Annotated in this window: 43 protein-coding genes and 1 tRNA gene (1 of these 44 running past the window's edge); 29 read left to right on the forward strand and 15 right to left on the reverse strand. The window is 42.7% G+C overall.

Annotation, left to right across the window (positions count from 1 at the left end; genetic code table 11):
* The first annotated feature begins 222 nt into the window (after positions 1 to 222).
* From KP803_RS10370 to KP803_RS10380, 3 genes are all read left to right on the forward strand, one after another.
* Positions 223 to 876, forward strand: a complete 654-nt coding sequence (locus KP803_RS10370; protein ID WP_248008767.1) for an AHH domain-containing protein — start codon at positions 223 to 225, stop codon at positions 874 to 876.
* A 28-nt stretch (positions 877 to 904) separates the two neighbouring features.
* The gene (locus tag KP803_RS10375) at positions 905 to 1474 is read left to right on the forward strand and encodes an imm11 family protein (RefSeq protein ID WP_248008768.1); all 570 of its coding nucleotides are present in this window, start codon (positions 905 to 907) and stop codon (positions 1472 to 1474) included.
* A gap of 131 nt (positions 1475 to 1605) precedes the next feature.
* A complete protein-coding gene (locus tag KP803_RS10380; RefSeq protein ID WP_248008769.1) occupies positions 1606 to 2448 on the forward strand; it encodes a transposase in 843 nt (280 codons plus the stop codon).
* 351 nt (positions 2449 to 2799) lie between these two features.
* Here KP803_RS10380 and KP803_RS10385 read toward each other — a convergent pair whose 3' ends face one another.
* The 3 genes from KP803_RS10385 to KP803_RS10395 form a co-directional block, all read right to left on the reverse strand.
* Positions 2800 to 3135, reverse strand: a complete 336-nt coding sequence (locus KP803_RS10385; protein ID WP_248008770.1) for a hypothetical protein — start codon at positions 3133 to 3135, stop codon at positions 2800 to 2802.
* Entirely contained in the window at positions 3128 to 4357 is a 1230-nt protein-coding gene (locus KP803_RS10390; RefSeq protein WP_248008771.1) for a tyrosine-type recombinase/integrase, read from the reverse strand. The genes KP803_RS10385 and KP803_RS10390 overlap by 8 nt, the downstream gene beginning before the upstream one ends.
* Positions 4358 to 4446: 89 nt before the next feature.
* A tRNA-Ser gene (locus KP803_RS10395) sits at positions 4447 to 4537 on the reverse strand.
* A gap of 316 nt (positions 4538 to 4853) precedes the next feature.
* On the opposite strand from KP803_RS10395, the gene KP803_RS10400 reads away from it, so the two are divergent.
* The gene (locus tag KP803_RS10400) at positions 4854 to 5531 is read left to right on the forward strand and encodes a MaoC family dehydratase (RefSeq protein ID WP_248008772.1); all 678 of its coding nucleotides are present in this window, start codon (positions 4854 to 4856) and stop codon (positions 5529 to 5531) included.
* Positions 5532 to 5627: 96 nt separating this feature from the next.
* Here the strand turns inward: KP803_RS10400 and KP803_RS10405 are convergent, their stop codons facing one another.
* Complete coding sequence (locus KP803_RS10405) at positions 5628 to 6443, reverse strand: phosphate ABC transporter substrate-binding protein (protein WP_248008773.1); 816 nt, start codon at positions 6441 to 6443, stop codon at positions 5628 to 5630.
* Positions 6444 to 6586: 143 nt separating this feature from the next.
* On the opposite strand from KP803_RS10405, the gene KP803_RS10410 reads away from it, so the two are divergent.
* Positions 6587 to 6934 (forward strand): DUF3024 domain-containing protein, encoded by a 348-nt coding sequence (locus KP803_RS10410; RefSeq protein ID WP_248008774.1) that lies wholly within the window; start codon positions 6587 to 6589, stop codon positions 6932 to 6934.
* A 114-nt stretch (positions 6935 to 7048) separates the two neighbouring features.
* On the opposite strand, the gene rnb is transcribed toward KP803_RS10410, so the two are convergent.
* A complete protein-coding gene (rnb, locus tag KP803_RS10415) occupies positions 7049 to 9076 on the reverse strand; it encodes an exoribonuclease II (RefSeq protein WP_248008775.1) in 2028 nt (675 codons plus the stop codon).
* Between the two features lie 368 nt (positions 9077 to 9444).
* On the opposite strand from rnb, the gene KP803_RS10420 reads away from it, so the two are divergent.
* Positions 9445 to 11433: a DEAD/DEAH box helicase gene (locus KP803_RS10420; protein ID WP_248008776.1), complete on the forward strand. Its 1989-nt coding sequence runs from the start codon at positions 9445 to 9447 to the stop codon at positions 11431 to 11433.
* A 139-nt stretch (positions 11434 to 11572) separates the two neighbouring features.
* Here the strand turns inward: KP803_RS10420 and exaC are convergent, their stop codons facing one another.
* The gene (gene exaC / locus KP803_RS10425) at positions 11573 to 13093 is read right to left on the reverse strand and encodes an acetaldehyde dehydrogenase ExaC (protein WP_248008777.1); all 1521 of its coding nucleotides are present in this window, start codon (positions 13091 to 13093) and stop codon (positions 11573 to 11575) included.
* A gap of 312 nt (positions 13094 to 13405) precedes the next feature.
* Here exaC and KP803_RS10430 point away from each other — a divergent pair, with 312 nt between their 5' ends.
* The gene (locus KP803_RS10430) at positions 13406 to 15166 is read left to right on the forward strand and encodes a sigma-54-dependent Fis family transcriptional regulator (protein ID WP_248008778.1); all 1761 of its coding nucleotides are present in this window, start codon (positions 13406 to 13408) and stop codon (positions 15164 to 15166) included.
* 111 nt (positions 15167 to 15277) lie between these two features.
* On the opposite strand, the gene KP803_RS10435 is transcribed toward KP803_RS10430, so the two are convergent.
* Positions 15278 to 15415: a hypothetical protein gene (locus KP803_RS10435; protein ID WP_248008779.1), complete on the reverse strand. Its 138-nt coding sequence runs from the start codon at positions 15413 to 15415 to the stop codon at positions 15278 to 15280.
* A 120-nt stretch (positions 15416 to 15535) separates the two neighbouring features.
* Positions 15536 to 15931: a VOC family protein gene (locus KP803_RS10440; protein WP_248008780.1), complete on the reverse strand. Its 396-nt coding sequence runs from the start codon at positions 15929 to 15931 to the stop codon at positions 15536 to 15538.
* A 109-nt stretch (positions 15932 to 16040) separates the two neighbouring features.
* On the opposite strand from KP803_RS10440, the gene KP803_RS10445 reads away from it, so the two are divergent.
* The 3 genes from KP803_RS10445 (at position 16041) to KP803_RS10455 (ending at position 17670) form a co-directional block, all read left to right on the forward strand.
* Positions 16041 to 16343: a putative quinol monooxygenase gene (locus KP803_RS10445; RefSeq protein ID WP_248008781.1), complete on the forward strand. Its 303-nt coding sequence runs from the start codon at positions 16041 to 16043 to the stop codon at positions 16341 to 16343.
* 23 nt (positions 16344 to 16366) lie between these two features.
* A complete protein-coding gene (locus KP803_RS10450; protein WP_248008782.1) occupies positions 16367 to 16804 on the forward strand; it encodes a YtoQ family protein in 438 nt (145 codons plus the stop codon).
* A 182-nt stretch (positions 16805 to 16986) separates the two neighbouring features.
* Positions 16987 to 17670, forward strand: a complete 684-nt coding sequence (locus tag KP803_RS10455; RefSeq protein ID WP_248008783.1) for a hypothetical protein — start codon at positions 16987 to 16989, stop codon at positions 17668 to 17670.
* On the opposite strand, the gene KP803_RS10460 is transcribed toward KP803_RS10455, so the two are convergent.
* Positions 17667 to 20543 carry an HD domain-containing phosphohydrolase gene (locus tag KP803_RS10460; protein WP_248008784.1) on the reverse strand — a complete coding sequence of 959 codons (2877 nt, stop codon included), beginning with the start codon at positions 20541 to 20543 and terminating at the stop codon, positions 17667 to 17669. The two genes, KP803_RS10455 and KP803_RS10460, sit on opposite strands and share 4 nt — an antisense overlap.
* A 209-nt stretch (positions 20544 to 20752) precedes the next feature.
* On the opposite strand from KP803_RS10460, the gene KP803_RS10465 reads away from it, so the two are divergent.
* The 3 genes from KP803_RS10465 (at position 20753) to KP803_RS10475 (ending at position 22654) form a co-directional block, all read left to right on the forward strand.
* Positions 20753 to 21193 (forward strand): SRPBCC domain-containing protein, encoded by a 441-nt coding sequence (locus KP803_RS10465; RefSeq protein ID WP_248008785.1) that lies wholly within the window; start codon positions 20753 to 20755, stop codon positions 21191 to 21193.
* A gap of 171 nt (positions 21194 to 21364) precedes the next feature.
* Positions 21365 to 22108: a phosphatase gene (locus KP803_RS10470; protein ID WP_248008786.1), complete on the forward strand. Its 744-nt coding sequence runs from the start codon at positions 21365 to 21367 to the stop codon at positions 22106 to 22108.
* A gap of 144 nt (positions 22109 to 22252) precedes the next feature.
* Positions 22253 to 22654, forward strand: a complete 402-nt coding sequence (locus KP803_RS10475; RefSeq protein ID WP_248008787.1) for a cytochrome b562 — start codon at positions 22253 to 22255, stop codon at positions 22652 to 22654.
* Between the two features lie 129 nt (positions 22655 to 22783).
* On the opposite strand, the gene KP803_RS10480 is transcribed toward KP803_RS10475, so the two are convergent.
* Together KP803_RS10480 and KP803_RS10485 are read right to left on the reverse strand one after the other, a co-directional pair.
* On the reverse strand, positions 22784 to 23710 hold the full coding sequence (locus KP803_RS10480) for a LysR family transcriptional regulator (RefSeq protein WP_248008788.1): 927 nt from the start codon (positions 23708 to 23710) through the stop codon (positions 22784 to 22786).
* A 164-nt stretch (positions 23711 to 23874) separates the two neighbouring features.
* Positions 23875 to 25506 (reverse strand): methyl-accepting chemotaxis protein, encoded by a 1632-nt coding sequence (locus KP803_RS10485; RefSeq protein ID WP_248008789.1) that lies wholly within the window; start codon positions 25504 to 25506, stop codon positions 23875 to 23877.
* A 352-nt stretch (positions 25507 to 25858) separates the two neighbouring features.
* Between KP803_RS10485 and KP803_RS10490 the strand changes: the two genes are divergently transcribed.
* From KP803_RS10490 to KP803_RS10500, 3 genes are all read left to right on the forward strand, one after another.
* A complete protein-coding gene (locus KP803_RS10490) occupies positions 25859 to 27055 on the forward strand; it encodes a glycine C-acetyltransferase (protein ID WP_248008790.1) in 1197 nt (398 codons plus the stop codon).
* A gap of 19 nt (positions 27056 to 27074) precedes the next feature.
* Entirely contained in the window at positions 27075 to 28106 is a 1032-nt protein-coding gene (tdh, locus tag KP803_RS10495; RefSeq protein WP_248008791.1) for an L-threonine 3-dehydrogenase, read from the forward strand.
* Positions 28107 to 28328: 222 nt separating this feature from the next.
* Positions 28329 to 29180: an ion transporter gene (locus tag KP803_RS10500; protein ID WP_248008792.1), complete on the forward strand. Its 852-nt coding sequence runs from the start codon at positions 28329 to 28331 to the stop codon at positions 29178 to 29180.
* A 98-nt stretch (positions 29181 to 29278) separates the two neighbouring features.
* Here the strand turns inward: KP803_RS10500 and KP803_RS10505 are convergent, their stop codons facing one another.
* Positions 29279 to 30268 carry a hypothetical protein gene (locus tag KP803_RS10505; RefSeq protein WP_248008793.1) on the reverse strand — a complete coding sequence of 330 codons (990 nt, stop codon included), beginning with the start codon at positions 30266 to 30268 and terminating at the stop codon, positions 29279 to 29281.
* Between the two features lie 460 nt (positions 30269 to 30728).
* On the opposite strand from KP803_RS10505, the gene KP803_RS10510 reads away from it, so the two are divergent.
* From KP803_RS10510 to KP803_RS10530, 5 genes are all read left to right on the forward strand, one after another.
* The gene (locus KP803_RS10510) at positions 30729 to 41834 is read left to right on the forward strand and encodes a DUF11 domain-containing protein (RefSeq protein WP_248008794.1); all 11106 of its coding nucleotides are present in this window, start codon (positions 30729 to 30731) and stop codon (positions 41832 to 41834) included.
* Positions 41831 to 45385: a hypothetical protein gene (locus KP803_RS10515; RefSeq protein ID WP_248008795.1), complete on the forward strand. Its 3555-nt coding sequence runs from the start codon at positions 41831 to 41833 to the stop codon at positions 45383 to 45385. Before KP803_RS10510 ends, KP803_RS10515 begins: the two co-directional genes overlap by 4 nt.
* 9 nt (positions 45386 to 45394) lie before the next feature.
* The gene (locus tag KP803_RS10520; RefSeq protein WP_248008796.1) at positions 45395 to 46300 is read left to right on the forward strand and encodes an OmpA family protein; all 906 of its coding nucleotides are present in this window, start codon (positions 45395 to 45397) and stop codon (positions 46298 to 46300) included.
* Positions 46301 to 46361: 61 nt separating this feature from the next.
* The gene (locus KP803_RS10525; protein WP_248008797.1) at positions 46362 to 47210 is read left to right on the forward strand and encodes a mechanosensitive ion channel family protein; all 849 of its coding nucleotides are present in this window, start codon (positions 46362 to 46364) and stop codon (positions 47208 to 47210) included.
* A 664-nt stretch (positions 47211 to 47874) separates the two neighbouring features.
* Positions 47875 to 48147, forward strand: coding sequence for a hypothetical protein (locus KP803_RS10530; protein ID WP_248008798.1), 273 nt, complete (start codon positions 47875 to 47877; stop codon positions 48145 to 48147).
* Positions 48148 to 48223: 76 nt separating this feature from the next.
* Here KP803_RS10530 and KP803_RS10535 read toward each other — a convergent pair whose 3' ends face one another.
* The gene (locus tag KP803_RS10535) at positions 48224 to 48859 is read right to left on the reverse strand and encodes an esterase/lipase family protein (protein ID WP_248008799.1); all 636 of its coding nucleotides are present in this window, start codon (positions 48857 to 48859) and stop codon (positions 48224 to 48226) included.
* A 231-nt stretch (positions 48860 to 49090) separates the two neighbouring features.
* Complete coding sequence (locus tag KP803_RS10540) at positions 49091 to 49864, reverse strand: hypothetical protein (protein WP_248008800.1); 774 nt, start codon at positions 49862 to 49864, stop codon at positions 49091 to 49093.
* A 328-nt stretch (positions 49865 to 50192) separates the two neighbouring features.
* Between KP803_RS10540 and KP803_RS10545 the strand changes: the two genes are divergently transcribed.
* Positions 50193 to 50366 carry a hypothetical protein gene (locus KP803_RS10545; protein ID WP_248008801.1) on the forward strand — a complete coding sequence of 58 codons (174 nt, stop codon included), beginning with the start codon at positions 50193 to 50195 and terminating at the stop codon, positions 50364 to 50366.
* Between the two features lie 126 nt (positions 50367 to 50492).
* On the opposite strand, the gene KP803_RS10550 is transcribed toward KP803_RS10545, so the two are convergent.
* Complete coding sequence (locus KP803_RS10550; protein ID WP_248008802.1) at positions 50493 to 51467, reverse strand: sugar-binding transcriptional regulator; 975 nt, start codon at positions 51465 to 51467, stop codon at positions 50493 to 50495.
* A 610-nt stretch (positions 51468 to 52077) separates the two neighbouring features.
* Here KP803_RS10550 and rpiB point away from each other — a divergent pair.
* From rpiB to dhaL, 7 genes are all read left to right on the forward strand, one after another.
* Complete coding sequence (rpiB, locus tag KP803_RS10555; protein ID WP_248008803.1) at positions 52078 to 52524, forward strand: ribose 5-phosphate isomerase B; 447 nt, start codon at positions 52078 to 52080, stop codon at positions 52522 to 52524.
* A 55-nt stretch (positions 52525 to 52579) separates the two neighbouring features.
* Entirely contained in the window at positions 52580 to 53563 is a 984-nt protein-coding gene (locus KP803_RS10560; protein ID WP_248008804.1) for a TRAP transporter substrate-binding protein, read from the forward strand.
* Positions 53564 to 53631: 68 nt separating this feature from the next.
* A complete protein-coding gene (locus tag KP803_RS10565; RefSeq protein WP_248008805.1) occupies positions 53632 to 54204 on the forward strand; it encodes a TRAP transporter small permease in 573 nt (190 codons plus the stop codon).
* On the forward strand, positions 54201 to 55484 hold the full coding sequence (locus KP803_RS10570; protein WP_248008806.1) for a TRAP transporter large permease: 1284 nt from the start codon (positions 54201 to 54203) through the stop codon (positions 55482 to 55484). Before KP803_RS10565 ends, KP803_RS10570 begins: the two co-directional genes overlap by 4 nt.
* A gap of 18 nt (positions 55485 to 55502) precedes the next feature.
* Positions 55503 to 56510 carry a 4-hydroxythreonine-4-phosphate dehydrogenase PdxA gene (locus tag KP803_RS10575; RefSeq protein ID WP_248008807.1) on the forward strand — a complete coding sequence of 336 codons (1008 nt, stop codon included), beginning with the start codon at positions 55503 to 55505 and terminating at the stop codon, positions 56508 to 56510.
* Between the two features lie 36 nt (positions 56511 to 56546).
* Positions 56547 to 57548, forward strand: a complete 1002-nt coding sequence (locus KP803_RS10580; protein WP_248008808.1) for a dihydroxyacetone kinase subunit DhaK — start codon at positions 56547 to 56549, stop codon at positions 57546 to 57548.
* Positions 57549 to 57671, forward strand: the 5' end (the start) of a protein-coding gene (gene dhaL / locus KP803_RS10585; RefSeq protein ID WP_248008809.1) for a dihydroxyacetone kinase subunit DhaL. Its footprint extends 513 nt past the window's final position; only the first 123 of its 636 coding nucleotides appear in the window; its start codon is at positions 57549 to 57551; its stop codon lies off the right edge, out of view. It abuts the gene before it with no gap.

Genomic DNA, 57671 nt, shown 5'->3' on the forward strand with positions numbered 1-57671 from the left:
GGATGCTTATCTTTTGGAAGTAGGGCGCTACATCCTACTCAACCCTGTTCGAGCTCATATGGTTGATAACTAACGGGGTCAGGTCTTGCCTTTTGCCTTTTATAAGAGAGTGGCCTAGCTTTTTGGCTGGGCCACTTTTGTTTAGGGGCGAAGGAGGTTAGGTAACAGATCCAATTAATTGGGTAATAGCAAAAAGCAAGACCTGACCCCGAGTGTGTGTTGATGTCTAAGATCGGGGATGAAGTTGGCATAAGTGGCGGCAGTGAAGTGCTGGCTAAGGATGCTAATATTGCCGATAGATTAAACTCTAATGTTGGAGGAGAGGTTCCTCTTGGACTGCCTGCTCCTAATTATAATGTTCCGGAAGGATTCACTGTTAAAATAAACTCTAGCGGTCAGGCTACTGTAAGTGGACCAAGAGGAGGGGAATATCTATCGACAGGATATTATAGCTCTGATGGTAAACTAATTTATAAAGATAAGAGTGGTAGCTATCATACTCTTGACGGAGGTAGAAATTCAGTTAATGCTCCGCCAAACTATGATAGTGTACCAATTCACCATATTTGTACGAATAAATGTAACGTAGGTGCAAATGGTCAAACAGCATGGTCCAAAGAGTTTCAAAGGTTTTTCGATGGTTCAGATTTAAATATTAATAATGCAACTGAAAACTTAGTGGCTGTAGCTGGGCATCGAGGGCCGCATCCTCAAGCGTACCATCAGTATGTTTATGGCCGTTTGGATCAAGCAACAGAGGGGCTAGTGCCGAATACGGAAGCATATAAAGAGGCTGTAACACAGACTTTAAATATGATTAAAACAGAAGCGGCTATCCCCGGAAGCCCAGTGAATAAATGGTTAACGAAACGATAATATGAATTACTTTTTATTAAGAGCGGATGTGGAATTTCCAGAAAAATGGTTTCTTGGGGATATTAGATATGTTGATAATTGGCTATTCAGAGATCCTCCCGTTGAGTTCATGGAGCCTGGAAATTTTACTTTAGATTTGAAGTTTGATGGCAAAGAGGTTGATTATACTCTCGCTGGATATGCTAGCGTGCCAGTGGTTAGTTCAAGAATAAAAGAGGCTCTGAAAGGTATAGATGAAGTTGATGAACCTTATCAAAATATTGTGTTCGAATCAGTGAATATTGAAGGAAAGAACACAGAGCAGAAATACTTTGTGATGATTATAGAATCACAGATGGACTGTGTCGATGAAGAGAGGTCTAGCTTTGAAAAATATACGATAGATGACCCTGTTAGGCCAGACAAAGCAGGTCAATATAGTGGCTTTTATAACCTTGTCATAGATCCTACTCGAACGGGTGGTAAACATGTTTTTCGTATAGAAAAACACTTAGGTTCTATTATTGTTAGCGAAGAAGTTAAGAGAAGACTAGAGTCGGTTGGTATCACCGGGGCGACATTTGAAAGTGTTAATGGTGATGCTAAAACCGTTTGTTAACAAGAGGAAAGCATAGCGGTGAGGTGCCCCTTTGTTTGAAAACAGAACTAACAGGGTCAGGTCTTGCCTTTTGCTTTTTTGATGAGGGTGGTCTAGTTTTTTAGCTAGGCCATTTTTGTTTAGGGAAGACAATGAGTAGACCATTACGAGTAGAGTATGCAGGGGCGCTGTACCATGTGACTTCTAGGGGCAATGCGCGACAGCCGATTTATTTAGATGAAGCTGACTTTGATTTGTTCCTAGGCGTATTAGCTGAGACATGTCGACGATTCAATTGGGTAATACACAGTTATTGCTTAATGACCAATCACTATCATCTGTTAATAGAAACTCCTGATGGCAACCTCAGCAAAGGGATGCGCCAGCTAAACGGTGTGTATACACAAAAGTTCAACAGAAAGCACAATCGAGTCGGCCACCTGTACCAAGGCCGCTACAAAGCTATTTTGGTTGATAAAGAGGCTTATCTTTTAGAGGTAGGGCGCTACATACTACTTAACCCCGTTCGAGCAATTATGGTAGATACGCCGAACGAATATGAGTGGAGCAGTTGGCCTTTCATTACTGGTTTAAAAGAGGCACCTGACTGGCTAACTGTTGATCAAACCTTGCTTCAATTTGGGCGGCAGCGAAATAAAGCCGTTGAGAAATACAAGCAATTCGTTTACGAGGGGGTTGGTAAGCCACTATGGACAAGTTTAAAGCAGCAGATGTATTTAGGTAGCGAAGAATTTGTGAGCAGTCATCTTCCTAACTTGGATTTAGAAGAGGGAGACATCAAAGAGGTTCCAGCAAAACAGAGACGTGCTAAACCCCTTTCGCTAAAGGAATACCAAGACTCAGCACCAAGTAGAAATGATGCCATTATTGCGGCATTTAACAGTGGTGGCTATACGCAAAAACAAATAGGGAATCACTTCGATTTACATTACTCACGAGTCAGTCGTATCGTGGCACGAGGTTCGACTAGTTAGTCTTAGCATACTTGTGAAGCCACGAGTGCGCTCTATCTATTTTAAATACACTGTAAATTGTATATTCATTCAGATCTTATGACTGGTTAAGTCTAGCGTAGTTGAAGATAGAGTTAGATTACATAATGTGTGAGTTGCTAACTCTAGTTCCAACCTAGCTCATTATTGTCCAAAAATGTGTTACAAAGCTGATTTCTAGAGTGTGATCACCAAGCGATTCTGTCGTATCGTAATTACCAAGCGACTTTGTCATTACATTAACTACCGAGTGTGATTTCTAGAGTGTGTACTACAGTTAGATGTACCCATAGCCAGCAAAACGAGGGCCTTGAAGTCAAGGCCCTGTTCTTCCTAATCTTCTTTGGTGATGATCTCGAACGGAATTGTTGTAGGCGGTTTCATTGCTTTTTGAAAGCGCTCCGGTTTCATTGCTTTTTGAAAGCGCTCTAGTGAACCAAACCAAAGTTTCTGCTTCCAGGTAGGAAAACCAATATCATGAAGTAACTCTTGTGTTAGATACTCTCCATGATAAAGAGACTCCCAGATATTATACATATCTTGAATATCATTTAACGTTAGAGAGTTAATCTCAAATAGCTGCAACTCTGCAGCACCATATTGGTTGTGATAGACCTTTTTAAAGGTGTATACAAGACCACGAAGTTGGGTTTGATTTAGCTTAGGCATATACACCCCCAATTCCAGGGTTAAATTGACAAATCGTTTCGTACAACTTAGCAATGGGGGTTACCTTTCCATAGCGACCATATGTCAGGCTTTGCACTGCGTGGCCGACGATATCTACAACAACTTGCTCAGCGATATCCTTCTGCTTTAGTGTGTCAATAAATGTATGGCGGAGACCATAGGCTGTAGGACGCTCACCTGCTGCCCAGTTGAGAGCGTTAAGTAGCTTTGCAAAACGTAGAACATAGGCACGAGACCAATCCATATCTTTTTTTAGCGTATTATGGAAAATGTGGGGTTGATTGAGATTTAACATCCACTCAATAAAGCCTAAGCTCAGCAGGCAAGGGTGGATGGGAACATAACGAACTGCATGAGAGGACTTTACTCGCATATGCTCACCTTGGTCCGTAATAGCCACACACTGGTAGCCATCTAGCACTGAGATATCGCAGGGACGTAACTGACAAGCCTCTGCGGGCCTGAGGCCCATAAATAAGACTAAACGTGTCACCCATTGAAAGGCTTCACTTTCTTGTTGCCAAACTTTACTTTCAAACAGTTGGTTTGTTTGCTTAGTGCTCCAGCGAACCCGTTCTTGTCGCGCCAGCTTTTTCCGCTTGAACTGAGCTTTAACACCAATCGTTGGATTATTATTAAGCAATTCATGATCAACGCACCAACTTAGCCATTGCTTAACGGCAGCCAAATATTCTTTATTCGTCTTAGCACTGCGACCTTCAGCTTTGAGTTGATCGATGTAGCGATGTAGCAAACTACGATTAATATCCGTCAATGAGTAATTTTGATTTAAGTTTACAAAGTGACTGATTCGCTGTTGCAGTTGGGAGACGGTTAATGACCGTAATCCATCTTGGTGTTTGCTTTCGATAAAACGAATTAAACCCATCTGCAGTGATATTTTGGTAAACCTAACAGTAGGCTCTTTAGGCTTATTAAGTTGAGTTGCTACCTTGTTAAGGCAGAGCTGTTCAATCTTTGCATTTATCTCTTTTTTTAAGTGTTGATAGGGCACGATTTCTGCCTGACTCAACAGAGATTGAACCAGAGCAGCGATCACCAAATTTCGCTCGATGGCGATAGGGCGTGATTTAGTTTTTAGGCTGATTTTTATATGAGTGGGATAACCGAGCCCTATCAATGCTCTGGGTACGGCTTTACGGTAATAGTAAATACTAGATGGTGATTTATGAAGGTACATATGTCTTACCCCTATGGTTAGGAGCGACATTTGAGATCAGCAGATACAAAAAAAGCCTTTGAAATTCAAAGGCTTTTTTTGATTGAATGTGGCGGAGAGATAGGGATTTGAACCCTAGAAGGGCTACAAACCCTTGCCGGTTTTCAAGACCGGTGCTTTCGACCACTCAGCCATCTCTCCGTACGGCGATTATAATAGGTATTGGCACGAATGTTGTAAAGCACAAATTGTAGTGTAACGGTTTGTTTGCTCAACTATTCATCAGTGAGGATAGAGCCAATAGTGATGTGAACCGCATTTATAATTATCAATAAACGCATATGAAACTGATTTTAATTACGCTAATAAAATTATGTTTTATTTTTATCTTGTTGTTTAATATGAATATATTGCATGTGGGGATACAATTGTACGCCCAAAAGTGTTTGCACATAAGTGTGAAGTGCTTCAAAATATGCAGTGTTATTGAGTATCTTGATTAATCTTTGAGGTTTTTATGAAAGTCGCGAATCTTTTTAAGCATCGTGGTGAGTCTATGTCGAAGCACCATGCAGAATTTTTGCAGTGGATGTCTCCTACAGTACGTACGTACTGGGAAGACCTGTTAACGAAGACAAATAGCAGCCAACTTTTTGCTAAGTTCAAAGATTTTCATCAGCCTGCAGTGAATGAAGATTCACCAATTGCTGAACCGATTGTTCTAAAGCCCGAAGCTCAAGAAGTTTACGATGCATTGCAACAGAAAATTGGTGATGTCGTGCATACCGGTGACTGGATGCTTATCGATCAGCAACGAATCGATCAGTTTGGGCAAATTACGGAAGATATGCAGTGGATCCACACCGATCCAGAGCGTGCCAAAGAAGAGTCACCGTTTAAGACAACGATTGCTCATGGTTTCTTAACATTAGCGTTGCTACCAAGGTTAACGGACAGTGTTGATGAGACTAACTCATTGTTTCCTACTGCGAAGTTGGTGGTTAACCTAGGGCTAAATCAGGTTCGATTCCCGTATCCAGTTAAATCAGATAATAACGTTCGTGCCGTTAGCCGTTTATCTAAGGTTACCCCAATTAAGAAGGGGTTAGAGATAGAACGCGAAATTAGAGTTGAGATCGAAGGTATTCGTCGACCTGGCTGCGTTGTCACCTCGGTAATCCAGGTTCACTTCTAAATACACCATAATATCGAATAAAAAAAAGGAGAGCATTAGCTCTCCTTTTTGTTTAATTAATTTGGCTTAGTTATTCTTCAAATCAAAAACAGTCACCTATTTTGCAACGGTATAACCGTATTCTTGAATTAACATCTTTGCTTCTTTACTGTGGATGTAGTTTAAAAAGCTTTGAGCTTCTTTACTCAGCGTCTCTTTGTTGTAAGCAACTAAAAAAGGGCGATACAAAGCGTATTCTCCAGAAGCAATATTATCACTGGTTGCTTTTGTACCCTCTAGAGAGAGCGCTCGAATAGACTGATCAACTGAACCTTTAGAAATGAAACCTATCGCTTGTTTATTATGATTAACAATGGTTTTCACCATGCTATTACTGTTGACGACTAAGTTATCAGTACTGATATCTGAAACTAGGCGGTTGTTGATAACTTGGGTTAATCCCAATAAGCTTTCAAAGCTATATCGGCTACCGGAAGAAGCCTCTCGAGTGACAACGGCAATCTTTTGATCAGCGCCACCCACTTCTTTCCAGTTCGTTATTTTTCCCTTGTAGATATCATAGAGTTGCTCTCGGGTGATATTAACGACGCTGTTTGCGTTGTTGACGACAACCGCAAGTCCATCACGAGCAACAGTACTGACGGTTAGGTTTTCATTTTGTTCACCCTCTGTGAGGTATCGAGAGCTCATTCCGACTTCAATGACACCTTTTTCAAGCAGTGTCAGGCCAGCTGTCGAGCCTATACCTTGAACGGCGATGAAGCTCTCTGGGTGTTGTGCATTATACTTTTCTGCTAAGACATCCATGATACGCGCAACTGACGTAGAGCCAGAGATGTGGACTTCTTTTGCAACTGAGTAACTTGGTAAAAGGGCGATCGATAATAGAGCGGCTAGGGCAACTCGAAACATTGTAGACTCCAGATAAGTTCGAAATTTTAAGTATCTTATGTCGAATAGATGACAGTTTTGTGAAAGCCCGCCAAGATGCAAATTTAACTTATGACTATTATCTCTATGAGCTAAAATTATAAAAAAGAGGTTAGGGAGGTTGAATGAGCTTAATCAATCTATTGCAAAAACAAGTAGAAAGTCGCGCTCAAGCCGTATGCCAGAATCGCAATCGTAGTTTACCGGTCGAGTTGGGTAAGTCTGGTTTTGAACCGATGGGTAATGGGGTTCAATTTATAAAGCAGCACTACTTGTTAGATTCTAGCCATTGTGACTACTCTAGCAACGTGGCAAGAATTTTATGGAATAACCAAAACGAACTGTGGGAACTGACTATCCCAAGTGAGGAAGGGGAGTCATGGATGCCCTATCCATTTCTTTTTAAAAGCACGGACCTAACGGCGCTTACCCGAGAAGTTGAGAAAGACCCAAAGTCCTACATTTGGGAGTAGCGTGCTTGGGAGTGGCAACAAAGGCTTTAATCATCCATCAGGTATGAAAAAGGCGCTAAGATTAGCGCCTTTGATCTATCGAGTAATAATAAATGAAGCTAGTGAGCCTAAATGTTATTTCTCTTTAGTTGTTTCTTCTTCACCTGTCTTTTCTTCGTTGGCGGCTTCTACGACTTCAAGTGGGAATTCTTGAGTGGGTTTCGCAACAATATTGCGATTCTCAAGATTAACTTCTGCCAGTACCACTTCTAGTGTATCGCCTAATCGATAGACAAGGTTTTTATCTACCGACAGTGTGCCGTTTTCAGAATTACAGTCAATGCGCTCTTTGTTATTAACAACAAGAGAGCCAGGGATGAAAGCAGCAGCGCCATTCTCAAGCAATCGAATACGCATACCTGCACGATTAATGTCGAAGATTTCACCAATAAACTTAGTTTCTTTTGCTGGCTCATCAATCAAGGTTCTCGCGTAAAGCCAATCTCCGACATTTCGTTCTGCAATCTTATGGTGTTTACGATGCAGCGCCATCTCTTCACCAACGGTTTCGTCTGGGGTCTGGACTGGCTCTTTGCCGAGTACATGGGCTTTCAACATACGATGATTAATCATGTCGCCATATTTACGGATTGGAGATGTCCATGTCGCATAAATATCAAGTCCCATGGCGTAATGTGGAAGGGGCTGGTTACCCATTTCACTATAAGTTTGAGATTTACGAATACGATTATCTAAGTAGCTTGTGTCTTGTTCACCTAACCAGCGACGAAGTGCTGCAAAGCCTTCTAGTGTTTCAACGCTTTCTGCATTATAAGGTAGCTCGCCTTCCGGATTCACCAGTTTGATGACGTCGGCTATCTTTTCAGGTTTAAAACCAGAATGAGTGTTGAACACACCGGTATTAAAGTTGGCTTTCAGTGTTTTACCTGCACAGATGTTCGCGGTAATCATTGACTCTTCAACAAGGCGGTTTGCTGAGCGACGCATATCAGCGTGAATAGCGACAACATCGTTGTTTTCACTAAGCTCAAAACGGTAGTCTGGGCGATCAGGGAAAACAACAGCGTTCGTTTGACGCCAATTGGCTCGAGCTTGAGAAAACTCAAACAGGTCACGCACAATAGAAGCAATCTCTTCAGTGGGCTGCCATGAATCACTGCTACCATTTTCAAGCCAATCTGAAACGTGATCGTAAACTAAGCGAGCATGAGATTTGATATTGGCAGCGAAGAACTTAATGTCTTCTCCAATAACACCGTCTTTACTTACCGTGACGCTACAACACAGGGCAGGACGAACTTCGTTTTCAATCAGCGAACACAGTTCGTCAGCAAGATCTCGAGGCAACATAGGAATATTGCGACCCGGCATATAAATAGTAAAGCCACGCTCACGTGCGACTTTATCCATTTCATCATCAGGTGTGATGTAAGCGGTAGGATCAGCAATAGCGATGGTTAATTCGAAATCACCGTTGTCTTTCTTTTTCGCGTATAGTGCGTCGTCCATATCTTTGGTGGACTCACCATCGATAGTAACGAAAGGAATGTGGGTCATGTCGATGCGCTCTAAGTCAGCATCATCCTTTAATTCCCAATTTTCAATGCCTGCCGGCTCGCTGTTTGGTAAGTCGTTTTGAGCAAGTGTCACCCACCACGGTGCTATTTTGTCATCGGCGTCAGTAATCTTCTCTGAAATCTCAACAAAGAAACCGTTCTCACCGTTTAAAGGGTGACGGATAAGGTGAGCAACCACCCAGTCACCTTCAGCAAAGTGTTCAGGGTTAAGCCCTTTCTTCACTTTTGCCTTAAATGACTGCTTTTTAAGTTGTGGGTGATCTGGTGTAACGTTTAACTTTCCTTTAAAAAGCTTCACTCGACCAATAAATCGAGTTAACCCTTGTTCAACTAGCTCTTGAGGCTCGGCAACCTCTTTCTCTTTTTCAGTACGAATGATCGCCACGACTTTATCACCGTGTAAGCATTTCTTCATATACGGTGGTGGGATAAAGAAACTGGTCTTATTATCGACCTCTAAAAAGCCGAAGCCTTTATCAGTTGCTTTGATTGTGCCTTCCTTTTTTGGAAGGTTCTCTTGAATCTGTTGCTTGAGCTGAGCTAATAGTGGGTTATCTTGGAGCATTTTTTCACTTCTTAGGAGTTTGATTGCGCCCACTATAATCATTGAGTGGGAATATGGCTATAAGAAAGAGTCCCTTTCATGATGCTTGCAGGCTGTTCAATTGGTTAATTAAAAGACGCTAACGTAAAAAAGTGACGCTTATGTGACCGCGAAAGCCTATAACGGGACAAAATTGTGATGTATTTCAATTTTTTCTGGATTTTTTTGTGAGTTTAGGGAATAATCCGCGTCCCTTAAGTTGTTGTCCCTAGCGGCTTGATGCATTTTGAAACTTATCTGCATCTGAATGGAATCAGCTCAAAACTGGATTGGATTTGGAATTGGTAGAGCTCGTGGGACCTTTCGTTAATTAATATAGTGGGATCCACATGGCAGACCAAGAAGTACAAATTAAGTTCAGTGAACTAGACCTGAGCGCAGACATCCTTTCAGCTTTAGACGCAATGGGTTTTGTTTCACCAACACCTATTCAAGCGGCAGCAATTCCTCACCTTATCGAAGGTAAAGACCTGCTTGGTAAAGCTCAAACAGGTACGGGTAAAACAGCAGCATTCTCTCTTCCTCTGCTTAGCAAGTTAAACCTTGACCAACGTAAGCCACAAGCTATCGTTCTAGCACCAACACGTGAGCTAGCAATTCAAGTAGCAGCAGAAGTGAAGAACCTTGGTAAAAATATCAAGGGCTTAAAAGTTTTAGAAATCTACGGTGGTGCATCTATCGTTGATCAAATGCGTGCCCTAAAATCTGGCGCACACATTGTTGTAGGTACTCCAGGCCGTGTACAAGACCTTATCAACCGCGACCGTCTACACCTAGATGAAGTAGCGACATTCGTTCTTGATGAAGCAGATGAAATGCTGAACATGGGTTTTGTTGATGACGTAACTTGGATCATGGAACAAGCTCCAGAGACTGCGCAACGCGTACTATTCTCTGCAACTATGCCTCCAATGCTTAAAAACATTGTACAGCGTTTCCTACGTAACCCAGAGCACGTTGATGTAGCGGGTAAAAACCATACGGTTGATAAAGTAGAACAGCAGTACTGGGTTGTTAAAGGTATCGAGAAAGATGAAGCAATGTCTCGTCTACTTGAAACTGAAGAGACTGACGCATCAATCGTATTCGTACGTACTCGTCAAGACACTGAGCGCTTAGCTGATTGGTTGTTGGCTCGCGGCTTTAAAGCAGCGGCACTTCACGGAGACATTCCACAATCTCAACGCGAGCGTACTGTAGACAACATCAAGCAAGGTGTTATCGATATCCTAGTAGCAACTGACGTTGTTGCTCGTGGTCTTGATGTTCCACGTATCACACACGTATTTAACTACGACATCCCATTCGATGTTGAATCTTACATTCACCGTATTGGTCGTACTGGCCGTGCAGGACGTAAAGGTAAAGCGATTCTATTAGTTCGCCCTAACCAAATCCGCATGCTACGTACTATCGAACGTGTAACTAAGTCATCTATGGAAGAAATCCAACTTCCACTACGTGACAAAGTAGCAGAAGCTCGCCTAGTTAAACTTGGTGCAGAGCTAGAAGCTGAAAAAGAACATAAAGCAGTAGAGAAGTTCGCCGAGCTTGTAGAGAAACTACAAGAGTCGCTAGAAATTGATGCAGCAACGCTAGCCGCTATTTTACTTAAGCGTCAACAAGGTAAGCGTCCACTGTTCTACGTTGGTGCTGACCCAATGGTTGCCGCTATCGAACGTGATAAGCAACGTCGTAAAGAGCGTCGTGATAACCCTCGTGAGGGTGGTCGTGAAGGCGGTCGTAGCTTCAATAACCAAGATTGGGATACTTACGAGCTTCAAGTAGGTCGCGATCAAGGTGTTCAAGTTAAAGACATCGTTGGCGCACTAGCAAACGAACTAGGCCTAGTTAAAGGTTCTATCGGTGCTATCAAACTAGCTCAAGGTCAAACGTACGTTCAGCTTCCTAAAGCAATGAACTCTGAGACTGCAGGTAAGCTTGCTAAGCTTCGCATCCGTCAGAAAGAAGTTGGCGCTGTAGTAAGTGACTTTGATGACTTCCGTGAGTCTCGCGGTGGTCGCGGTGGCGAGCGTCGTGGCAATGGTGGTGGTTACCGTGGAAACCGTGAAGGCGGACGTGGTGGTGAAGGTCACCGTGGTCGTCGTGAAGGCGGACATCGTGGTAGCCGTGACGGCGGTAATGGTGGCAATGGCGGTGGTTACCGTGGCAACCGTGAAGGCGGACGCGATGGAAACCGTGAAGGTGGAAACCGCGATGGCGAACGTCGTTTTGACCGCAACCGTGGTGGCGACAATCGTGGCAACTACCGTGGCGAACGTGGACATGGTCGTCGCACTAACAGCAGCGAATCATAATCACATTGCGTGACAAGATAATTTAAAAAATCCCCACTAGAAATAGTGGGGATTTTTGTTTCTGGCCTATTTAGTTACCGCTCAGTTCGTTATTGCTCTGTTAGTTACCGTTCAATTCGACTCATAAATGTAATCCCGATTAGAAGAAACCTAATGGATTGGTGTCGTAACTGATCAATAAGTTTTTCGTGTTCTGGTAGTGATCAAGCATCATTTTATGCGTTTCACGGCCAATGCCCGATTTTTTATAGCCACCAAATGCCGCATGAGCAGGGTAGGCGTGGTAACAGTTCACCCAGATTCGCCCAGCTTCGATGTTTCGGCCCATGCGATAAGCTAAATTGGCATCGCGAGTCCATACACCAGCCCCTAATCCATATTCGGTGTCATTGGCTATCTCTAACGCTTCTGCTTCATCTTTAAAGGTTGTGATGGCTATGACAGGGCCGAAGATCTCTTCTTGGAATACACGCATTTTGTTGTTGCCTTTGAGCATGGTCGGTTGAATATAGAAACCATTTCCAAGGTCTTCACTCTGTTGTGCTACTTCACCACCAACAAGAACCTGTGCCCCTTCCTGCTTCCCAATCTCTAAATAGCTAAGGATCTTATCAAACTGCTCTTTTGATGCTTGAGCGCCCACTTGAGTATCGGTATCCAGTGGGTTGCCTTGTTTGATGGTTTTAGCACGTTCAACGACTCTTTCTATAAATTTGTCATAAACGGATTCGTGGATTAGAACTCGAGACGGACACGTACACACCTCACCTTGGTTAAAGAAGGCTAACAAGATCCCCTCAACACACTTATCTAAATAACTGTCTTCATGATCGAAGATGTCAGAGAAATAGATATTCGGCGATTTACCACCAAGTTCTACCGTTGAAGGGATTAGGCTATCTGCGGCGCATTTTAAGATGTGGTTTCCTATTTGAGTTGAACCAGTGAACGCTAATTTGGCAATTCGTTTGCTTGTTGCTAACGCTTGGCCTGCCTCTGTACCAAAACCATTAACCACATTAATGACGCCTGCGGGGACTAAATCACCAATTTTTTCCATGAGCACTAAAATGGACACAGGAGTCTGTTCCGCGGGCTTTAGTACCACACAACAACCGGCGGCGAGTGCTGGCGCTAATTTCCAAGCCGCCATCAGCATTGGGAAGTTCCATGGGATAATCTGTCCGACAACACCAATTGGTTCAGGGAAGTGATAGCTCGCGGTGTTAACATCAAGTTCCGCTGCGCTGCCTTCTTGTGCTCGTATGCAGCCTGCGAAGTAACGAAAGTGATCAACGATGAGAGGTAGATCAGCAGCTAAGGTTTCTCTCACGGGCTTACCGTTTTCCCATGTTTCAGCAACGGCCAGCTCTTCTAAATGTTCTTCAATACGGTCTGCAATTTTTAGTAAAATATTAGAACGCTCGGTCACGCTTGTGGCAGCCCAGCTTGCACGTGCTGAATGAGCAGCATCTAAGGCAAGATTAATATCAGCTTCTCCGGAGCGCGCCACTTTACAAAAGTTTTCTCCGTTAATTGGCGAGCCGTTATCAAAGTATTTTCCTTCGACAGGAGCGACCCATTCCCCACCAATATAATTGTCGTAGTGAGAGTTAAAGCTGACGACTGAATCTTGGTGACCAGGCTGCGCATAAATCATAATTTGATCCTTCAATGTAAAGCGATGAAACGTTCATCGTTTGTGTTTAAAACAGGTAAGTAACGTGCTTTTTGTTCCAATAGCTAAACGCAAATCACACGCCAACAATGAAATGTTTGTTGTTAAATAAATGTAAAACTATGATTGCAAAAAAGTAATGGTTTGAATCAGCCTGTCAGAGCGATGAGTGGTTCAGAATTATTTATGTTCAGCTGTTTCATTTTGGAACACTTGAACTGTATCAATATGAAACACTGACTCTATATCAATAAACGCGTGAGCCAGTGAACCATTGAGTTAGGTATGTGAGCAATGCGACTACAAGTTAACGAAACACCGGAATGGCTAAGCTCCTCATGGAATCGAAGCAGTGATGCGGGTTTAAAACAACGTCGATTACCAGAGGACACGCGACTGTCTGCGATGTTATTAAGTGAGCGACGACGTGAAACACAATCGATGATTGATGTTGTGGAAAAGCATGCGTTGCCGTTGTTCAATCAGATGTTTGCTCGAACCGACAGTCGATTGATATTAACGGACCCTGATGGGGTCATAATCTCCAGTTGGGGCCAGCCACGATTCAAAGAAAAACTCACTGCTATTGCGCTTGGTAGTGGTGCTTGCTGGCAAGAGAAATTGAAAGGAACAAATGCCATTGGGACAGCGCTGATTGAAGCCAAGCCTATTTCCGTTATCGGTGACCAACATTTCATCAAGCAACATCAGTTCATCAGTTGTTCTGCGAGTCCTTTATTTGATCATGAAGGGAATATGATCGGAGTATTGGATATCACTAGCGAGCAGCAGGAGCACGATATATCGGTACAAGTGCTGGTTCAAAATATGGTTCAACTGGTGGAAAACTACTTGTTGAGTCATATTCCTCAAGGTTCTCTACGCATTGATTTAGCCTGCGAGAAATCACTCCTTTACAGTGGGTGGCAGGGTATTCTGATTGCTGATGAAAATGGTAAGATATTGGCCAATAACCGAGTAGCATTACAGCTATTATCACAACCTTCGGTTATCGGACATTCCATCGATAATCTGTTTGAATCGCAACGACCCATCCCCGGTTTGGTCTTTGAAAAGCAACAACTGAACGCGACAAAGCGTAAAGTGAGAACTGTATCGGTTTCGTGTGAATTACATCATGGCGATGATCGTATAGAACATGCTTGGCAGCAAGCGACAAAAGTGATCGATAAAGACATTAGCCTTCTGATATTGGGTGAAACGGGCGTCGGAAAAAGTGAGTTCGTAAAATCATTGCACAAATGCAGCTCTCGTAGACGTGGCCCACTTGTTACGGTTAACTGTGGAGCACTGCCAAAAGATCTGGTTGAGTCTGAATTGTTTGGTCATGTAGCAGGGGCATTTACCGGTGCAAACAATAAAGGGTTTGTCGGTAAGATAAGACAAGCAGACAAAGGTATTTTATTTCTTGATGAGATCGCCGATATGCCTTTGGAAGCACAGTGCCGTTTGTTGCATGTACTTCAAGAAAAAGTAGTGGTTCCCGTTGGCTCTGCTCAAAGTCACCCCGTTGATATACAAGTGATAGCCGCAACGCATAAAGATATTGAACAACTTATAGAGCAAGGCAAGTTTAGGCAAGACCTCTATTATCGTATCAATGGATTAACAGTCGAAGTCCCTCCGTTACGCGATAGGAAGGATAAACGAACGCTAATCAATACTTTGCATCAGAAATACGCACAAGCACCTCAAATCATATCTGAAGAGCTTATGGCACTCTTTATGAGCCACTGTTGGACTGGTAACATTCGCGAGCTAGATAACGTGTTAAAGGTAACGACGTTATTGGCAAGCCATGAAGAGTCTTTGCACATCGAACACCTACCTAGTCACATCTTCCGTCAAATGAAAGCAAAGCCTATAAAAAGTAACAATGAAATGGCTGAAAGTAAGGATTTAAAGTCGACCGTCGATCAAACTCTGATTGACGCTTATCAAGCTACACGAGGAAACATCAGCAAAACATCACGACTACTTGGTGTCAGCAGAAATACCATTTATCGAAAATTGAAAATGCTAGGGCTTATTTAGATGGCGCTTCGAATGCAGCGCAAAAAGCACGCTAACAATCTCTAGATGGTTAATAGAAGATGGAGAGCGTGCTTTTAAAATTAAGCCAATATTTTCAGTACTTGAAAGGGGTTATAGCCCCCCTTCTTTTTGCGCTGATTGAACCATTGCCTGACGTTGGGATTCTCTTTTCGATGAATTATTTTGTTCGTTGTGCGATTGATTTTCCACATCTCGAGGAACAAAAACAAAGTACTTATTAATCGTCATCTCAAAACCTCTCGTTAAAGCGAGTTCCCAATATAGAAGACTATGAACTAGGTCACATCATCCATGACAATTAAAGTGTAGGCGTAGAATTGGGTATGAGCTAGGTTGTGTATCCTCCTCCTATTGAAAAATAGCAGGGTGGTAGATAGGCTGAACAATATGTCCCTCTGGATCAACACAATGAAAGCTGCGTGCCCCATCACTATGGTCATGAGGCTGATCGAGTAATGTAACGCCTTCAACCTCCATAAATTCAAACCAATGTTGTAGCGCTTGCTTGCTTTCCACCATGAAGCCGAAGTGATCAACGCTCGTGTTAGAGGTGCTTCGTTCGCCCAGTGCTCGGCTAAGAGAAAGGTTATCTTGTCCTGTACTTAAGTACACTAGGTTATCGTTGGCACGTCTTAGAATGTTCATTCCCATTATATGTGTGTAGAACCGCTCGCATTCATCAAACTTCTCTACGACGAGTGCAATATGTCGCATTCCAAGAAAAGGGGAAGGTCTTGTCGTCATATTACTATCCTTGTATTTTAACTTGACAATAATTGTATACAATTTATCGTGTAATTTACAACAATGTAGATTCGTGGTTGGGAAAAAAGAATCTGAGGTGAATTAGAATATGTACTGCATAATTGTGAAAAATCGAGTGGAACCAGAGAATGAACAGCGCTACAAATCAATTATGACTGAGAATGCTCAGGCTTCTGTCCAAAATGAAGATGGGTGTTATCAGTTTGATATAATTCAAGATAAAGAGTCTGAAGGCACTTTCTACTTGTACGAAGTTTATCGTGATCAAGAAGCGTTAAAGCAGCATAAAGAAACATCACATTATTTAGACAGTCGTAAGCAACTTGGTGATATTGTGATTGAACAAACTGTAATTCGTGCGGATGTTATTGCGCGACCACAAGAAAATTAGAATACGAACAATAAGGAAGTAATATGAGTTGGAAAGTTTATTTAAGTGGTGAAATTCATACCGATTGGCGCGAGCAGATTATTAATGGTAGTAAAGAACTTGGTTTGGACGTTGAGTTTTTTTCGGCAAATACAGATCATGAATCCAGCGACGCAGCCGGCGATTTATTGAGAGAAAACACGCAACAGTTTTGGCGCGACCATCAGTCTTCAAAAGTGAATGCGATAAGAACAAAGACGCTAATTAAGCAGTGCGATATTGGCATTGTCCGCTTTGGTGATAAATACAGGCAGTGGAACGCAGCTTTTGATGCAGGTGTTTTAGCGGCCCTAGATAAACCTTTTATCACCCTGCATGATGAGTCACTTATTCATCCACTCAAAGAGGTAGATGCAGCAGCAATGGCTTGGGCGGAATGTCCTTCTCAGGTAGTGGAGTTACTGAGTTACATTACGAAGTAAGTCTGTGGATGGGAGGTGCGCTTGGCGTTTATGTGTCGATACGCTGCTCATGGGTTTAAAGCTAAGAATATACTGAACTGTTGCAGTCAATAGTGATAACTAAGCCCGATAAACGCGATTGAGAATCGATTGCTTCATCGGTTTGTTTCTATAATGACAATAAACTCAAAAAGTGATTATTGATGACCTTTGTAAAAGTGTGGGTGATAGTTGGCAGTTGGTTAATTCTAGGGGAGGCATCTGCGCAACTCAGCATTAACGTGCTAGCTGTCGAGTTTCCCCCTTATACGACCTCAAAGCTCAAAAGTGATGGTATTGCTTTTGAGAAGTTGCGCTCTCATCCAGCTATGTCTGATGTTGATGTCCATGCTTCATTTCTTCCTCCTACTCGTATTGGGAAGCAGCTCCTTGAGAGAGGTTGGTGCTTAAGTTTTTATCCACCGAGAGATAAAAGTGCCCCAGATTATTATAAGTGGATCTTATCTGAAGAAGTGATAAAGCTAGGCTTTTATCGCTTAACTCAGAAGGGTGACTTGGAATGGGATGATCTCTCTGAGTTGAAAGGCTACTCCGTGGCAATGCTTAGCTCCTACTCAAAATTAGGCCTAAGTGGATTAGTTTATAGTCATGGGCTCGATGTACATGAAATTAATACGTTGGATCAAGGTTTTGAGTTATTAACCAAAGAGAGAGTCGATTTACTGTTTGCCGATAAATACAGTGGAGAGTTTATCGCCATTGAATACAATTATGAACTTCAAGATATCGAGTTCTCAAACTCGTTCATCGCAACGGAACAGTTTCATGTATGGCTGAACCTTAGCTGTACGGATCTCGTTGAGAAAGTTAAACCTTATATGGATTAAAATAAGGTCTTTAAGTACTCTTTTACCTTCTGAATATGTAGCTCTTTTTCAATGCTATCCCGTTGTTTTTCTGGTAAAAACTTATCTGCATAGATCTCATGTAATTGGTTTTCTAAAAACAGTATATAGAGCTTCGGATCGATGTGTCCTGAGGTTGCCATATCCGTCATAATTGAAATAGATTCACTGAGTAACTTTCCTTTCTTATAAGGGCGGTCACTTGAAGTTAACGCTTCGAGTACATCTGCAATCGCCATGATACGTGCAGGGATAGAAAGCTGCTCTTCGTTGATACCACGAGGGTAACCTTTGCCATCCACTCTTTCATGGTGGCCGCCTGCGATTTCAGGGATATTTTTTAAATGTTCAGGGTAGGGAAGGCGCTTCAGCATAGAAATAGTCTGGATGATGTGATCGTTAATCATGAAGCGTTCTTCGTAATTGAGGGTTCCTTTCGTTATCGATAGGTTGTATAGCTCCCCACGATTATATTTGAGCTCTCCCGGTTCAAGAATAAAGGCTTCCTTCCAGAGATCTTGGGGCTTGCAGCCTTCTTTCCAGTGAATTTGATGGACGTTTTTGTCTGCCAGTAATGATTCCATTACCGGCAACTGGGGCTGGACTCCCGCTCTTTGTTGCTCAATCCAAGAAACGCCGAGTTGATCATCGAGTGTCCGTTTCCACTGTTTTTGACTGATGGTTTGTAACCGTTCAACATCGGCATCGCTCATTGACTCGCCACCAATATTAGCGGAGGCAACAAATTCAAATTCACTGTCTAAAGCACGCTGTTGTTGTGCTAGCTCTTCTTGTAATGACGCTTCGTCTCCCCCTTTCTGGAGAGCCTTCCAGTAATCGATCTCAGCTTGTGATTTAAGCAGTTCAAAGCGCATTCTTATCTCATGGATACGGTCATATATCGTTTCCAATTTGGTGGCTTTATCAACGACGTATTCAGGTGTCGTGACCTTACCGCAATCGTGAAGCCAGGCTGCCAGGTGAATCTCTTCTTCTTGCTTTGGTGTTACTGAGAAATTAGGGAAGTATTTATCATCCTTGACGGTTGCTTTGATGAGCATCTCCGTTAATTCAGGGACGCGCTGGCAATGGCTTCCTGTATAAGGGGATTTAGTATCAATCGCAGAAGCAATGAGCTCTATAAAGGCATTAAGCATCTGTTTCTGCTGTTCCATTTGATCAATGTTATCCTTAGCAATTTCGGCAAAGCTAAGTAATTCGCTAAGGAAAGCGTGCTTATCGCTTTGTTGCTTGGTGATTTCTCTTTCATACCCAAGCGTTAAAACACCAACGAGCTGTTTCTCTCGATTGAGTAGGGGAAAGAAGTAGATATCGGAGTTGTAGAGGTACTCTTTATGCTTGATTAACGCATTATCATCTTGATTTAGGTGAATAACCTCTCCTTTTTTAAGATCGGTTAACATCCAAGGTGTCTCTTTCAAAAAAGAGTTAATCTCGATTTTAAACGGAATGATGGCATGGTTAGCGGCGGTATTAAATTTTTCTTCTTGCTCCGAGTAGACGAATAGAATAATCGTTTCGGCACGAGTGACGAGATAGCTTTGATGAGTGATGGTTTTTGCTAATACATTAAAGTCTTGATTAGACGCTGTTTCTCTTAGTAACCTCAATAGGTCGTGTAGCGTATGCTCCATTAATTCAATGGATTGGGTGAGATTTGTGACCTCTTTAATCATGCTTTTAGGGTAGCGTGTTTTTTTAAAATCAAAGCGGGCGATATTGTCAGTGAGGTCGACGAGGTTTTGAAGTGGATTTGCCAGTCTTCGTGCAATTATCCACACAATTAGAAAGCTCACCGCCAACATTAAAATCGCGACTGAGATTTGCTTATTTCGCATTGAGACCAGATTACTGATGAGATCGTCTTGAGGTGTTGCTTCTGCTAGTAACAATCTCGCGTGATTATTGAGCGTGACAGGGGTTAAAGTGATTGACCATAAAAGGTTGCTATAAGAGACCTGTTCGTAAAGGGTCTGAGTGCTTATTCGGTTTAAGATGGACTTGAATACACTGCTGTTTATCGATTCGTTCAGTTTATCCAGTGGCTGATTAAGATCCAGCCCCGACTGGTGATGTGCTAGGACATCGAAATTACTATCGAATAATAGAATCTTGGAATTGCTTGAAAAGCCAATCTCGCTGATCTGTTTCGACATTGAATCTAAGGTGAAATCAGCACCCAACACAGCCTTCCCGTTAATCGAACGACGAGAGAGGGTGACACCATTGGTTTTCAGGAAGTAAAACATATACGGGTCGGTTAATCGGATTTCACCGTCGATGTCTGCGTTGATAAACCAAGGTCTTACCCTAGGGTCAAACTCGTTATCTTTGCTATTTGTGTAACCGATTTTGTTATGGTTTCCGTCAAGAAAGTAGAACTCATTGGCTCCTGATAACTTGGTGATGTTAATCATCAAACTCGCTTTGGCAGGCGCGTTATACCTGTCTCTTTCTAAATTGGTTCGTAACGGGCTCAACAGAGTGAAAGTGCCGTCTTCAAGTGCATAATAGAGAGCGACCAAACTCTTATTTCGTTCGAAGATGAGATCAATCGACGAGAGCCACTGCTTATGTTTTAGCGGATTACCACTCTGTTCGACCACTGGACTGTATGCAAGAAAATCTAAGGTGGTAAACACTGGGCCAGTGCTCTGTTTAAACGCCGTTTCCAATTTTCGTGAGTTTTCTCGACTCACTTCCTTTGCACTGGCCGTTAATAAGGCTTGAGAGTGGTTGTAACTAATACCAATGAGCACCGCCCCTACTAGGGTAGTTAGAACCAAAAATAGACTGGTGATGTGGATACTCAGGGAATAACGACGCTTTCTCATTGGCAGATCCATTGCGACTAGTTCTACTAAGTATTGTCGAAACACTCAATGATGCAAAAAATTCTATAAATTTAAAGGCTTGAAATTGTGTGAATTTGGTCATAAAACAGACGTTACGTGAGTTTTAAGTCGCAAAAAGGTGTTTTATTAATCTAAATGAAAGCAAATTCATCTATACCTGTAAGTAGGACATTTTATTAGGAAAACATATGCTAACGCTTAATTACGGTATAGAAATCAACGCAGATGCTAAGACCGTTTGGAAGATACTGACAGAGAGCGATAATTATCAACGTTGGGCAAAAGCCTTTTCACCTCAATCTCAATTTGAAGGAAATTGGAATGAAGGTGAAGATATGCTGTTTTTTGACCCGAGTTTGGGCGGAACGCGAGCTTGCATCGATAAGATCGTTAAGAATCAATCTATCGAGTACCACCACGTAGGCATCTTTTTCCCTGAACACCTACAAGATATTGATAGTGATGTTGCAGATAAGTGGATTGGTTCATCTGAAGAGTTTTACATCAGTGAACTAGAGAGTTCCGTTGTACTACAGGTGACGGTAAAGACACACCCGGATTTTGTCTCAATGTTTAATAATGGTTGGGAGAAGGCTCTGCCGATGTTTAAAGAATTGTGTGAAGAATAAGCGGTTCAGACAATTACGTTATAGACGCTATACCACTTGTCATATAACAAGGAAATACTAGTCACTCTTTATGAAATATCCGATGAGTTTTATCCCATTTGTTGCAAGACGACTTGTATCGATGTTGGTAAACTCATTGGCAGAGAATTTATCTACAATTGAGAGTGAACAATGAAACTGTGTGTCGATACTCATACTCATACCTATGCTAGCGGTCACGCTTATAGCACTTTGATCGAAAACGCTAAATCTGCCAAAGAGAATGGCCTAACACTCTTCTGTACTACTGATCATGCTGAGTCTATGCCTGGTGCGCCTCATTACTGGTTCTTCTCTAATCAACGTATTCTTCCACGATTTCTAGAAGGCGTAGGGGTATTGAGAGGATGCGAAGTTAACATCATGAATACGCAAGGTGACATTGATATCCCACCGACGGTTGATGGCAACTTAGATTGGGTCCTTGCTAGCTTCCATGAACCTGTCTTTAAGCCTGCAGACAAGGCCACTCATACTGAAGCATTAATCAATGTCATTAAGGGTGGGCGTGTCGATGCACTAGGGCATCTAGGCAATCCTAACTTTGACTTTGATTTTGACGCGGTGATTCAGTGCGCGGCTAAGCTTAACGTTGCCATCGAAATTAATAATACGTCACTGACAGGAACTAACCGAGTTGGAAGTGTTGATCGCTGTTACGAAATTGCTCGTTTAGCAAAGCAATATGGTGCTTTTATCACGACAGGGAGTGACGCCCATTTTTGCAGTTATATTGGTAAATTCGAGCTCGTCGACACTTTGCTAAACAGTATAGAGATTGATCCCGCTAAAGTGATCACTCATACCCCTCGTCAGTTTCTAGGTTTCTTGGAGTTACGTGGACGTGAACCGATTGAGGAGTTCAGCGACCTATAGTGTTCAGGTTATAGAATATCTAGGCTTAATGACGGTCGAATATTGAGCCTAGATAGATTGTGTAAATTGATACACTTTTCTATTCAAACCTTTAACTGTTTTCATTTACAATTACGCCAAATATTCTCCAATAATTTAAACATCATGAAAAAAACACTACCAATCCTATTAGGGCTTGCTTTGTCTTCGGTTACACTTTCTACCAACGTTATGGCTGAAGATTTCGATATGACTCAGACCATGAAGAAGATGGGCTTTGAATTTAGACAAGCCGCTAAGGCAGAAGACATCGAAACAATGCAAGAAGCGATGACAAACCTCTCGGCGTTAATTCAACGTTCGAAGCAAGCAGAACACCCAGAAGAGCGTGAAGAACTTTACATGGAAGGCTTTAAAAAGCTAACACTTGCGATTGATAATGTTGAAGAGCAGCTTGAAAACGGTGAGCTAGAATTAGCACAAGAAGCACTACGCGAAGTAGACGATCTTCGTATTGAGTTTCACGACCGTCGAAATCCAAGTATATGGAAGCGTCTCTTCGGTTAACCTTTTTGAAGACTTTCTTAAAGGCAGTAAACGCTGGTTGTACTCATTGAGTACAACCTTTTTTATGTTTGCCGTTTAAAATGAGAAGTGGCGTTTAATTCGCTGAAATCGGAGTTAAGTTAAGACTAGTTAAGTTAAAGCGAGTTTGTTGGTTAGGTTGTCCATGACGAAATCGATAAACACTCGTAGCCTCGCTGGCATGTATTTGGTTTGCGCGTATTGCATTGCTATCTCACCGTGATAGCTACTTTTGATGGTCCAATTGGGTAAAACGGCGACAACACGCTTTTCATCAACCGCATCTTTGACGACAAAGTCGTGGAAAATACCTATCCCTAAACCGCTTTTCACCCCATTTAAGCGCATTTGAGAGTGATTCACCGCGTATCGACCAGAGACAGTCACTGTATGAAATTCATCATCTTTCAAAAAGTCCCAAATATTATCTTGCTCGGTTTCTGCTAAGTATAAACAGTCGTGCTCAATAAGGTCGGTTGGGTGAGTAGGCATTCCACGAAGCTCAATATAGTCAGGGCTTGCACACAACACTAAGTTAGTTTGCCCAATTTCTTTGAGTACCAGTTTTTCATCCGGTGTGTCGGTCAGCTTAAACGCGACATCAATACCATGTTTGAATAGGTCAATTTCACCATCTACGGCTCTTAGCTTTAACTGAATTAATGGGTATTGTTTAAGAAAAGGAACAACGAAAGGTTGAAGCACGGAGTTTAAAAACGCCTCAGGGGCCGCGATGGTTAACACGCCCGATGGCTCGCTATGATCAGCGGTGGAGACTTCAACAGCTTGTTGGGCGGCGTTAATCATGAGCACGGCTTGATCGTAGATCTTTTCTCCTGCTTGGGTGATCACCAGTTTTCGCGTCGTTCGCTCAAACAGTTTCACATTCAGTGCGCTTTCTAAACGAGTGATGAGTTTACTCAAAGCTGAGGGTGTCACGTGCAGTGTTTTTGCTGCTGCAGTAAAGCTTCCTTCGTTTACAACCAAAATAAACGAAGCCAAGTCGGGCAATAGAGAAATGAGTTTCGGATTGAGCATAGTGATAACAAAGCCTTGAAAGTCATACGCAGAAAGTGGGAGTGATTATTACTTAAAATGCGCGTGTCGTCATTAAGTCCGATTCGATGGAATTAAAAAAGCTTCAACTTAACTGGGCGTTAGGTTGAAGCTTTATGGTTGAAGATTAACGGTATTACAGGGTATTAAACTTCAAATTCAGCAACCAAATCATCCAGTTTTTGGCACTGTTCCGATAAACTGATACAGGCATTATCGGCACTATTCACCATTTCTACCATTTGATAGCTGTTATCCGCTATGCGTTGGACGTTCTCGTTTACCTCATGGCTCACATTCGACTGTTGACTTGCGGCGGAAGCAATTTGGGTGTTCATATCGTTCATTTGAGCAATGGAGTTACGAATCTTATCGAGTGATTCAGAGGCTGAACCTGCAGTACCAATCGTCGCATTACTGCTGTTTTTACTGGCTTCCATAACACTAACGGCTTGTTTCGCACCTTCCTGCAGTTTTTCAATCATTGACTGAATTTCACCAGTGCTTTCTTGTGTTCTGCTTGCAAGCGAACGGACCTCGTCAGCAACCACTGCAAATCCGCGGCCTTGTTCGCCAGCACGAGCCGCTTCGATGGCCGCATTGAGCGCAAGTAGGTTAGTTTGGTCTGCAATACCTCGTATAACATCAAGGATAGAAACGATATCGCCAACATCATGATCCAGTGTATGAATAACTTGGCTAGCATTGTCTATTTCAGAAGAAAGATTCTGTATCGACGTGACCGTTTGGCCTAAAAGTGTGCTGGTTTGATCGGCTTCTTGGTTTGCACTGCTACTTGCTTGGGCCGCTTCATTAGCGTTATCACTCACGGTTGCGCTCGTGACTTGCATCTCGTGCACAGCAGTCGCAACAGCTTCACTCTCTTGCTGTTGATTCGAGCTAAATGATGCGATGCTCTGTGTTAAAGATTTAATGTTCTCCATATCCGCTCGGACCGCATTGGAAGAGATAATGACTTCTTCAACGGTAATGTGAATTTTGCCAACAAATTGATTGAAAGATTCAGCTACTCGACCAAGTTCATCTTGGCTAGTCACTTCCATACGTTTTGATAAATCACCATCACCTTGAGCAATATCGGCCATGGCTTTTTCTATATTGGTGATAGGTTTAAGAACGAACTGCTTGATCATCCAAAAGGCGATAGCACCCGCGATAAGCGCGATAACCAGGCCAATTTCTACGGTCAGTTTTGCAGACATGATCGAGCTTTTCACATCGTCGCGAAGTATGTTCTGTTTTTCTTCTATTTGATTACTGATCGTCTTAAGGCTACTTCGCATCGCTTTAAATTCTGCGTTAATCTTGTCTTCATTGATAGACAGGTAATCAGAAGCGTTATCTGGCTGATTGATCATTGGTTCGTATAACTTTATCCAACGCTCCGTTGCAGTAATTAATTCCTTAAGGTCGGATTCCCCCCCTTTTGGTAAAAAGCCAATATCAAAAAGGTTCTGTACCTTTCTCATCCTCGGCACTGCCTCATAGGCGTTATCTTTAAACTCCGCGACATGGTACTGAACTTCGCTACTCGATTGACTTCGCGCAACCCCTTGGGCCGCTACTGTTACCTGATACAAATCTCGATATGCATCTTCTAAACTGCCCATTGCAGGTTGAACGTTTTGGTTTAATAAGGTGTTGAGGTCTTCTTGCTTATTTGCCTGAATCACAGAGAGAAGCGTAGAAGCAATAAAAACAACCAATATAGTGAATAATGGAATGCTGATCTTTTGCGATATTGAGAGACGATTCATGAGCTTAGTCCGTTAATTGTACGTGTTGAAGAGGATAAGAATCTATTTGAGTTGATTATAGTTGCTAATGTAGATATACACCATCAAAGAGTGTTGATTTTCATAGGTATTTTTTATCGTCACCATAAATCGATCGTTATATAACGCTAGGTTAGAGAGGTTGTTATTTTGTTGTGCCTGTAATTCACTAATGTTTTTCCATGTAATGGGATAATGCGAATAGGAGACTTGGTTTACACTGGAGTGAGATCAAATTTGATATGGTCAAACCGTGTCGAAACCCTACATAAACAACTAAGCTTGTTTAACGATAATGCTTGTTAACGATAAAAACTAGTAAGGAACATTGCTGATGTCATTGTCATTTTATCAACAGATCCAAAACCAAATCGAAGAAGTAAAAGAAGAAGGCCTATACAAGTCTGAACGTGTCATTACTTCTGCTCAAAAAGCATCTGTCTCAATTTCAACAGGTGAAGAGGTTTTGAACTTCTGTGCAAACAACTATTTAGGTCTTGCAAATCACCCTGCACTTATCGACGCTGCAAAGTCAGGTATGGATGAGCACGGTTTCGGCATGGCATCAGTGCGCTTTATTTGTGGTACTCAAGATTCACATAAAGAGCTTGAGCAAAAGCTATCGACTTTCCTAGGTAAAGAAGACACGATTCTGTACACATCATGTTTTGATGCGAACACGGGCTTGTTTGAAACGATTCTAAGCAAAGAAGACGCGATCATTTCTGACGCACTAAACCATGCTTCTATCATTGACGGTGTGCGTTTATGTAAAGCGATGCGTTTCCGTTATGCTAATAATGATATGGAACAGCTTGAGCAGCGTCTAATTGAAGCAAAAGAAGCAGGCGCTCGTCATACTCTTATCGTTACTGACGGTGTGTTCTCTATGGACGGCGTTGTTGCTAACCTTCCTGCTATCTGTGATTTGGCTGACAAATACGACGCACTTGTGATGGTTGACGATTCTCACGCTGTTGGCTTCATGGGTCCAAATGGCGCGGGTACACACGAACACCACGATGTTATTGACCGTATCGACTTTATTACTGGTACGCTTGGTAAGGCTATGGGTGGCGCTTCAGGCGGTTACACTTCTGGAAAAAAAGAAGTGATTGACTGGTTACGTCAGCGCTCTCGCCCGTATCTATTCTCAAACTCGGTTGCTCCTGCGATCGTTTCAGCTTCAATCCGCGTTATCGACCTTCTTAAAGAGTCTGGTGATCTACGTAATAACCTTTGGGAAAACTCGGCACATTTCCGTACACGTATGGAAGCCGCTGGTTTCACTATGGGTGGTGCAGATCACGCAATTATCCCAATCATGGTTGGCGATGCGAAAGTGGCTGCTGAGTTTGCTGAGCGTGCGCTAGAGAAAGGTATCTATGTTGTTGCTTTCTCATTCCCTGTTGTGCCAAAAGGCCAAGCACGTATTCGTACTCAAATGTCAGCTGCGCATAGCCGTGAACAGCTAGATCGTGCAATCGATGCGTTTATCGAAGTAGGCAAAGACATGGGGATCATCGCTTAATCAGGCGAGAGGAATCATTATGAAAATTAAAGCACTATCAAAACTTAAGCCTGAAGAAGGCATCTGGATGACCGAGGTTGAAAAACCGGAAATGGGTCATAACGATCTTCTGATCAAGATTAAGAAAACTGCTATTTGTGGTACTGACGTTCATATCTACAACTGGGATGAATGGTCACAAAACACGATTCCAGTACCAATGGTTGTTGGTCACGAATACGTAGGCGAAGTCGTTGGTATTGGCCAGGAAGTACGTGGCTTTACCATTGGTGATCGTGTCTCTGGCGAAGGTCATATTACCTGTGGTCACTGTCGTAACTGTCGTGGCGGCCGTACTCACCTTTGTCGTAACACTACAGGTGTTGGTGTTAACCGCACTGGTGCGTTCTCTGAATACTTGGTTATTCCTGCATTTAACGCATTTAAGATCCCAGCTGAAATCTCTGATGACCTAGCGTCAATCTTTGACCCGTTCGGCAACGCAGTACACACAGCGCTTTCGTTCGACCTAGTAGGCGAAGACGTACTAATCACTGGTGCTGGCCCAATCGGTATCATGGCTGCTGCGGTTGCAAAACACGTTGGTGCTCGTCACGTTGTGATCACTGACGTAAACGAATACCGTCTAGATCTTGCTAAAAAGATGGGTGTAACACGCGCTGTAAACGTGATGGAAGAGAAGCTTGAAGATGTTATGGCTGATCTTGGTATGACTGAAGGTTTTGACGTTGGTTTAGAGATGTCTGGTGTGCCTTCAGCATTCAACAGCATGCTAACAAACATGAACCACGGCGGTAAGATCTCTCTACTAGGTATTCCACCATCAGACATGGCGGTAGATTGGAACCAAGTGATCTTTAAAGGGTTGGTGATCAAAGGTATTTACGGCCGCGAGATGTTCGAAACTTGGTACAAGATGGCAAGCTTGATTCAATCTGGCCTAGATCTTACACCGATCATTACTCATTCCTATAAAGTGGATGACTTCCAGAAAGGCTTCGACATGATGCGTTCTGGCATGTCTGGTAAGGTAATTCTTGACTGGGAATAAGCCCTAACCGACTAAGAATAAGTTAATAAACGCCGAGCTACCCAATAGCTCGGCGTTTTTATTTATAATGAACATGAATATTTAAATATTTTTACATTATTCTCGCACCGACGTACATCACATTTTGTGATAGTCTCTCGAAATCATGTAGCACATAGATGCTACCAAGTAACATCTAAAACTAGTAAGCTCAGTAAACCTTAATAGGAAACACTTCTACCCATGACAGATATGGAAAAATCCGTTGATAGGCAGCTTATGACTCAAGGTCATAGAAGCCTTCAAGAACGATTCTATCGCTTAAGAAATAATAAAATATTTGAATGGTTCGTTATCTCAATCATCGTTTTCTCTGCATTGATGATTGGGGCCAATACCTACGATATGCCATCAAGCCTTGTCAGCTTACTTAAAATTCTAGACTGGGGGATCACGCTGATCTTCTTGGTCGAAATCTCTATTCGCTTTATTGGCGAGCCTAACAAAAAGCGTTTCTTCAATAATTTCTGGAACTTATTTGATACGTTGATTGTTGTGGTCAGCTTGATTCCAATTCAAGACAGTGAAATGGCGGTACTAGGGCGCCTCGTTCGTATCTTCCGTGTGTTGAGAATGGTTTCCATCATCCCTGAATTGCGCTTGTTGATTAACTCGTTAGTGAAAGCATTACCGCAACTTAGCTATGTCATGTTACTGATGTTCATCATCTTTTATATCTATGCGGCTGTAGGCTCAACGTTCTTTGCGTCTATTAACCCAATTCTTTGGGGCGATATTTCCATCAGCATGTTAACCCTGTTTAGGGTCATGACATTTGAGAGCTGGACGAGTGTTATGTACGAAACGATGGAAGAGTATCCGTTGTCATGGGTCTACTTCCTTTCGTTTATCTTCTTTACCGCTTTTGCATTCCTTAACATGGTCATCGGCATTGTTGTGAATGTGCTAGAACAAGAGAGGCAGAACATCGCAAGAGAAGAGGGTGAAGAACTTAACGAACCAACCATGGCTGAGCTAAAACAAGAGCTGGATGAAATCAAAAAGTTACTGAAACAGCAAGCGAAACAAGGTTAGTTTATCGGCTAACCTGCCTAACCATTTTTTGTTGATAGAAATGAAGCCTACCTATGCGATGTGAATTCATTAAGTAGGCTTTTTGCATTTAGATAAGGTTAAATGTTCTGAAATAGCACTTCGAGTCGAAGCGTAAACTTGGCTTCTTGGTAACGTTCAATATGTTCTTCTTTGAACCAGTTGTACTCAGGTTTTAGTTCGTAGAATAACCACGACCGTAAAAAATTTTGGCGATATGTGACGGAAAAATGCGTATTACTGATGTAATGGTATGGGCGGTTGGTTCCTGTCGTACTGGCTTGGTAGCTGAGAGCTTGATCATCTGAAATGAATTGGTAGAGCGTCATGCCAGAGCCGAACTCCCAGCCCTTTATATCATCTTCATAAGTGGCGAAATTAGACCAACGAAATAGAAAGGCTTTATTGATCGAGTGGTCGATGTCTATCTCCGTCTTTTCACCGGTTACACGTTTTTTTTGATAAATTCGCTGAGTCAAAGTCGCTGTCGTATCAATAGTAAATGGGTAGGTGTAACGAAAACGTCCTTCAATACCAGGCTTGGCGGTCAATTTGATGTTAAAGCTTTGTCTTGTTCGTTGAATCCAGTCATAACGCAACCCTAAGGTGCTTTCTGCATCTTCAGCAGTATTGGGGAATAGCTCGAATACATCACCTTCTTCATCCGTTTCAAAAACAACTTTTAATCGCTTATTCACTTCTGGTAAATGGAAGCGGGCCTTAAACCGTGTCTTAAATTGATAGCCTTCGTTCTCCACCATAGAAAAATCGTTATACCAACGAATAATCGTTCCGGCTCTAGCATCGCCGTCGCTTCGCTCATCAACAAAGAAATTATCGAACCAAACCGCAGGCTGGCAGAGCTTGGTATTGAGGTAATCGAACGTTCTGTCCAGAATGAGTGAACTGTCTTGATTGTGATTACAGGTATCAACTGGAGGAGGGAGTTCTGAGGTCGAGTTTTCACTCTTACTTTTGGGAATAGGAGAATCTTCTCCAAACGAAAAACAAGAGTTCAAAATGAGAAACGAAGCTAAGAAAGTTATGGATAATCGGTGTGTGGACAGCAAGTAACATCCTTGTTTACAACCACTTATTTTAATAAGTGTAACAGTATTTAGTATATCTATGAATAATACTAACTGATATTGTCTGCTTTGGAGTCGTCAATCGAGTGATAAAAATTTGACTCGCTAGGTTTATGAAATGATGTTCAATTATAATGTTGTTATCTTTATTGCAAAACTTAGGTTTCGTAAGTGTTAAATGGTTGATTTTGCGTTACGATTTTTGATATCAAAGCTGGTTGTTTATTTGTTATTTCTATCTAAATAATCGTAGTAATCATTTGTTACATCCGGTCTTGTTTTGACACATCTGTGACATAGAGTTGACGGTGAGGAGGATAATACCGCGTTTCTTAGCCGTGACAGCATAAAGCCGATGAAGTTCCTTTTGGCTTTTAACTGAGCTTTTGCGTCGAAAATTGCTAGTTCTCGTTTAATTAATAGCTAAGGTTATACATTGTTAATGAACTTACTTAAAAATAAGCTTATCGCCATTGCCTTCGTTCTACTGAACCTCATCTCTTTCTCTGCTTTTGCTGCCAAGAGCATTGAGGTTTCTGTTTTTCCTACTGATGCGGTATACGAAAATGGCCAAACTATCGCTTACGACATACAGGTAAAGAACACCACAAAGAAGGTGATCAGTTCGATAGACGTTCAAGATTTGGTTTGGGATACCCTTAGTCCGAGTCAGACGGGTTCAAGCAAAGCGTTCATTAAGTTAAGTATCACTGATTCACACTCATGGGGCTCAAGTGCTGGAAGTTATAATTCACAAGACAGTAATTTAGTTGTCAGCGATGCAAAGTTATTCCCTTTAGGGCAAGTGACTTACCATATTGAAGCAACCGTCTCAGACGATATTGTTGGGGAGATAGTGCTTGGCGATAATACCGTCGTAAAGGCGGCTATTGACGGTGCAAATCAGACTTTCTCTCCTGCGAGCGTAGCGACCTTTTCCCCTGTTCCTTATGAGTACAGCATTGATCTTAGTGTTGATAAATCAGAATACCTAATAAATCAGAAACTAACCTATACGCTGAAGCTAATTAACACGGGCAGTTATAGAGTTCAGCATCTTAATATTGAGCAGCCATATGCGTCTTTGAAAGCGCTTAGTGCTTCAGGAAGTACAGTTAGTGCGTTTAACTCAGTTGTCATCAGCGGAGTGACTTTTGGAAATGGTAGTGATGCAGGAAGCTATGCCTCTTCTGGAGATCTAGTTGTTAAAGATGCGTCAATTGACGTTGGAGGCTCAATCACTTACACGATTTCAGCTGAAGTTGTAGATGGACTGGTTGGCGACATCGTAACCCAAGCTGTAAGCAGCTCTAAAGAAGGGGATCAATCGAGCGATGAATTAACTACGCCTGCTGCGAAGCCAAAAGTCGAGATCAGCCACACTATAAGTTCGGTGAACCCATACCTTGTTAATCAAGAGCGTGTGTTTACCGTTGTTGTTTATAACAATGGTAAAGGCATCGCGCACGATTATCATGTAAAACAAAACATTGCGCAGCTAATTACAAATAATGGTTTAGCGAATGATCTTGAAAGTCACTTTGATAATAGTGATGTTTCTGGTCAACCGTTTAGTTCATGGAAAGTCAAAGTGAGCGATATAGGAAGCCACTCACTGTCTGATTATAATGCAACGGGCGAACAAACTGATGTAGATGTGGAAGATACGGTATCTATATACCCCAACGAATCGATCTCCTACACAATTACAGCTAACCTAACGCCTGTCACTATTGGGGATATTGCTGGGTTTAATGCGTCAGTTGAAGATTCTAGTGGACGCGTGGTCGTTGACGCCCAAATCAATGAGCAATTGAGCGCCGAACAAGTGCTCTACTTCCCCGATCCAGATATCAAAGTAACCAAAACGACCCAAGCATCAGAGTATATTCCCGGTCAAAATGTTGAATATGACATCAAAGTTAGTAATAGCTCTTCAAAGTACTTCGCGAATAACCTGCTGATTGTCGATGATTTAACCTGTGTTCAAACAGAGCAAGCGGCAGGGGCAGGTGTTGGGCAGGCTTTCTCTCAATGGAAGTTAGAGGTAGTTAGCGGAGAAGATGATCAAGGGACTGATCCTGGCCTATTCAATTATAATCAGTGGATGACCTCTGAGGTGACGCTGTCACCTGATATTGCACCTGGCAAAGAGGTGCACTACAGATTAACTGCACAAGTGAACGATAGTAGTGTTGGACTCATTGTTGATAATCGCCCGTCTTGTCATGATGATATTAGCGAAGATGGCTCTGGTGTGCAGATGCCGGAAGACAATTTAAGAGCGAGTAAAGTGGTCGATTCGCGCTACTACTCATCAGGTCAAACGCTTACCTACACCATTCAGATTAACAATGATGGAGACGGATTTGCAGATCAGGTTTCTGTTTTTGATGATCTAGAAAATGTGATGACAACAGGCGTTAGCGGTAAAGATGTAAACGCTTATGCTAGTTGGGAAATTACGGCCGTTGCAAAACAGTCAGATGGAAGTATTTCAACGGCTTCGGATACAGGAATATCGAGCTCGATTAGCAATCCTGACATTCTAGATGTCAAAGCGACGATCGCCCCCCATTCTTATATAGAATACACCATTGTAGCGCAAACAAACCCACTTGCTAATGGGCACATTAAGAACAGTGTGACGGTTGATAATACGGTCTATGCCGATACCGGTTCCGATCCGTATGACTTTGATATTGAAATAGATAAAAGAGTAAAAGTGGGCTCTGAAGGCGGTTATCACGACGAAGGCAGCCGATACTCTAAGCTTGATGATACGGTAATGTATCAAATCAATGTGGTTAACCGAGCAGGAAATGGTTACGCGACGAATGTACAAATAAAAGATGAGATATCTAAAATAACCGCAGGCTTACTAGAGCCTAATAACGAAACTAAGCCCGTCTTTAGTTCTTGGACGATTAGTGCAGAGATAATTTCAGATAACCCTTTGCTTAATGGCAATGGATTATTCACTGATGTTGGTACATTTAGCGATAACAGTGATCTGAACACCACAGCGCAAATTCCACCGAATGTGACGGTGGTTTATACCATTGTTGGAAAAATCGACCGCTCGGTCAGTGAACAAATTGTTTACAGCAAATTTACCAATGTTGTTGAGGCAAAAACACCTGACTCGGACAGTCAAACGTCTGCAACGGACAGTGTTACGATTTGGCCGAAAGATCCTGATGTAGTCGTGGTAAAAACGTCCGAAGAGGAGAAGTTTGTACCGGGTCAGTGGGTCACCTTCGATATCATGGTTTACAACCGCGGCTCTGGCTATGCCAATGAAGTAAAAGTTGATGATGACATCATTGGCATGAACGTATTTGAACGTTGGGAGATCACTTCTAAAACCGACAGTAACAATACCACTTATAAAACGGGTAGTTATGCGGGTTCGAAATCAAACTACCCTGATAATGGCAACATCAATACCAAAATAGACATTGACCCTAAAACGAGCGATGGCTTGGGTTTTGTTGGTTATACCATCCGTGGCTTAGTGCGTAGTGACTACGAGAAGTTTGAGATCGCTAATACCGTTGAAATCCATGATCCTGTGAATAATTTAGATCAGTCCTCAACGGCTGAAATAGGGGATAGCGGTGATTCCAAGCTGAACGTGTCGATCTTAAAAACAGCGGATAGAACGCGCTTTACCCCTGGTGATGAAGTGACCTATTTCATCACTTTGCTAAATAATAGTTCTGTGAAAGCTGAGCACTTAAAAGTGTTTGATCCATTGAACGAAATTCGCATGACACTGGCAAATCAAAAAGATAACCATTTCGCAGATTTTCCAAATCAATCGCCTTTTGAATCGTGGCAGTTTGATTATGCAGACGGTAAAGGTTGGAGTGCGGTAACCAATGACGATTTCGTCTATCCACTTGGAGGGGATAATAAAACCTTTAGCCTTGAGGGAGGAGAAGAGCGCACATTCAAGATAAAAGCCAAAGTTAAGGATAATGTGGTATCCAACATTTTGGGCAATGATGCCTATGTCTATCGAGATAAAGGATTAGTCTCACAGGAAGACCACGTTTCTCACCATGAGATGGAGCGAGTTGGCTCTGGTGCTGATGTGGTAAGGAAGTTATACGTGAATGGCGTTGAGACCTCCAAATACGCCCCGGGCGATACACTCAAATATACGGTTAAAATCTCTTCACAGGTAGGCTATTTTAATAACCACCGTGTTTCAGAAAATATCAAAGACCTCAGTGTTCTTCTGATGGACGGGACGACTGCTAACCCATTTAACAGTGCTTTTACTGTGGGAGTAGAAAAAGAAGACGATAACGGCGCCGCGGGCACAACCGATGGCACACTTGATGGCGTCGTTAGCGACAATGAAAATATTGAAACCACCATTGATGTCGCGGGTGGTGACTATGTTCTCTATACCGTGGAAGGCGTAGTGAGAGACGATGCAGTTGGAGACATCACCATAGGTGGCATTACGGTTAGACCGTTTGATTATCACCTAACCTTTACGAAAACAGTCGACCAGAAAAACTATGAACCAGGTCAACCGCTTACTTATAAATTAACCATTAAGAATGATGCAAAAGGTAATGCCTATAACATTCCAATTGTTGATGAATTATCCCAAATTACCGTCGATCTTCTCGATGGTAATAAAGGTCCTGCGTTTGATACCGGTTGGACCATTTCAACCGAAGTGGTGGGTGGAAGTAGTGCAGCGATCGTAGACCTTGATAGTACGCTTGCAGATAACCAAGACATCAATACGCATTTTTCTATTCCAGGAAAAGAGACGATTATTTATACCGTGACGGGTAATGTAAATCCGCAGGCGGTTGGCAACATTACGAACTTGCTTCTGGTTGATGGAAACACGGTGAGTGCCGAGTCGAAACCTAATACAGAAAAATTCACCTTTGAAAAGCACGTAACTCGTTACTTTGACCAAGATGGCACAACTGAATTGACCGGCGGCTATACACCGGGCGGCTATATCGAGTATCAAATTGATCTGGTTAATAAGAATAATGTACACCTAAAAGATGTTCGAATTATTGATGCCATTGATGCCATCAAAACAGATTATTTTGATGGAACAAAAGGCGCGGCTTTTTCAGAATGGACGATAGAAACAGAGACAGACAGCAGTGGTTACAGTGACGCAGGAACAGTAAAACCAAACCAGAATATCAGTACGGAATTCGACCTCTCTGCACCATCATTCACTAGTGATGGCAACGCCTATGTTCGCTACATTATTAAAGCGAAAGTAGCTGAACAAGCTGTGGGGGAAATTAAGAATACGGCCTTAGTGGATGATCGCCATACACTGATTTCAGAACGTTCTCGAATGTTGCTTCCAGAGGTTAAATTTACCCATCACGCCTACACCAACGCTCTTAAAACTGAAGTGAAATCGAGCTATAACCATACCCCTAGCGAACAACCTGTCGTTTACCAAATACGCATTGACAACAAGGGGAAAGGGACAGAGTACGGTGCAACGTTAGTTGATGAACTCTCTAAATTAAAAGTGAAACTGGCTCAGCAATCAGCCGCGGACAGCGATGGTCGTAAAGAGTCGGTTTATGAGCCAAAAACGTGGAATGTGAGCGTTGGAAAATCGAATGAGTTAGTTACCCAGATTGGTAGTTTCTCTGGCGGTGTGAATACCGACATCAATATTCCAGAGTTATCTATTGCTGCGGGTGGCTGGGTCGATCTAACCGTGGAAACGGAAATACGAAACGATAGTCTTGAGAAGATCTATTCTAAAGCGAAATACGTTGGATCCATTACTCAAAATCGAGTGGCTAAGGTTGAAATTGAGCCGTCAAAACTGGATGTAACCAAAGAGATCATCTCTATTGGGGGGCGAGCTTACTCTTCTGGCGACACCTATAAACCAGGAGAAGAGGTCGTTTATCGTTTAACTGTCGATAATACTGAATCGGTTTGGTACGACAACGCGGCTATTGTTGATAAGCTTTCTGATATTAAGGTTGAGGTCTTGGGTGGTGGAACAGAACAAGCCTTTACCACGACTGAAATTACTCACACTCTCTCTGGTGGTTTAGGCGCTGACTTCGTTACTTACATTCCAGATTATTCACCTTCAGGTGACCTGAATATCAGTGTTGATGTCGCACCAAAAGCGAAAATTGTTTTTACCATTAAAGGACAAATCCGCCCAGATGCGTTAGGTAGCATTTCGGCAAACCGAGCGACAGGTGGGAATCATCACGTTGATACTGACGCGATACCGCCAGTGGCACCAAACCTGGTGTTTGAAAAATGGGTCACCAATACCACAGCTGACAGTAGCAAGTGTCGCTTCCCATCGACAAGTGGTGATGGTTGCCAATACAACCCTAATGGTGAAGTTACGTATACTATTTTGGTGAAAAATACCGGTGAAGGCATCGCTAACGATGCCACCATTGTCGATAAGCTCAACAGCATTAAGACTTCCAGTGGGGAAAGTGCTTTTACCTCAAGTAATACGTCGATTCTAAAACAGCCGCCGTCTGATCGTTTCTCTATATCGGGTAATTACCAAGGAGCGAAACCACTCGATGCAACCTTTGATCTGATGCCAAACGACGAAGTGGTGTTCCAACTTACGGGGGCGGTGAATGGTGATGCAACGGGCACCATAACCAATGTGGCTAAGATAAACGGGGAAAACTCGAATGAGGTTATTTTGGGTCAAGGCGATGCCAATATTTTAGCGGCGAAAATGACAGACACGCCAACCTATGTACCGGGTGGCGAGGTTCGTTATACGCTTTATATTGCCAATAAATCTGACTCCAATGCGGATGTATTGATTGAAGACGAAATTTCAAAATTCATGGTCGAAACGGCTGATGGCTCAATGAAACCGGCGTTAGAGAGTTGGACCGTGTCGGCTCAGTTCATTAGTAATGCCAGCGCGGATCACAACAATATCGCGACGGTTCAAACAACAGGCGATATCAATGCCACTGTGGGGTTAGGCGCCGCAGAGTCTCAGCCAACCGTGCTTGAGATTTCTATCGTTGGTAAAGTCCGAACGGATGCTGTTGGAAAGTTTGGCAACACCATGTATGTCGATAAGAAACAGTTCGATCTTAGAGAGCATTTCATTTACCCAGAACAGGGCGAACTTACGCTAACTAAGTCGGCGTCGTTATCACCTAATACCTATGCCCCAGGTGATGTCATTGGTTTCGATATCGAAGTAAAAAATGAAGGTTTTGGCTACGTTCAAGGGGTAACGATTTCTGATATTGCTAAAGAGATTGAAGCGGATGTCATCGGCGGTGGAACGGGTCAAGTATTTGAACATTGGGAAGCAGCGACGAGTAGTGTCTCTATAGTCGACTCAGGTAGCAGTAAGACCTATGTCATTAAAGAAACGGCACTTGATGCTGCCGATGGTTTTGTTGGCAACTACACCATAGCGCCAAACAGTTCGATCAAATTGCACCTAGAAGGGAAAGTGGATTCAAAGGTTATTGGTGTTATCGAAAATACGGCGAAAGTTGAAGCAACAAACAATAAAAAGCTCACAGCCAACGCAGAGTACGTGCCAATTGATGCTGATGTAACACTCTCTAAAGTGGTCGACATAGCGGAATACAATGCTGGTGACACGCTCACTTATACGTTGACGATGGCCAATACAACACGAGCTTGGGCATCTGATGTGCGTCTCCAAGATTTTGTATCGCAAATTGAAGCGGAATCAATTTCTGGATCAATGATCACGGTATTCGAATCAGGTTCTATTGATATCACAGCATTGTCTTCAACGGGGGAATCGATTCTTCCTTCTTCAGTTGGAGATAACATAGATGCGTTGATTCAAATTGCACCAGAAGATGTCATTACGGTGACCATTTCTGGCACGCTGAAAACAGCCATCATTGGTGATGTTGTTAACAAAGCCACATTAGAGTTTGATGGAAAAACCATCGAAGCTGAAGCGGTGAGTGTCGCAGCCATTCCCGAAATAGAGATCACTAAAAATACTATCGAGGAATTCTATAAACTGGGTAGACCCGCTGGTTATGCGGTCACGATTACAAACAAAAGTGGCGCCTTTGCTAATGATATTCAGCTAATCGATGAGATTTCGGCATTGATGGTTGAAACGACGGATGCTGCATCAGCGAAGGCTTTCGCAACGTGGTCTGTAGCTTACAAGGCAAGCGATAAGCTTACCGTGGTTGATGCTCCGAAGTTTACTCACAACAAAGACATCGATACGAATATTGACTTAGCGCCAGACAGTCAGGTGCTGTTTGTGGTGGAAGGACGCCTTAACCCACTTGCCATTGGTGAGATAGAAAACATCGCCACCGCAACCTTTAATAGGGCAGACAAAGAGAGTAGTGCAATGCTAAAACCTTTGCCTGCGAGCATTAGCGTGACCAAAATCGCCGATAGAGAGTTCTACCAAGCGGGGGATATAGCGAGCTTTACTGTTACTGTCACCAATGAAGGCGATGGATTTGCTAATGATGTATCGGTGAAAGATCTGCTCAATGATATGCAGGTAGAATTGGTCGACGGTTCAAGAACGACAGCGTTTGAACAGTGGAGAGTCACTACTTCGTGGTCGAATCCTTTAAGTTCAGTCGCGACACTGCCATCAGGTAAGAACCCAGATATTGATACGCTTGTGGATCTCGCGCCAAATAGCACGGTTGAATTCCTAATTGAGGGCAGGGTACAACCTTTAGCGAGTAGCGATATATATAACAAAGTGACGGTTGGCTATGGTACTCAACCAGAGTTAGTTGCCGAGGCGATCATTAAGAACAGGCCTGTTTCTTTAACTTTAGAGAAGTTTGTAGGCGAGCAAGGCGCAGAAACAGAAATGACATATGAGCCGGGCAAAGAAGCGACTTTCCGAGTGGTTCTAAAAAACCAAAATGAGTCATTTGTTGGTGGCATTGCATTAAAAGACATTATCTCTGGATTAAAAGTGGCCACGGTAAATGGGGCACAAGAAAAAGCGTTTTCAAGTTGGGCTATTAAGGTAAATAAAGGGAATAATTTAACCACTGTTTCTCCAGACCCAAGTGGTGCGAATAAAGATATCGACGCCACAGTGAGCCTAGCGCCTAATGACACGCTAGAGCTGGTCATCACGGGGACAATCAATGAATACGCGAACGGGCGTATTGATAATAAAGCGAGCATGACGGTGGACACTCGCTCTCAACGTTTCACCGCTACTGCAAGCTTAATCCCAGAGCCTGATAACGTCGTGATCACCAAAACAGCGGATAGTCCAATCTATGTCGCGGGTGAGGAAGCCACCTTTAGAATTAAGTTATTTAATGACAGCAAAGGGTTTGGCAACGATATTGTCGTTAAGGATGTCATGTCACAAATACGTGTGCCGACACGACCGGATGAAATTTCCGGCGATCGCGAGGTTATTCAAGCGTTCACAAAATGGACGGTAGAAGCTAAAAGTGGCGATCCAAGAACACAAATGAATGTCCATAGCTTTGGCGATAATCAGGATATCGAAGTCGGTGTCGATATTGCGCCAAATGATACGGCGGAGTTGATTATCACCGGCACAGTTGATCCAAGAGCGATGGGTGAGATCGTTAATACCGCTTATAAAATTGATGAAGTGTCACAAGACGATAATTCAAATGCCGCTGTAAGCCGTAAAGCCAAGACCAGTAGTAATAGTCCAAAAGCGGGTGGGGCATCGGTTGAAGTGGTCAGTGCGATGATTGTTCCAGAAGCGGTGATGTTCAATATAGATAAAACCACAACCAAAGGGGAAAACGCGCAATACACTAACGATGATGAAGATCTGACTTACGTTCTTAATGTCGGCAACGAGGGGTCAGCATTGATTTCGGGTGTCGAGATGTTGGATGAAATCACTAAGCTTACGGGTGGCAACGGCAACCTGTTATTCAGTGAGTGGAGTGTAGTGATTCGAGAGTTCCCTGGTAACACAGTACGCGCCGAATTTAGCAATAAAGATCTGCACCTACCGGATGCATCACTGTCTTTAGATTTGCTTCCTTATTTAGGTAATCGCTATGAAATCACCATTAGTGGTTTGCTTAATAAAGGGTTAGATGACGATATTACCAATACGTTTACCGTAACCGATCCCGCAACAGGTAAATCTGCATCAGACGATGTCACGATTCATGTGAAGAAATTCTCAGATAATGAAGGCGAGCTAATCGTGACTAAACAAGCGCTGAAAGAAGAAGCGCAAGTCGGGGATGTGATTGAGTACGAAGTGATTATTCAAAACAACAATGAGTCGGAGTTTAAGAACGTTAAGCTTGTTGACCGTTACCCTGCGGGCTTTGAGTACGTTCAAGGTTCAACAGAGTTAACCAATAGCGGCCCAGATGGAGAATTTGACACAGGCGATGATACTCTCTCAACCGCTGACCCTGCGGTGACCAATGATCTTGTGTTTAATGTGGGTGATATGCTCGCGTATGGTAGCGGTGAATCGAGTACTAAGGAACAAATACGTATTCGCTATCTATTGCGTGTGAGTGTTGGAGCCACCTTTGGCAACTATGTCAATACGGCGGTTGCTAAATCCCCACCACCAGGTGAGAGTACGGGCGCTCTAGTGGTACGTTCATCCGTAGCCAGTGCAACCGTAGAAATCACACCGGATAAAGTGTTCGATACCGCGTCCATCATCGGTAAAGTGTTTGAGGACCATAATCAAGATGGTTTCCAAGCCGATGCCACCGCCTTTGATATTATTGTCACGGCTCAAATTGATGATGATAACTATATTGCTGGTACAACAACGTTGACTCAAAACGATGAGAAACCAGTGGCTGATATTACTCATCATGTCGAAGTGGCTGTTTATGGGCAGTATGACCAAGACGAAGACAGTTATCAGTACATGCCAGGGATTGGTGATAAGAGTAAAGATTCCCGAATGGCGAAGACCACTAAAAAGCCAACAAATGTTAAAGCATCGAAATTAACCCAAGGTATTGAAGTGTCGAGATTGTTTGGCATTTCAAGGAATCGAACATTACCTGAGGGTAATACCGTTTCCATTCAGTTTAAGGCCAGAACCAAAGCGGGTATTCCATTCACGGTTGAAACCGATGAAGGGACTTTCATTGAGTTTGATGCCCAAGGAAATATTGTCACGCACAACACGTCAGACAAAGCAGATGGTCTGTCTGCTGAGAACCTAGATGTCACAAGAAACCTATACAAAGATGGCGAAGCGTATCTGTGGGAAATCTTGATTGAAAATAAAGGTCTTTATGAAGATGGCATTCCGGGGGTTCGTTTACTGACGGTTGAAGGGATCATCATTGAAACTGACCAGTATGGCCGTTATCACGTGCCAGATCAGTGGGTACTTAACAAGAAAGGCAAACAGTTCTTAATAAAAGTCGATACCGATTCACTACCAACAGGGATGAAAGTGCTCAGTGAAAACCCACTGGTTAAACGTGTTTCACCTAACGCGTTAACTAAGTTCAATTTCAGCGTTCATACAGAGCACAAGGATGAAGCGAAATGATTCTTCTAACCAACAAAACGGCGTTTAAAAAGAGTCAGCTAGCTGTCTGCATATTAAGTGCAATACCACTTCTGGTGGCAGCGAAAGACACCAGTAAGCTTGAAGTGATCGACTCAGATTCAATGGATGTGGAAGTTGTCGCTCATGAGCAAGAAGACAGCTCACGAATCTATCTTGAAGAGGGGGCTATTTGGGCGAGTCGAGATATCACACGATTTAACCCCGTTCTGGATGTCAGCATTGGCGATGAACTTGAAGTTGAAGATGGGAAGCTACTTGATGAAGTTAGCTTTACCGTGACGACGAACTACAGCTACTACATTACAAAGTATCAGATTGAAGTTTTCCGTGGGCAAGACCGTAGCCTATCCCAACCGCTCGCCATATTAGAGGGTGAAGCACTTGCCAATGATTTTGATGTGAGTTGGGATGGAGAAACAAGCGTCGATTACGAGTTTGCGACAGGTGAGCAACTGCAATTTCGCCTTAAAGTATGGGACAAAGATGGTAATCTAGATGTCACGACCGTAGGGGTGATGGACTTAGTTCGTCCAGACTCAGAAGTCAGTATTGATAAGAATGTAAATGATGAAGAGAAAGGACGCAAGCTTGGTCGTGCGCAGTTAATGCGTCATAACATTCCGACCGATGCTGGTCTCGCTAAATTTATGGGTACGGGCCTTAAAGGCGTTGATAAAGTCATTATTGGTGAAGATGAGTTTGATATAGAAGACGGTGAACTCTACGCCGAACAGTTCCTCCCAGCAGATGCCTACCTGTTTCCAACCAAAGTGATTTTTGATAATGGTGATGAGCGCCGCTATCAGCTTTACGTACGCATTCCTGATACCTACTACGCTCAAGCAGGTCTCGCTGATTTATATGTGGGGCAGAATAGAGTGACGGGTAATCCAGGGGCCTTAGGCGTTAATGAACAGTATCATGAAGATATTTATAACCAAGGGCGAATTGCTTATTTTGGACAAGGTAAGTTTGGCGATAAACTAAGAGTCACAACGCACTTTGATAGCAAAGAGAGCCAAATAAAAGATCTGTTTAAGCACCCGTTCGCTTCAGACAGCTCAACCGTGTTTGATATCGTCGAAGATGACGATGAGCTTTATTATGGCGATTACGGTGACGGTGCCAATATTCACAAAGAGGTCAACACCAAGGGTAAAGTTTACTTTGATCTGGAATACGATAAATCTCAAGTATTGTGGGGGAACTACAATACGGGCTTAACGGACACCGATAACAATGACTATAACCGAAGCTTATACGGTTTTAAGGCTGATTATCGAACCCGCGCGACCACCAAATACGGTGAAGATCGCTTAAACATCGTGGGCTTTACCTCAGAAGCGGACACCTTATATTCCCATGATGAGTTCTTGGGAACAGGAGGATCGCTCTATTTCTTACGTCATGGTGAAGTAGTGCCGGGCAGTGACAAGGTTTATATCAGCGTTCGAAATAAAAACAGCGGTATTGTTGAAAAGGAAGTCCCTCTACAATCAGGGCGTGACTATGAGATCAGCCCTTATCAAGGTCGAATTATCTTAACTAAACCGCTCAATAATATTATTTCGGATAATTTTGGTAGCGTCATCGACGACTCGCCAAGCGATGGTTATGACAACTACCTCTCTGTCGATTATGAATACGTACCACAAGGAAAAGATGCCCGAGAGGCGCTTACCTATGGCGGGCGAATCAAAGGTTGGGCGAATGATTACATCGGTATTGGCGCATCTTACACTACGGAAGAGAAAGACAACCAAGACTATGAAGCTTACGGCACCGATTTAACGCTTCGTGCTACAGAAGGTACTTATATCAAGGCGGAAATCGCCACCAGTAAAGGTCAGCAAACCGACTCCAATTTTGTGTCATTTGATGGTGGTTTAACCTTCACACCTATCGGCTCAGGTGCCACTGAAGAGCGGGAAGGCGATTCCGTTCAAGTGAAAGCGGTCGCGAACTTATACGATATTGCACCCAACGTCTTCTCTGTGGTGGGTAATGATGTCAAAGCTTGGTACAAATCGAAAGATGCAGGTTATAGCTATGCAAGTCAAAGCGATGACTTAGAGCAGGAGTCTTATGGTACAGAGCTTCGTTTTCAAGCCACCGATCGCATTAGCATCGCTACGCGTTATACGTCCATGCATGAAACCAATAGTGATGGACAGTTACAAACCGACAGTGAACAGGTTGAGCTAGAAGGGCAGTTTAAACTGACCGAAAATATCAAACTTTCTGCAGCAGGTAAGCAAGTTGATGAGCTCAATAATGTTGGCGAGAAAGGCAAAGGCTCACTGGCTGGTTTACGTGCTGATTATATTTGGGACAGCGATACCAATGTGTACATCAAAGGGCAAACCACGGTAGACCAAACTGAGGATTATGACGACAACGACAGCGTAAGTGTCGGTGGTGAAGTGCGTGTACTCGAAGATTTCAAACTCGGCGCGGAATACACCTCTGGTGATCGCGGAACCGCAGCAGAAGCAACGGCAACCTATGATGTAACCGATGATTATTCAACTTATGTAACTTATCTAGATGACAACTACGAAGGTAAAAACAACGTCATCGTAGGTCAGCGAGCGGACTTAACCTCCAGTGTCGATTTCTATCAAGAAAACCAATTTGTGGATGAGAACAACGGTAAAGGGCGCATTGACTCGTTTGGCTTTGGCTACGACATGACCGACGATATTGATTTTGGAATCGGTTATCAGCAAGGTGAGATTGAGCAGCCAAGTGAAGAGAATCCTGCGATCAAAGAAATCACCTATCGCCGAGCGGTCTCTTTTAACGCAGGTATCGATATTGACGATGTCAGCTTAAAACACAAAATCGAGTATCGCGTAGATAAAGGCAATGAAAATGTGGCTAGCGACAAGAAACGTATCGATCAATTCGTTACCACCAATCGTTATAACCAGCACCTGACGGAAGAGTACACCCTATTTGGTAAGTACAACTATTCCAAATCGTTAAACAAAGAGACCTCAGAAACCCTAGCGCGTTTCATTGAGGCGTCAGCGGGCATGGCGTATCGCCCTATCTATAATGACAGGCTTAATTTGCTCACTCGTTACACCTACATTGTAGATTTTGATCAGCTTGACCGTGATGTGGAATACAGCGACGAGCAGAGCCACATTATCGAAGCGGAGGGGATCTACTCAATCGATGCTCACTGGGATGTGGGGGCTAAATACGCGCACAAAGATAAAACTGAAGCGTTTGAGCGTGCGTCAGGGGCGTATGAACTCGTAGAGAGCAATATTAATCTCTATGGTGTTAACGCTTCATACCACATCATGAAAGAGTGGGATGTGACGGGCGAGTATCATTGGAAGACCGATACGCTCAATGATGAGATGGAGCACGGCGCATTAGTTTCATTTAATAAGCATTTAACCAATAACTTCAAAGTGGGTATTGGTTATAACTTCTCAGGTTTTGATGGCAATTTGGCGAATGATGATGACTATGATGCTAAAGGGTTTTTCCTAAACTTAGTGGGTAAGATATAAGGATTAAAAATGAAAAAAAACAAGACGCTTGCCTTCGTTTTAAGTGCAGTAACCTTTGCATCCCTTGTTGGTTGCTCAAGTGATACCTACGTCAGTAAAGAGAACATGGATAAATTTGGCGACCCACAAGTTGAGAAGTTTCTGATTCGTGAGTGCATCGTTCCTGAGCGAGATATTCGCATTGCTATCGCTGAACATTTTGATTTTGATAAAGCAGAACTGAAAGAACAAGATCACGCTTCCATTGACCAGTTAATTAGCAGTATTAAGCATCTGCATGGTCAAATCGCCATCGTGGCGCACACTGATTATCAAGGGAGTTCGGAATACAATGAGAAGCTGTCGATTCGACGTGCAGAATCAGTTAAGGCGTATATGGAAACACAACTTGATGGAACGCGTTACGATTGGGAGTTGAAACACTACGGTGAAAACAAACCGATAGCTGAAGGTAAGACGTTGGAGGCGAACGCACAAAACAGACGTGCTTACATTGTGTTTGAGCAGACGCAGACTCAAGCAGAAAATGCCTTTTGCGCACCACCAGAGCCAGAACGAAAAGTCTTTGTTGCGATGACATCCCATTTTGATTTTGACAAATACGAGCTGAAAGAGAGCGACAAAACCTCATTAGATGAGTTCGTTAGTAACTTAACAGGGCTCAATGGTCGAATTTTGGTTGCAGGTCACACTGATGCACAAGGATCGTTGAGTTATAACGAAAAATTAGCACAGCATAGGGCACAATCCGTATTAGAATACTTGCAGACTCAGTTAGACCCAAGCCAGTTTGTATGGGAAGTGAAAGCATTTGGTGAGCTTAACTTAGTCACTCAAGAACAAACATTAGAAGCGAACGCGTTAAATCGTCGAGCGCTAGTCGTATTTAAGCAAGGCGATCTGCCTGAACAATAGCATTGCTCTCGATAATAAAGAGTAACGCTCATCAGGTAGGTGGATAGCATAGGAGTAGAGGGTGGAAAAGGTTTACCTCGTTATCGATTTCTTAGCAGAGCACAAAGGACTAACCAGTGCGCTGATCTTTCTGACTATCATTATGATTCGCCGCCTTGTGTTGTCAGGCATTCGTGGCGAAGAGTTGTTCCTCACTGAAGACCAGCGTAAATGGATGTCGCGTACCAAAAATGGTGCTTTTGGTGTTCTTGTTATTTCGATTTTTATGCTGTGGCAATCTGAAATTGCCGAATTCGCACTCTCTGTTACGGCGATTGCGGTGGCGATTGTTGTTGCTTCCAAAGAGATCATCCTCTGTTTTACCGGTTCAATCCAACGGGCAAGTTCTCGTTCTTTTCGAATTGGAGACTGGATTGAAGTGGGGAAAATTAGTGGAGAGGTGATTGAACACAACCTCATGGCTACTGTGATTCAAGAGATTGACTTGTATCACGGGCAATATCACTACACCGGAAAAACGGCCACACTGCCCAACAGTATGTTCTTCACTTATCCAGTGAAAAACCTTAACTTTATGAAGCGCTACGTTTATCACAGCTTTGAAATCGTGGTGAAAGACTTTGTGAATCTTTACCCAATGCTCGATGGGTTAATTTTGAAAATTGATGAGCACTGCGAAGAATTTATTGAAGTCGCACGCCGTTACAATATAGTGATAGAAAAACATGCCGGTGTGGACTTACCAGGCTCTGAGCCGCACATTCATATTACCAGCCTTCCAACTGGTGAGCAGTCGGTTCACTACATGATTTTCTGCCCAACAGAGAAAGCGTCGCATCTAGAGCAGTTGATTCGTGAAGATTTTATGTTGGAATTTCATAAGAGATTTAGTTCACCAGAGAGCGATTAACCTCTTAAACCCCATTCAGATTTGATATGAAAGGCTGCCGAAAGGTAGCCTTTTCCGTATTTGAGCTTGTAAAAAAAACTTTTCACGCTATTATTTACAGTACACATGACGGTAAGGTGATGGTGATGGTGATGGTGATGGTACGTTATCAACAATTTTACCGATACTTAATATTACCTTTGATGTTTAAGAGGCGTTTCCATAAGTATTTTTTTACACTCAAAATACTTATGGAAAACCGGCTAATTCATGGAAGGGTTAGTAAGTTGGCGCTTAGGGTTTTACCGCCTTGTGTCCATGCAGGGCGGGTCTTCCCATTAAATTTATTTATATCGTGAGAAGCAGATGAATACCATTTCTATGTTACTGGTTACAACGCTGATTACATCAGTATTTGCTGCGTTTGTGCAATTCATTGTGGAACACCTTACTTGGATAAATCTGTAACGATGCCACGTTTTTTTTGCCACTTCAGCTTCCAAGGTTTCTTCCAAAGGCAGTGAATGACGAACTATCAATGTGCTCAGAATAAGATAACCGATATCAATCGCTTGTAATGGTATTGCATATATTTATAATACGACTCGCAAATATAGATGTATTATCAAAATACGTTACCTTACTGTTATCGTTGTTGCATGTTCATATGCAAGAAAAGGAAGAAATGAAAAAACTTATTATTGCTGCTTATTTATTGGTCTCTTTCTCTGCGATGGCTCAAACCACTCATGTGATTCAACAGGCATTTGGTGTCGCTCCTCCTAAAGTTGCGTATGGCTTTAAAGAGTGCTCAACAAATCAGTACGTGAATGGTGACTGTTACGTAGTCAGTAAAGGCGTGTTGTTTATATTTAACGATGAACTACCACCTTCTGCGATTAAGAAAGTGGATCTTGAAGATGGTTTTTATAGCGAAGACGAAATCAAGAATCTATAACCTAGTTCGATAAATCGCCCCTGTTACTTTCCTTGATTAGCTGAAGTAGCAGTGAGAGGCTTTGCTAAGTCAGCTTTTATCCAGCATCAACAAAATCAGACTGTTCAAAACAGTTGAACTGAATAAAGTGATCAATCTGGTTTGGTATGTAATTACTGTATAACAAACTGGTGTGGTTGCTGTTCATTGTTAGATGATCGGTCATACCATCTATTTTCGTCTCTTCTACCGTAACTGTTCCATCAGACATCATTTCTCCCCCAAGTAATATCGGCCTTAAACCAATGGAAAGAGTCCCTGCAATACAGCCAAGGCGTTGTGGAAAGTCCCATGTGTCATCATGTTTCTCCAAGCCATGATCGGTTGAATTCCCCAAAAATGCGCCAAACCCCAAATCCGTTAACTTTTCTACAATTGATGCACCGCGAATGGGGGAGCCAACCGCAATAACGTGGGAAATCTTCGCTCTTAATGGCTTTCTGCTAGCAAGATAATGCTTAATCATTAACCCACCCAAGCTATGTCCAACCAAAATATTGGTTTCAAATGGGTCTAGTAGCGTATCAAGTTTTTTAAACACATGTTCAGAGTTGATGTTAACGGTATTGTAGCTCAGAACATCTGTTCGATATCCGAGCTTTTCAAGTCGCTGGCTTAAAGGAAGTAGGGCTACACCATGCATGTAAAGACCATGCAGGAAAACTATCTTCATTACGTGCTCCTTTGGTAAATCAATGACCGTAAAGGACAATTTATCAAAGATAGCGAGAGGTTGGGAAATTTTTTATTGTGTAATGAGTAACAATCAGATTCGGTTCAAATTGATATGAATCTCGTTAGAAATTTAAGAAGAATTAGGATGGAATTCAAAGAAAAAAGCGGCACTGAAATTCCTTACTAGAGAATCAGTACCGCTTAATTGTAATTGAAGTACTTAAATCAATTAGTTTACTTTATTAAAACGGAAGGTTTGAACTTTCTTCTCGCTACCGTCGATGTAGGCGTAGGTATCAATCATCCAAACATTTGTGCCTGCAAAGCCAAGTTCGATACGAATGTCACCTGTATCAACACCTTCGTAAATCACATCGTTTACGTTCGTTGGGTAGAATTGGTAACGATTAGCTTGTGGTTGGAATTCACCAGCGAAGTTAACGGTTACATCTTTTACGTTATTGGTGAAGTCGAATTGGTAACCTTGCTCTTGAGAGTAAGAGAACTGCGCGATAAGGTTTATGCCTTCAGCATTTGTTAACGTTAGGTCTGCTTGCGTTGTTTTAACTAATTTACCAGCTGCCGTGATCGAATCGATAGGTTGAGTTTCGGCAACGTGATTGCGAATAGTTACGTTCCAATCACCAATGAAGTTATTAAGCTCATCCCAGTTTTGGTTTTTTGCTGCACCTTGGCCGTTGTTGTTACCCGCTGCAATGTTTGAAATCGCTTCATCGCGGCTGTCGTGACGGATATTTTCACGATTATTTTGCATATCAGCAGCAGCGCCACCAACGCCACCAGCAACACCACCAGCTATTGCGCCTTTAACGGCCAGTTCAGGTTCACCTGTTAATGCACCTAATGTCAGACCAAGTAATGCGCCACCAGCAGCGCCTTGTTTTGTGGCAGCGTTTGGATCATCTTCTCCAGGTGTTACACAGCCGGTTAATAGTGGTAAAGAAAGGGCAGCGATTAAAGAAGTTTTCATAACAGTTTTCATAACAGTTTTCATGGTCAGTCTCTAGTAAGGTTTTTAATAAAACAGTGTTTTTTAACTTGGTTTGGATTATACAGATCAAAGTTCTTTGATCTAGTTATTACGGTCATAAGCACAAGTTATCAGTTGGGTAATGTAAAGTGAGCTTTCTTGGTAATTTTATTACTTAAGAGTGGCGTTAAGTGTGATGTCTATAATTAATTTAGATCGATATCGTTCAATATAACAACGCTATTTGTAATTAAATTACAATGTGATGTAGATCTCATTTGTGATTGGGTGCATAATAGGCACATAAAATGAATTGAAGACAAAATAGAGAGAAGTAATTATGAACAATACATTAGTATTAGAAAACAACGTTTTAGAAAGTAACGTATTAAACACAAAAGAAGAAGTACGTAACGTAATGAGCCGTCGAGTAAAAGAGATTCTAGCGATTGCTGCTATGTACTCTGTCACCGCATTGATCGTGCTAGCAACAAGTCTTACTTGGGTTGCGTAAATGAAGACTCAAACGCAAACTATCGAGATAAAATAAAGGCGCTAATCATAGCGCCTTTTTAATGTCCGAAATTTTGCTTTTCTACTCACTTAACGAAAGGAAGCAATAAGACTCTTGTGATAGACGCTATTTCTGCGCTTCTAAGTTCAATATTGTAATGGCGTTAGCAACACTGGTGGCTAATACATCAATACCCCCGGTACGTAGTGCACCAAGAATTGCCAATGGCTTGCTGCTCTCTGAAGCGATCGCAATAACCTGAGGAATTTTTTGATAATCGCTAATGGTTAAGCCAACAACCCGATTACTCATCTTCGTATCTTGCACTTTTCCTTTAATATCGTAAAAGTCATACCCGCCAACTTCACCAACTACGCCTTGTTGAATTCGTGCTTCTACCATTTCTTGAACAGAGAACCAACCTAAGTTGACCATATAGGTACTCTCGTTAAGATCACCAATCCCCACTAATGCGACATCTGCCTTTCTCGCCATATCCATGGTTTGTTGAACGGTTTCATCTTCTAAGAGAGCGGCTCGCAGTTCAGGGTTACGAATATAAGCAGGGGCGTAGAGCGTTTCGCTGACTCCACCAAAGGTTTTCGCAAAGCGACGAGAAATATGATCGGCATTGAGCATGCCGCCACGAGGATGAATACCACCAATACTGGAAACAAAGGTACATTTCTTTGGGTTAACCACACCTATATGTTCAGAAACTGCAGACACGTTTCGGCCTTGCCCTACGGAAATAATCATCCCATCTTTCAACGTTGCTGATAAATAAGTAGAAACGACCCCCGCTAGTAATTCTCGCTGCTCGTCTTCTGTTGGTTGATCAAGGGCAATAAGCGCACGCTTAAGACCAAACTTCTCTTTTAGCTGCTCTTCTAACTTGGCCCCAAAAACAGGGTGGTATTTCACTTTAATTTCAACGATGCCTTTGTCTCGGGCTCGTTTTAATAAACGACCAATCTTTACGCGAGACAAGCCAAACCGTTTGGATATCTCCTCTTGCGTCGCACCATCTTGGTAGTACGCCACCGAGATCTCAGTCAATAGGTTAGTTTCTTCCGTTTGCTCTATGTTCGTTACTTCCATACATATCCTAAAGAGTCATTGGTCATTGTCATTGGTCTTGATTCTAAGTCTTTGAGTATCTTAAGCGATAAGAGAATTGATTTCATTCTCTCGTTTTACTACCACAGCTTTCTTTCCTCGTTACTTTAGATGTGAAGTATTAACTCTTCAGTTTTTTGTTCATCTCTGAACAGTAGAATACACGAATGTTCTTTTGTTCGCATAAGTAAACATTTGAACAGATATGTGTAATGTTAATAGTTACCCAAATTGTGACAAGTTAAATTGATTACAGGTTATTCATCTTAATGCTTTATCTCGTCAATGCATTTCCAGTTAAAGATAACTAAATTACGTGCAAATGATCTGAGGGCTCATTTTTAATGTCATTAACCTATTGTTTTTTAGTGTAATTATCGTGTCATTGATAAGATTTTCATTTTGAATATTAGCAAAGTCACGCTTTTTGATAAGTCTATTTATAACGCAGTTTCGATCACGTAAATGTTAATGTATTGCTAAATTCAAGTGATCGAAATCTCATTTGTGTGATGAACGCATGTTAACTTCTGGAGAATAAGTGCAATATCATTTGTAACTTGTGGTGCTCAAATGAACGTTGGTGATTTAGATGATAGCAATTGGATGTGACGACGCAGCAATCGAACTAAAAGAGTGCTTAATAGCACATATGTCTGCAAAAGGAATTGAGTGCATTGATTATGGCGTGAACCCAGGAAAGGCGGAGCTTTACCCTGACATCGCGAAAGCAGTCAGTGTAGCGGTCGCGGAGGGAAAACACGCGAGAGGCATTATTTTATGTGGTACCGGAATTGGCGTTTCAATTGTTGCTAATAAAGTTCCTGGTATTCGGGCGGCACTGTGTCATGACACCTTTTCCGCAGAACGAGCAAGAAAAAGTAATGATGCACAAATCATTACGATGGGATCTCGCGTCATTGGTCAAGAGCTAGCAAAAACCATTCTTGATACCTGGTTAGACGCGGAATTTACTGATGGTCCTTCAACCCCGAAAGTAAATCGAATTAAGGAGATAGAGAAAGAGTTTATTGCATAACGTGGATTATTACCCTCAATAACAAAATGATTAATGGAATAACGTGGATAAAACAATGAAAAATAAAACAATTACTTATACAACAATCGCATTAACCTCGCTGATGTCGTCTGCTGTTTTAGCGAAAGATTTGAAAGTCGCAACGAGCGCACAACTTGGATCACTTCAATACAACACAACACAATACTTCACTGAATACGCGAACGAAGAGTTTAAAAAAGCTGATATTGATTACAGCATGAAGTTCTTCGGTGCTGCGCAACTAGGTAAAGACAAAGACGTTCAACAGAAACTGAAGTTAGGCACAGTTGATTTAGCGTTGTTAACTTCAACATTGCCAACCCACGTTTCTGAAATGGCGTTATTTGAGTTGCCGTTCCTAGTATCAGATCGTGATCATGTCGCGAAAATCGAAGAGAAAGTGTTCTGGCCATACATTGCACCAGCAGCCGAGAAGAAAGGCTACCAAGTGATTGGCTTCTGGGAAAATGGTTTCCGTAATATCACTAACGCAAAACGCCCGATCAACACACCTGAAGATCTACAAGGTCTGAAAATTCGTACGCCTAACAGTTCATGGCGCGTAAAAATGTTTAAGAACTGGGGCGCAAACCCTACGCCAATGAGCTTTAGTGAAGTATTTATTGGCCTGCAAACCGGTGTTATCGATGGTCAAGAAAACCCGTACACCAACATCTACGCAGCAAAACTTCATGAAGTACAAGGCTACGTGAGTGTCACTAATCACGTTTACACACCAGCATACCTAACAGCAGGCTCTCGTCACTACGGAAAACTACCGCAAGAAGTACGTACCATCATTGAAGATGCATCGAAAAATGCTCAGCAATGGGGTTACCAAGAAGCGGCAAGATTGGAAGGCGAGCTAAGAGACAAGCTTGTTGCAGGCGGTATGGAGCTAAACGTAGCTGACCGTAAATCATTCGTTGATGCAAGCCAACCTATTTACGATGATTTTGTGCAAAACGTAAATAACGGTTTAGCAATGCTAACCATCGCGATGGAAACCGCGGAGTAACTATCGTCGTCACGGCTTGCTAGAAGGGTAGGCCGTGACTTTTTTCTGTAATTTTGCGAGGGGTTATGATGTCTTTTCTTGCTGGCATAAATACCATTTCCAATGTGTTAGAAAAAGTCCTTATCGCTATTTCTATGACGATACTGCTTTCTCTTAGCGCCATCATTATTGTGGCGGTTTTTTCTCGTTTTAGTGGCGCTTCTTTGTATTGGTACGATGAAGTCTCTGCGATTCTTTTAGCTTGGTTAACGTTTTACGGTTCCGCTTTATGCGCTTTAAAGCGTGCACACATGGGCTTTGGTGGTCTTGTGGCTAAGATGACACCGGTTGCGAGAAAAGCGATTTTCTTGCTTAGCGAAGTCATTGTTATCGGGTTCTTTGTGGTTATCGCTTGGGCGAGTTACTACATTCTACAAATTTTTGGTGATGAAACACTGACCAGTTTAGATTTCATCACTTTGGCGTTCGCACAATCGGCGTTACCTATTGGTGCTGTTTTGTTTGTGATTGCACAGCTGTGTTCGATGCCTCAAGCGTGGGCACTTGTCAGTAAAGGTTCGACTCGCGAAGAAGAAGAGATTGAAGAAGCCATTCGTGATGCCAAGGAAGAGATGAAAGAAGTCATGGAGGCGGTGAAATGAGTGCGTTAATCGTTTTAATCTGTTTGATTGCGTTAGTAATGATCAATGTACCTATTGGTGTTGCTATTGGTGCGGTTGCGGTTGTTGGCATGGTTCTGACATCCGATATGGACGCTATCTATAATGCGGCTTTGGCCATGTTTGAAGGTGGTTCTAAATTTACACTATTATCGATTCCACTGTTCGTTTTTGCTGGCGCACTCATGAACACTGGTGGTATCTCTCTTCGTTTAATTAACTTTGTAAACTCAATTGTTGGATTCGTACGCGGCGGCCTGTCGATGGTAAATGTTGGCGTATCGATGATCTTTGCTGAGATTTCTGGTTCAGCGGTGGCGGATGTTGCTGCGCTCGGCTCCATTTTGATTCCGGCGATGAAGAAACGTGGTTACTCTGGTAGTTTCTCGGCGGCGGTTACCTCATCGTCAGCATCACTGGCGGTTATCATTCCACCTTCTCTACCGTTAATCATTTACGGTGCGATGGCCGACGTGTCAATTTCGCAGTTGTTTGTTGCCGGTATCTTGTCTGGTCTTTTAGGCGCTGCGGGTATGTTTGGTGTGTGTTATTACTACGCTGTAAAATATGACCTACCTCGTGAAGAATCGTTTAGCCTACGTAAATTGTGGACCTCATTCAAAGATGCATTTTGGGCTCTGACGCTACCGTTCGCTATCCTTGGCGGCATCATGTCTGGCTTTATGACAGCGACAGAAGCGGCGGGTATTGCAGTACTTCTTGCGCTTGTTATTAGTGTCTTCATCTACAAAGAGATGGATTTGAAACTGTTCTATAAAGCGGCACTTGAAGGCGTTACAGGTACATCAGTTGTAATGCTACTAGTGGCAACGTCTGCTGTATTAGGTTTATTCCTGACTGAGCAAGAAGTACCACAAGCGATGGCGGCGGGGATCTTGAGTATCTCTGAAAACAAATACGTTGTTCTGATGATGCTGAACATCATGCTTCTTATTGTCGGCGTTTTCTTACACGGCGCTGCGGCAATCATCTTAACGGTGCCTATCGTGTTACCTCTTATTCATGAGCTAGGTATAGACCCAATTCACTTCGGCATCATGCTTGCCCTAAACATCTCCATTGGTCAGCAAACACCGCCGGTAGCAAGTGTATTAATCACAGCATGTTCTATCGCTAAGCGTGATATCTGGCAAGTAACCAAAGTGAACGTTCTCTTTATTGGTGTGTTGTTCGTAGTGCTTCTACTAGCGACATATGTTCCAGCACTGTCTGTTGGATTCGTAGATTATGTATACAACTAACGTACAAGGATTTTGATAATGACTAAACCAACTATTGCTCTCGTATTAGGTGACCCTTCAGGCATAGGCCCAGAGGTTGCAGCAAAAGTATTAAACCAGCCGTCGAGTCGTAAGCTTAGCAATATTTTGATCATTGCTGATGAATACGAGCTTCGTAAAGGGATGGACATTGCTCAGGTTTCTTTTGAATACGACGTAGTAGAGCGATTTGAAGACGCGAACTTTGAGTCAGGCAAGCCAGTACTGCTTAAGTTTACAAGCTCTCACGCGACACCGATTGAATACGGTGTGGCAACAGAGCAAGGCGGAACGTACGTTCTGGAAGCGCTAAAGATTGCTGTCGACTTAACCTTAGCACACAAAACACACGGTATTTGCTTCGCACCACTGAACAAACAAGCGATGCATCTTGCTGGGCTTCAACACCGTGATGAGCTTTCATGGTTTGCAGAACTCACTGGCTTCAAAGGGTTCGGTTGTGAAGTCAATGTTGTTGATGACATCTGGGCAGGTCGTGTTACGTCTCATATCCCATTTAAAAATGTGGTCGATAACCTAACAGTGGATACGGTGTTGGAAACGATTGAGCTGATGAACAACACCTTGAAATCAGCCGGCTTTGACGAGCCTAAAATTGCGGTTCAAGCTCTAAACCCACACGGTGGCGAAGGCGGTCTGTTTGGTGATGAAGAGATTGTAACCATTTCTCCTGCAATTGAAAAAGCAAAGCAAAAAGGGATTCAAGCGTGTGGTCCGTTCCCTGGTGACACAACAATGTGGGCGGTTGAAAAACAAAATTTGAACGCGATTGTTTCGATGTATCACGACCAAGGCGCTATCGCACTAAAAATGATGGGCTTTGACCGTGGTGTAACGGTTCAAGGGGGGATCCCAATTCCAATCGCAACGGCGAACCACGGTTCTGCATTTGATATCTACGGAAAGAATATTGCGTCTATTCCTGCAATGGAAAATGCACTGAAACTGACCGTTAAGATGGCGACGAACTACCAGAAGAACGCTTAACTAGCAGCATAGACAATAATAAAATTGGTGAACCCTATGAGAAAGCCTAAGAAGTTAATAAACGATCCAATGAACGTTGCTCAAGAGCAGTTCGAAGGCATGCTTGCTGCGATGAGTGGCAAGCTAGAAGGTCTACCGGGTATTACGGCAGCGATGCGTACCGATTACCCTAGCGATAAAGTGGCGATTTTGACTGGCGGCGGCAGTGGTCATGAGCCTTTGTTTGCAGGCTATGTAGGTAAAGGTTTGGCGGATGCAGCGGCATTGGGCGATATTTTCGCAGCGCCGCCACCGAACGTGATTTTACAGACGACAGAAGCGGTCAATAACGACAAAGGTGTTATCTATATTTACGGTAACTACGCTGGCGATAACATGAACTTCGACATTGCGGCTGAGCTTGCCGATGATGACGATATTAAAACGCACACCATTCGAGTTTGGGATGACGTAGCGTCAGCGCCACTTGAGAAAATTAAAGAGCGACGCGGAACCGCTGGTGATCTTTATGTCCTTAAAATCGCAGGTGCAGCGTCTGAAAAATACGATGACTTTGACCAAATTGTTGCAGTGACAGAGCGTGCTCGTGATTACACGCGCTCAATCGGGGTCGCGCTTTCAGCGGGCTCTGTTCCTCAAACGAATACCTTCAACTTTGAACTGCCAGACGATGAGTTAGAAATTGGCATGGGCTTACACGGTGAACCTGGTGTAGCGAGAGAGAAAATGCAAACTGCAGATGAGGTCGTTGAAAAGTTGGTGGATCAACTTTGCCAAGACTTACCTTACAACTCAGCCGATGAAGTTTGCTTACTGGTCAATAACCTCGGCTCGTCAACCTACATGGAGCTACTTATTGCTACTCGCCAAGCGCACAAGCTGTTAGCTGAAAGGGGTATTAAGATTCACGACACGTTGGTGGGCAATTACTGTACCTCTCAAGAGATGTCGGGCTACTCAATCACTCTACTCAAACTTGATGAAGAACTAAAAGAACTCTACGACTTACCGTGTGAATCACTTGCTTTAAGGAAATAAATGATGGATGTATTAACTGCAAAAAATATGATGACTCACGTTGCCCACAAAATGGTTGAAAGTGAGCCTCTATTAACGAAATTTGACCAAACTATCGGAGACGGTGACCACGGTATTGGCATG

It is taken from the genome of Vibrio amylolyticus (genome assembly GCF_023145695.1).
Classification (GTDB): Bacteria; Pseudomonadota; Gammaproteobacteria; order Enterobacterales; family Vibrionaceae; genus Vibrio; species Vibrio amylolyticus.

What these genes read in the sequence shown, in the direction of transcription:
- KP803_RS10450 (WP_248008782.1), top strand. Translation starts at nt 16,367, where the DNA reads ATGAGTTGGAAAGTTTATTTAAGTGGTGAAATTCATACCGATTGGCGC.
- KP803_RS10485 (WP_248008789.1), bottom strand. Translation starts at nt 25,506, where the DNA reads ATGAATCGTCTCTCAATATCGCAAAAGATCAGCATTCCATTATTCACT.
- exaC (WP_248008777.1), bottom strand. Translation starts at nt 13,093, where the DNA reads ATGATTTATGCGCAGCCTGGTCACCAAGATTCAGTCGTCAGCTTTAAC.
- rnb (WP_248008775.1), bottom strand. Translation starts at nt 9,076, where the DNA reads ATGCTCCAAGATAACCCACTATTAGCTCAGCTCAAGCAACAGATTCAA.
- KP803_RS10410 (WP_248008774.1), top strand. Translation starts at nt 6,587, where the DNA reads ATGAGCTTAATCAATCTATTGCAAAAACAAGTAGAAAGTCGCGCTCAA.
- KP803_RS10445 (WP_248008781.1), top strand. Translation starts at nt 16,041, where the DNA reads ATGTACTGCATAATTGTGAAAAATCGAGTGGAACCAGAGAATGAACAG.
- KP803_RS10385 (WP_248008770.1), bottom strand. Translation starts at nt 3,135, where the DNA reads ATGCCTAAGCTAAATCAAACCCAACTTCGTGGTCTTGTATACACCTTT.
- KP803_RS10480 (WP_248008788.1), bottom strand. Translation starts at nt 23,710, where the DNA reads ATGCTCAATCCGAAACTCATTTCTCTATTGCCCGACTTGGCTTCGTTT.
- KP803_RS10515 (WP_248008795.1), top strand. Translation starts at nt 41,831, where the DNA reads ATGATTCTTCTAACCAACAAAACGGCGTTTAAAAAGAGTCAGCTAGCT.
- KP803_RS10455 (WP_248008783.1), top strand. Translation starts at nt 16,987, where the DNA reads ATGACCTTTGTAAAAGTGTGGGTGATAGTTGGCAGTTGGTTAATTCTA.
- KP803_RS10440 (WP_248008780.1), bottom strand. Translation starts at nt 15,931, where the DNA reads ATGACGACAAGACCTTCCCCTTTTCTTGGAATGCGACATATTGCACTC.
- tdh (WP_248008791.1), top strand. Translation starts at nt 27,075, where the DNA reads ATGAAAATTAAAGCACTATCAAAACTTAAGCCTGAAGAAGGCATCTGG.
- KP803_RS10510 (WP_248008794.1), top strand. Translation starts at nt 30,729, where the DNA reads ATGAACTTACTTAAAAATAAGCTTATCGCCATTGCCTTCGTTCTACTG.
- KP803_RS10420 (WP_248008776.1), top strand. Translation starts at nt 9,445, where the DNA reads ATGGCAGACCAAGAAGTACAAATTAAGTTCAGTGAACTAGACCTGAGC.
- KP803_RS10535 (WP_248008799.1), bottom strand. Translation starts at nt 48,859, where the DNA reads ATGAAGATAGTTTTCCTGCATGGTCTTTACATGCATGGTGTAGCCCTA.
- KP803_RS10380 (WP_248008769.1), top strand. Translation starts at nt 1,606, where the DNA reads ATGAGTAGACCATTACGAGTAGAGTATGCAGGGGCGCTGTACCATGTG.
- KP803_RS10430 (WP_248008778.1), top strand. Translation starts at nt 13,406, where the DNA reads ATGCGACTACAAGTTAACGAAACACCGGAATGGCTAAGCTCCTCATGG.
- KP803_RS10460 (WP_248008784.1), bottom strand. Translation starts at nt 20,543, where the DNA reads ATGAGAAAGCGTCGTTATTCCCTGAGTATCCACATCACCAGTCTATTT.
- KP803_RS10500 (WP_248008792.1), top strand. Translation starts at nt 28,329, where the DNA reads ATGACAGATATGGAAAAATCCGTTGATAGGCAGCTTATGACTCAAGGT.
- KP803_RS10490 (WP_248008790.1), top strand. Translation starts at nt 25,859, where the DNA reads ATGTCATTGTCATTTTATCAACAGATCCAAAACCAAATCGAAGAAGTA.
- KP803_RS10470 (WP_248008786.1), top strand. Translation starts at nt 21,365, where the DNA reads ATGAAACTGTGTGTCGATACTCATACTCATACCTATGCTAGCGGTCAC.
- KP803_RS10435 (WP_248008779.1), bottom strand. Translation starts at nt 15,415, where the DNA reads ATGACGATTAATAAGTACTTTGTTTTTGTTCCTCGAGATGTGGAAAAT.
- KP803_RS10575 (WP_248008807.1), top strand. Translation starts at nt 55,503, where the DNA reads ATGACTAAACCAACTATTGCTCTCGTATTAGGTGACCCTTCAGGCATA.
- KP803_RS10545 (WP_248008801.1), top strand. Translation starts at nt 50,193, where the DNA reads ATGAACAATACATTAGTATTAGAAAACAACGTTTTAGAAAGTAACGTA.
- KP803_RS10370 (WP_248008767.1), top strand. Translation starts at nt 223, where the DNA reads ATGTCTAAGATCGGGGATGAAGTTGGCATAAGTGGCGGCAGTGAAGTG.
- KP803_RS10550 (WP_248008802.1), bottom strand. Translation starts at nt 51,467, where the DNA reads ATGGAAGTAACGAACATAGAGCAAACGGAAGAAACTAACCTATTGACT.
- KP803_RS10540 (WP_248008800.1), bottom strand. Translation starts at nt 49,864, where the DNA reads ATGAAAACTGTTATGAAAACTTCTTTAATCGCTGCCCTTTCTTTACCA.
- KP803_RS10405 (WP_248008773.1), bottom strand. Translation starts at nt 6,443, where the DNA reads ATGTTTCGAGTTGCCCTAGCCGCTCTATTATCGATCGCCCTTTTACCA.
- KP803_RS10560 (WP_248008804.1), top strand. Translation starts at nt 52,580, where the DNA reads ATGAAAAATAAAACAATTACTTATACAACAATCGCATTAACCTCGCTG.
- KP803_RS10580 (WP_248008808.1), top strand. Translation starts at nt 56,547, where the DNA reads ATGAGAAAGCCTAAGAAGTTAATAAACGATCCAATGAACGTTGCTCAA.
- KP803_RS10530 (WP_248008798.1), top strand. Translation starts at nt 47,875, where the DNA reads ATGAAAAAACTTATTATTGCTGCTTATTTATTGGTCTCTTTCTCTGCG.
- KP803_RS10520 (WP_248008796.1), top strand. Translation starts at nt 45,395, where the DNA reads ATGAAAAAAAACAAGACGCTTGCCTTCGTTTTAAGTGCAGTAACCTTT.
- KP803_RS10570 (WP_248008806.1), top strand. Translation starts at nt 54,201, where the DNA reads ATGAGTGCGTTAATCGTTTTAATCTGTTTGATTGCGTTAGTAATGATC.
- KP803_RS10475 (WP_248008787.1), top strand. Translation starts at nt 22,253, where the DNA reads ATGAAAAAAACACTACCAATCCTATTAGGGCTTGCTTTGTCTTCGGTT.
- rpiB (WP_248008803.1), top strand. Translation starts at nt 52,078, where the DNA reads ATGATAGCAATTGGATGTGACGACGCAGCAATCGAACTAAAAGAGTGC.
- KP803_RS10400 (WP_248008772.1), top strand. Translation starts at nt 4,854, where the DNA reads ATGAAAGTCGCGAATCTTTTTAAGCATCGTGGTGAGTCTATGTCGAAG.
- KP803_RS10390 (WP_248008771.1), bottom strand. Translation starts at nt 4,357, where the DNA reads ATGTACCTTCATAAATCACCATCTAGTATTTACTATTACCGTAAAGCC.
- KP803_RS10565 (WP_248008805.1), top strand. Translation starts at nt 53,632, where the DNA reads ATGTCTTTTCTTGCTGGCATAAATACCATTTCCAATGTGTTAGAAAAA.
- KP803_RS10465 (WP_248008785.1), top strand. Translation starts at nt 20,753, where the DNA reads ATGCTAACGCTTAATTACGGTATAGAAATCAACGCAGATGCTAAGACC.